The organism is Mesorhizobium sp. B2-5-4 (genome assembly GCF_006441095.1).
Classification (GTDB): domain Bacteria; phylum Pseudomonadota; class Alphaproteobacteria; order Rhizobiales; family Rhizobiaceae; genus Mesorhizobium; species Mesorhizobium salmacidum.
Window position 1 is genome coordinate 1 of sequence record NZ_VFUR01000013.1, and the last position, 53,867, is coordinate 53,867.

The following is a 53,867-nucleotide window of genomic DNA, read 5'->3' on the forward strand; positions in this document are numbered from 1 at the left end:
TCCGCTTCACCGCCATCGCAAATCCCTCCGAGCAATAATCGAAGTGAATCACAATGCCAGAATTGCGCAACAGGCCCAACAAGGGGAGAAGGAAGAGTCATCGATGACATGGCTAATTGCCAATGTTGGAGAGTGGCAGAGCCGAATGCGCCAGGCTCCACCTTCTCCCCTGTGGGAGAAGGTGGCCTCGCGAAGCGAGGTCGGATGAGGGGTGTTCCAGCTTGATACCAGAGGTCGAATTTACTTCCAGTTCTTGCGCCGTTCGAGTTCGGCGTCGGAGGGTTTGCCCGTGACAAAGGAGCCGACCTCGATTTCGCCCGCGCGCTCGTAGGTCGCCATGATGACGCCGGTGGTGGAAGCCTGCGATTTGACAAGCCTGAAGGCGGCCGGCATCGCGGCATCGCCGAACAGCCGCTTGCCCTTGCCCAGCAACACCGGGAACGTCATCAGCCGGATCTCGTCGATCAGCCCGTTGGCGAGCAAAGTCTGAATGAGATTGCCAGATCCCTGGATGAGCAGGTCAGGTCCATCTTCCTGCTTGAGCCGGCGCAAAGTCGCGATGATATCGGGCCCAAGCGACTGCGTGTTCTGCCAGGTCAGAGTGTCCGGCCGATGCGTCGCCACATATTTGGTCGCGGGGTTGAAGGCATCCGCGATCGGATCTTTCTGGTACGGCCAATACGCGGCGAAGATGTCGTAGGTTCTGCGGCCGAGCAGCAGGGCGAAGGGTTTGGAAAATAGGTCATCCATTGCCGCGCCCGCCTCCTCGTCAAAGTAGTGGAAAGTCCAGCCGCCGAATTTGAAGCCGCCGACCGGATCTTCTTCCGGTCCACCGGGTGCCTGCATGACGCCATCGAGGCTGACGAAGGTTGCGGCGGTGATCCTTCTCATTGTGCTCTCCCTTGCTTTCGTCCACGCCATCGCGGCCGGACTTCAGTCCTAGGACGGACCAGCCGCGCCCATCCCGACAGCGGCCGCGAATCTGGTTCGCCACCGATGCTTAATCACGCGCGCTCGGGGCTTCCGACGAGAACCAGACATGCTCGAAGATTGCCGTAGCGGTGCTGTCTGGCTGCCTATCCTCGATCAGCCAGATCGAGCGGCTGCGCGCGGCCTCTTCGCGTGTCGGGATCTTCGCGGCGGAGTCGGCGGTCGACGCGCCGACACAAGGGATGAACCACGAGCGCATGAACGGGTGGCAGGCGAAGCCTTTTTCGCCGCGGGTCACCATCACCGCGAACGGAACGCGCTCGGCCGGACGCCACGGGAAGATCATGCGGCCGCCGGGGCGCAACGCCTTCAGCCATCCGGCGGGAGGGGCCACGACACCGGCGTTGACATAGATGATGTCGGATGGTGGCAGGGGCGAAGTCACGGCATCGCCATGGACAACAGTCGCATTGCCGTAGGCTTCGAGATTTTGCCGGGCCAGCTCTGCCAGCTTCTTGTCGAGCTCGAAAGCGGTGACGGTGCCGCCCGGCGAAACCAGCCTGGCCAGCACCGCAGTGTAGTAGCCGGTGCCGGCGCCGATATGACAAACGGCCTCGCCGGGTCTCGGCGCAAGCTTTCCGATCCACATGGCGTGCAGGAACGGCTCGCCATTGTTGATGCCCTTGTCGTCGTCGAGCGCCACCAGCACGTTCTGGTAGATGTGGGCCGGATCGGCGCTCGGCGTCGTGATCTTGCCGTTGCCGGCGATGATCGTCCACGGTCCGGGGCCGAGAAAGGCTTCGCGCGGCACTTCGGCGAAGACCGTCTGCAGGCGCGGATCGGGCGATCCGGCATTTGCGGCCATCAGCCGCGCGTAGAATTTCCTGAAATCTTCGATCCCGGTCATGACGAGGGGAAGATAGCGCGGATCGCCGATTTGTCGCGGGACCATCTGCGGCCGGACTGTGTGAGAAGAAGCACGGGGCGGGAGCTCCCCGCCGTGTTCATCGTTTGAAATTCGAGGTTCCCGCAGCTCTACTGCATTTGCGTTTGTGCACAGCGTGCCAGGTTGGCCCTGACCACCAGGTGATGAAAAGGCCTGATCGCGTTGAGATAGGTGAAGCCCAAGGCATTGTGGGTATGCACAACGGTTGTCGCGATGATCAACGTGCCTGTTGGAGAATGGCGTCGGAGCAGAGATAGACGGAAGTCCAGGTGTCGGTCATCCGTACCGAGCACGATTTCGTCCTTGCCCTCCCAGTGCACCGGGAAGAAGTCCACCCGTTCACGGCTGTCCTGGAACGTCCTGACCGTGTCGGAGGTTTTGACGCCGAAGGGCATAACCATGGCGTCGCGCAGCGCGATCAACGCCTTTTGCCACACGGGTGGATTGACGAGTGTCCGCGTCGCCAACTCGCGCATGCTCGACTGTTCCGATGCACTCAAGTCAATGCTGTAGCTATCAAGTGAACTGGCGTTCTCGTACCAACTCGCAATGATACTTTCCGACGGCGGCGTTGTCCGGCGTACCTGCGGTTTGCGGTCTAAACCCATGCTGAAAGCTCAATCATGGCAGCTGGCCAAATAGCGGTAGGAGTACATGCCGAAGCCGACCGAGAACGATATAATATGGTGCGTGAGCGCTATACAAGCGGCGCGGTCGCAAGCCGATATCGGCGCGCACGAGGGCACAATCGAATCGGCCCTCGCCTGGATGCAAATTGCCTTCGTTGCGATACTGTTGCGCAGACCGGTTATGATGGATCTTAATTTCGAGTCAGGTTCTTAGCCAACCCCGGACATGGTCTCGTAGAGCAGCTTGAAATTGAGCACCAGGATGATGGCCGCGACCACCCAGGCCAATGCCGCCACGCCGCGCGGGATGGCGAGGTTGCCCATCTTCTTCTTGTCGGAGACGAACTGCACCAGCGGGATGACCGCGAAGGGCAGCTGCATGGACAGGATCACCTGACTGAACACCAGCAGCTGGCCGGTGCCCTTCTCGCCATAGAGCGCGGTGACGACCACCACCGGAACGATGGCTAGGCCGCGCGTCAAAAGACGCCGTGCCCAGCTGGGGATGCGCAGGCGCAGAAAACCTTCCATGATGATCTGGCCGGCCAGCGTCGCCGTCACCGTCGAGTTGAGGCCCGAGGCCAGCAGTGCCACGGCAAACAGGATCGAGGCGATGCCCAAGCCAAGCAGCGGCGACAGGAGCTGGAAGGCCTGGTCGATCTCGGCGACATGATGGTGGCCGGTGTCGTGGAAGGCGACCGCCGCGACGATCAGGATGGCGGCGTTGACGAACAGCGCCAGCATCAGGGCGATGGTGGAGTCCATCGTCGCCCATTTGATGGCATCGCGCTTGCCCGCGTCGGTGCGTTCATAGGCGCGGGTCTGCACGATCGAGGAATGCAGATAGAGATTATGCGGCATGACCGTGGCGCCGATGATGCCGATGGCGATGTAGAGCATCGCCGGGTTGGTGATGATGTCGGAGGACGGCACGAACATCGAATGCAGGATCGTGCCGGCCGGCGGGGCGGCAACGAAGATCTGGATGGCAAAGCAGCTGAAGATGATGATCAGAAGCGCGACGACGAATGCTTCCAGATAGCGGAAACCCTTGTTCATCAGGAGCAGCACCAGGAAGGCGTCGAGCGCGGTGAGCATGGCGCCGCCGATCAGCGGGATGCCGAACAAAAGCTGCAGCGCGATCGCGGTGCCGATCACCTCGGCGAGGTCGCAGGCGATGATGGCGAGCTCGCAGGCGATCCACAGCACGAAATTGACCGGGCGCGGGTAGTAAGCGCGGCAGGCCTGGGCGAGGTCGCGGCCGGTGGCGATGCCAAGCCGCGCGGCAAGCGCCTGCAGCAGGATCGCCATCAGGTTGGACAGCATGATGATGAACAAAAGCGTGTAGCCGAACTGGGCGCCGCCGGCGAGGTCGGTCGCCCAGTTGCCCGGGTCCATATAGCCGACCGAGACCATGTAGCCCGGGCCCATGAAGGCGAACAGCCGGCGGAACCAGACGCCTGACGTCGGCACCGCGATGGTGGAATTGACCTCGCGCAGGCTGGGCTGATTGTCTTCCTCCCGTCTGGCGAGCCGCCATGCGGACCGGGGGGCTGTGACGTCTGCTTCTAACATGAAAAGGCTTTCCGCGGCTTCCGGAGGATACCCATAAGCTATGCCATGGCTCAACATTATGCAATAGGCTATATTTCATTGTCGGTGCTTGTTGCGAGGGCGGGCGACCGGAGACGCCGATTGCGCCTCTCGCGGAATGCAAATAAACGGCCTGAAGAATCAGAGCCCGTGCTATAAAAGCAGCGACGGCTAAACTTCCGAGGAGGAGCGCGCATTGGCGCTGAAGAACAGACCGGCTCCGCGTGAGCCGTTGCTCGATGCCGATATCCATTCGGAAGGGTTCCGGCAGACGCGCGAAGCGCGCCGCAGCGCGCTGGTCGAGGATTATGTCGAGCTGATCGCCGACCTGATCGAGGACGGCAATGAGGCGCGTCAAGTCGACATCGCCGCTCGCCTCGGCGTCGCCCAGCCGACGGTGGCCAAGATGCTGACGCGGCTCTGCGCCGACGGGCTGGTGTCGCGAAAACCCTATCGCGGCGTGTTCCTGACCGAAGCCGGCCGCAAAGTCGCGGAGGAAAGCCGCATTCGCCACCAGACGGTGGAAGCCTTCCTGCGCTCCCTCGGCGTCAGCGCCGAGACGGCGCGCATCGACGCCGAGGGCATCGAGCACCATGTCAGCGCCGAGACGCTGGAAGCGTTCCGCAAGGCGATGACGGCCCGCTGAAAGGCGCTTCATTGCCGAGTTTTCGAACACGTTGCGGCATGTCGCGGCGAATAGGATTCGCCCGATCTGCCGTAAGCTTCTGATTTTATGCATGTCGTTATTCCGGAACCGAGGACACTTCCGGGCGACATGCTTTAGTTGCTGGAACCGTCGGCGCTTATGCGCGTTGGCTCTCATCGCGCGCTTGTTGCGCGCCAGGGAGGAAGCTATGGGCGTCGAGCAGGCACCGACCGCAAAAGGCAAGCAGGCAGCCACAGGATTGAAACAGGCGGCCGCCAGGGACGAGCGCAAGACCGAGGCCGAAACCGGACATTCGCTGAAGAAAGGCGCCGATCGTTTCGAGGAACGTTCGAAGAGCTCGGACGGCAAGAGCGCCGGTGCCAAGCAGAAAGAGTAGGCGGCGGTAATTCCGGATCGATGCAGATGACGATCGAGTGGCCCCGCCCGAACGCTTTGTCTTTCAAGGACATTCCATCGCCTGGGGCGTGATGGGGGAAGGACCGCCCGCCGTCGTTCTCCATGGCACGCCCTTCTCCTCGGTCGAGTGGCGCCGCATCGCGCCATGGCTCGCCAAGCAGCGACGCGTCCACTATTTCGACATGCTTGGCTATGGCTGGTCGGACAAACCGGACGGCGACGTGTCGCGCGGCATCCAGAACGAATTGTTCGCGGCGCTCTGTGCCCACTGGAAGCTGGAACGGCCCGACGTGGTCGCGCATGATTTCGGCGGATCGACCGCTCTGCGCGGTCATCTGCTCAACGGGTTAAATTTTCGCTCGCTGGTGCTGATCGATCCGGTGGCGATCAGCCCGCAAGGCTCGCCGCTGGTCCAGGCAGCCAAACAGAACGAGAAGGTTTTTGCCGAGCTGCCCGCGTATGTCCACGAAGCGATCTTGCGCGCCTATATCAACGGCGCGACGTACAATCTGTTACGCAAGGACGAGATGCAGGCCTATCTGCGTCCATGGCTTGGCGACGAGGGCCAGAAGGCATTCTGGAGGCAAGTCGCACAGATGGATGACAAATACACGGAGGAGGTGGAGTGGCGATATGGCGAAATCCGGTGTCCGGTCACCATCCTCTGGGGCGACAATGACGATTGGATCCCGGTAAAGGACGGCCGGGAGCTGGCGCGGCGCATTCCCGGCGCGACGTTTCAGACAGTCCCTGATGCCAAGCATCTCGTCCAGGAAGATGCGCCAGAAGCGATCGCCGCTACGGTCCTTCAGTTCTGGCGGAGCATGGAAGCCGGCTAGGACTGTTCGGCGTTTGATAGAACCTCCGGACCGGCCTAATTTCCTTTGCTGGTCTTCGGCTCGTCGGCGATCTCGCGCTTGACCGTGTCGCGCACGCTGGCCAGCGCCACCAGCAGCGACAGGAAACCCCTGATCTCCCTCGAGCCTGGCGCCCCTTCCAATGCCGGCGATGCGACAGGCCTTGCGCGCTCCCGGTCAGTGCGGTGAAGCGGCCATGTGGCGCTGCCTGGCCACAAAAATGCTGTGACTTGGAGCAACCATTGCGATACTTGTTTGTTGGGTTGAGCCGGCCCTGCCGGAGCAATGGGGAAGTTCGCAGCACGAGGAATTGCCATGCTCTGGAGAGGCCGTCGTCAGAGTGACAATATCGAGGACGACCGCAGCGATGATGGCGGCGGCGGGATCGGTGGTGGTGGCGGCCAGTTCCGCATCCCGATCGGTGGCCGCGCCGGTGGCGGCGGCAGCATATTCCTCGTCATCCTGGTGGTGCTGGCCGGCTGGTATTTCGGCTTCGATCCCTCGGCAATCCTGGGCGGCGGCGACGGCGGCCTGCTGCCGGGTGGTGGCGGCCAGATATCAGACAATAGCGGCAGCCAGGACAGCGGCGGCACCCCCGCCAATGACGAGATGAAGCAGTTCGTGGCGACCGTGCTCGCCGAGACGGAAGACACCTGGACCGGCATCTTCAAGTCGCAAGGCCTGACCTATGAGGACCCCAAGCTGGTGCTGTTTTCCGGCCAGGTCCGCTCGGCCTGCGGTTTTGCTTCCGCCGCGGCCGGACCGTTCTATTGTCCGGGCGACCACAAGGTCTATCTCGACATGACCTTCTTCCAGCAGCTCGACCAGCAGTTCGGCGCTTCAGGCGAGTTCGCCCGTGCCTACGTCATCGCGCATGAGGTCGGTCACCACGTGCAGAACCTCACCGGTATCATGGGTAAGTTCAACCAGATGCGCCAAGGCATGAGCGAAGCCGATGCCAACCAGCTGTCGGTGCGCATCGAGCTGCAGGCCGACTGCTTCGCCGGCGTGTGGGCGCATTACACCGGGCAAAAGGGCATATTGGAGCAGGGCGACTTCGAAAGCGCGCTGAACGCGGCCAAGCAGATCGGCGACGATACGCTGCAGAAGAAGATGCAGGGCTATGTCGTGCCGGAAAGCTTCAACCACGGCACCTCGCAGCAGCGGCAGACCTGGCTGACGCGCGGCTACAAGAGCGGCAAGCTGTCGGACTGCAACACGATGAGTGGTTCGCTCTAGGCAGTCGTTTTCGGATAAGGACCTGGCGGCAAGACGCCGTCAGGGAGTGTCAGGATCAAAGCTTCCTGCCTGTTCCCGCATTGTTCCTTTTCGCCGGCTCGCCTATAAGGTGCGTCCGCCCGCGCCCCAGGACGGCCAGAGGAGCTTGACCCATCATGATCGACCCCAAGACCGCCAGGCGGGGCCTTGCGCTCGTTTTCACCACGCTGCTGCTCGACATTATCGGCTTCGGCATGATCATGCCGGTGCTGCCGGCTTTTCTCAGGGAATTGACCGGCGTCGGCATCAGCGAAGCGGCGATCGAGGGCGGCTGGCTGTTCTTCGTCTATGCGGCCATGCAGTTCTTTTTCGCGCCCATCATGGGCGGCCTGAGCGACCGGTTCGGGCGGCGGCCGATCCTGCTCGCCTCGGTGCTGACCTTCTCCATCGACAATTTGATCTGCGCGATCGCCTGGTCCTATCCGATGCTGTTCATCGGGCGTGTGCTCGCCGGCATTTCGGGCGCCAGCTATTCGACGACGTCGGCCTTCATCGCCGACATTTCGAACGACGAGAACCGGGCGAAGAATTTCGGCCTGCTCGGCATTGCGTTCGGCGTCGGTTTCGTCATCGGGCCGGTGCTGGGCGGCCTGCTCGGCACATTCGGCCCGCGCGTGCCGTTCTTTTGCGCCGCCGGGCTGGCCTTCGTGAACTTCCTGATCGCGATGTTCTTCCTGCCCGAAACGCTCGATGAAAAGCATCGCCGCCGCTTCGAGTGGAAACGCGCCAATCCGGTCGGCACGCTCCTGCAGATGCGCCAGTATCAGGGTATCGGCTGGATCGGGCTGGTCTTCTTCCTGATGACGCTCGGCCATATGATGTATCCGGCGGTGTGGTCGTTCGTCTCCAATTACCGCTATGGCTGGAGCGAGCAGCAGATCGGCTTCTCGCTCGGCGCTTTCGGCCTGTGCGGCGCGATCGTCATGGGCACGGTGCTGCCGCGCGTCATACCGAGGCTCGGCGAGTGGAGAACGGCGGTCATCGGCCTGACGTTCACGGCGGCCAGCGCCTTCGGCTATGCCTTCGCCTCGCAAGGCTGGATGGTCTACGCGGTGATCGTCGTCGGCTGCCTGGAAGCTCTGGCCGATCCGCCGCTCAGAAGCCTCGCCGCCGCCAAGGTGCCGCCTTCGGCACAGGGCGAGTTGCAAGGCGCGATGACCTCGATCTTCTCGATCACCTCGATCATCACGCCGCTGCTCTATACCGCGATCTTTTCTTGGTTCACCGGGCCAAGTGCGCCTGTCACCTTCGGCGGCGCGCCCTATCTGGTCGGTGCGTGCTTCCTGGTCCTGGCGGTCATTGTCTTCGTCACCAAGGTGGCGAGACCGGCGACGGTCATGAATGTCACGAACAATGTCGTGGAAGATGGAGCCCAGCTATGAGCCGAAGGCAAGTGAGGGCCGGCCGGTGGCGTGAGGTCGAGGGATTTGCGATGCGGGGAAGAAGAGCGCCGAGGTTGCGGCAAGCTCACTTCCGATGAGGGGCGGCGCGAGGTCTCTCAGGCCCGCTCCACCAGCAATTCCTCGCCGCGCTTCTGGCGGATCAGGTTGACGAAGCGGCGGAACAGATAATGCGAATCCTGTGGGCCGGGCGAGGCCTCGGGGTGATGCTGGACCGAGAACACCGGACGGCCGGTCAGCGCGATGCCGCAGTTCGAGCCGTCGAACAGCGAGACATGGGTTTCCTCGACGCCCGCGGGCAGCGAGTCGGCATCGACGGCAAAGCCATGGTTCATCGAGACGATCTCGACCTTGCCTGTCGTGTGATCCTTCACCGGATGGTTGGCGCCATGATGGCCCTGGTGCATCTTGGCGGTCTTGCCGCCCAGCGCCAGCGCCAGCATCTGATGGCCAAGGCAGATGCCGAACACCGGAATGTCGGTCTTGAGCAGGTCCTGGATCACGGGTACGGCATAATCGCCCGTGGCTTCCGGGTCGCCGGGGCCGTTGGAGAGAAAGATGCCGTCGGGCTGCATGGCGAGAATTTCTTCCGCGTCGGTCTTGGCGGGAACGACGGTGACCTTGGCGCCGAGGCCGGCAAGCAGCCGCAAGATGTTGCGCTTGACGCCGTAGTCGATGGCGACAACATGCAGCGAAGGCTTGGCCTGTTCGCCAAAGCCCTCGTTCCACACCCATGGCGTCTCGCGCCAGACCGAGGACTGGCCCGACGTGACCTCCTTGGCGAGATCGAGCCCGATCAGGCCCGACCATGCGGCGGCGCGCCGCTTCAGATCGTCGAGGTCGAAGACGCCATCCGGCGCATGCGCGATGACGGCGTTGGGCATGCCCTTTTCGCGGATCAGCGCGGTGAGCGCGCGGGTGTCGATGCCCGAGAGCGCGACGATGCCGCGCTTCTTCAGCCACTGATCGAGGTGGCCGGCGGTGCGGTAATTGGACGGGTTGGTGACATCGGCCTTGAACACGGCGCCGACAGCGCCGGCGCGGGCGGCCGGGTTGAGGTCTTCGATGTCCTCGCCATTGGTGCCGATGTTGCCGATATGCGGGAAGGTGAAGGTGACGATCTGGCCGGCATAGGACGGGTCGGTGAGGATTTCCTGGTAGCCGGTGAGTGCGGTGTTGAAGCAGACTTCGGCGACGGCGGAGCCGGTGGCGCCGAGGCCGCGACCCTCGATGACGGTACCGTCGGCCAGCACCAGAAGGGCGGTCGGCTTTTCAGTGGCCCAGGCGGGCGTCATCTCGGCCATGGCGGCACTCCTATCAGGCCGCACGCTTCCATAGCCCGGCGGGCCTTCGCGCGGCAAACGGCGCGAAGCGGCGAATTCGCGGCCTCCACGCACCCAAGCTTCAGTTCATGCAAGGCCCAGTACATAGGGGAAGGGAGCAGGGCGGTCAATGATCATGCCAAATGCCGTCGCGATTTATTTCATTGAGGAATATCATAGGCTTGCCCTGGCATATCAGGGTTTGCGTTGGCCTGTCCCCGGCGCTATTGTCCGCGCCGACCGAAGGAGAGAGAGCAATGCGCGCGAAAATCGCCGAATCCCTGAAGACCGCGATGAAGGCGCAGGACAAGCACCGGCTGCCGACATTGCGGCTGATCCAGGCCGCCATCCACGACCGCGACATCGCCAATCGCGGCGCCGGCAAGGAACCTGCCAGCGACGAGGAAATCCTGCAGATCCTGGCCAAGATGGTGAAGCAGCGCGAGGAATCGGCCAAGGCATTCGAGGACGGCAAGCGGCCGGAACTGGCGGCGCAGGAACGCGGCGAGATGGAGATCATCCGTGGCTTCCTGCCGACGCAGCTTGACGATGCGGCAGTCACGGCGGCGGCGCGCGAGGCGATTGCCGCGACCGGTGCGGCCAGCCAGAAGGATATGGGCAAGGTGATCGCCGTGCTGAAGCAGAAATATGCCGGCCAAATGGATTTCGGCAAGGCGAGCGGCATCGTCAAGGGGTTGCTGCAGTAGGGCTTTTACCGTCGCGTCAGCGGCTTCCACTCACTCGACGCCAAGCCGCGACTTGGCTATTGGGCCGATTTCCGAGGCTCCAACGCGCGGCGCAATGCCGGCGCTTCCTGCTGGATATGGTCCCACAGGCGGATGGAGATCGGCCCGTGCGGCCGGTCGCGGCGGCGCGCCACCACCAATTCATCGGTGCGGCCCGGCAGATGACTGCCGGCAATCGATAGTAGCTGTCCACAGCTACGCTTTGCCTTATTCACCGTTCCAGGAGGATTTTTCATCATGAGTGAGCTGAATTTCGTGACTGTCGGCGACGGCACGCGCATCGCCTATCGCTTCGACGGCGATGCCGGGAAGCCTGTGCTGGTGCTGTCCAACTCGATCGCCACCACGCTGCATATGTGGGATGGGCAGGTCGGCGAATTGTCCAGGCATTTCCGCGTTCTGCGCTACGACTTTCGCGGCCATGGCGGGTCGAGCACGCCAGTCGGCGCCTATTCACTCGACCGGCTTGGCCGCGACGTGATCGAACTCATCGATGCGCTCGGCCTTGGGCGCGTGCATTTCCTCGGCCTGTCTCTGGGCGGTTTCGTCGGGCAGTGGCTCGGCATCAACGCGGCCGAACGGATCGACCGGCTGATCCTGAGCAACACCTCGTCCCATCTCGGGCCGGCAAGTTATTTCGACGAGCGGATTGCCGTCGTGCGACAGGCGCCGGACATGTCGGAAACCGCCGACGTGTTCCTCAACAACTGGTTCCCCGCGGACATGATGGCGGCCAACGAACCCGTCATCGAGGAATTCCGCGCTATGCTGCTGGCGATCGACCGGCAAGGCCTGGCCGGCCTGTTCGCGGCGGTTCGCGACGCCGACCTTCGCCGCACGGTGGCGCTGATCTCCCGGCCGACACTGGTGATCGCCGGCGAGCACGACACGGTGACGGCGGCGAGCCATAGCGAGCTGATCGCGGCCGCGGTGCCCGGCGCGAAGCTTGTCGTGCTGCCCGCGGTCCACCTGTCGAACGTGGAATGCCCCACCGAGTTCGTGCAGGCCGTGCTCGATTTCCTGCGCTGAGCCGGAGCAGGGCCGTGGGTCCGTCTCACGGCTCCTTGCAGATCGGCAGCGGCTGCGCAGGTGGTGCGGGATGATCCTTCTTGTACTGGGCGATGACAGGCTCGAGCATTTTTCGCGGCCAGAATTTCGGCTTTCCGATTTCCTTCAGGCACGATGCGTTCCAGTAGGTGCCTGAAGCGGAATGGCCGCTGGCAACGGAGGCGATATCGCGCGATTCCGGATAGATGTAGAGCGTCGTCGGATTGTCCTTCACCATCGAGATGAGTTGCCCGGCATCGGCCGGCGACCAGCTGGTGCAACCATTGCTGCGGCCGCCGGCATAGTCCACCAGTTTGCCGAACGGCACGAAGCCGTCATGGTCGGCATAGGAACTGTTCGGGGTCTTGCGCATACACATGCCGCGCAGCACCTGTGCCGCGTGGCCGCCGATCACGCGCTGCCTTGCGTTGGCGGCTTCGCCTTCGCCGTCGAACTGGATGAAGGTGCGCTGGAAAGCCACGTCCTGTTTCGCGCCAGTGCGATAAAAGCCCTTGAACGAGGTCTTCGCTTCGCTGGTCATGTAGGCGCCGCCGGCGGTCAGTTCCGAATCCATGGCATTGCCGAAGTTCTTCGCGCAGCGCCTGCCGTTCGAAAAATCGACGGTGCCTTTCAGGTTCCGGCCGCCGCCGTGACCCGACGAAATCGCGCGAAACGACTGGCTGGCTTCGCATACGACATAGTAGCGGCGCCCGAGCACGCCATTGCCCAGATCGCCGGGACGGGTGGCATCCATGGCGAAGTAGCAGGGGTTCCGGACGGCGCCCTGCGCCACCTTCTTCAGGTAAAGCGCGCGCGCCCGCTCCAGCACGACTTGTGAGATCTGGCCATCGCCGTTGCCGACATGGGCCTCCAGCCAGGCCGGAACGGCCGATGGCGCGGCAAAGGACCGGGCCGATGCCGTCAAGGCAACGATGATGGCAAGAAGGCTGAGGGTGACGACGACACCCAGCGGGACAGATCTCAACCGCACCGTACCCATTCTCCTGCCGAAGCCCCTTGTGATTCCCCGCGGAATCACCAGAGGATGATCATAAGACGCGGGGTGTCATCAGGCGAGACACATCTTGTTTAGCGCGTCGGCAAGTATGCGCGAAGAGACCAGGCCGACGCACAACCATCCATAAGCTGCCATGCTGGGCCAAGGCTTGGGGCGGAGGCCTGCAAACGTCCCAATTTTCGATCCGCCCGGATTGCTCTTCCAGCCGGCTTGAGCGCCCTGCTGTCGAAGGTTATGCCTGCCTCGTTTATCAGGAAGCATCGATCATGGTCGAGATCGTGAAACCGGCGCTTGAACATCTGCCGTCCTACAAGGCGGCGCTCGAGCGCGGCTGGTCGCCGGACAATGTGCGGCTCCTGGAGGCGACGCGCGAGCAGCTCGCGGCCATAGAAGAAAATCCCATGGCGTTCCTCGCCGACCTCGATGATCCCGAGGCCAAAGGGCCGCCCATCGCCTTGCCCGACGGCACGCAGGTGCCGCGCCTGCCGGGCTTCCGCCGCTGGATCTGGGACGGCGAGGCATCGGGCTCGATCGGCTTTCGCTGGCAGAAGGGCACGGCGGAACTGCCGCCGCACGTGCTTGGCCACATCGGCTACGCGGTGGTGCCGTGGAAGCGGCAGCGCGGCTACGCCACCGAAGCGTTGCGGCTGATGCTGGACGAGGCGAGGGCGGTGGGCCTACCCTATGTCGAGATCACCGCCAAACCGGGCAATCCGGCCTCGCACAAGGTGATCCTGGCCAATGGCGGCAAGCTCGTCGAGCGCTTCGTCGAGGACGCTGCCTATGGAGGGGCGGAGAGCCTGCGGTTCCGGATCGAGCTGTAGACCTATCGCCTTTCGGCGTGGTCGCGCAGCCAGTCGGCGAGCGATGCGCGGTGCGTGCCGGCCCTGCTGGTGAAAGCCTCGGCGGACAGCATGGAATTCAGCACCGCCTCCTGCGTCGCTTCCGCCGCCGCCCGGAAGAGAATGTCGATGCGTGCTTCGTTGAGCGCGACCAGCGGCACCAGATCGCGGGTTTCATCGTGGTCGACCGGGTTGCCGGTGCTGAAGGCAATGGCTATGTCGCCGCTGCCATTGCCCCAGAAGGAGCCAAGCCTGGCGATGCCGGCCCCAGTGCGGCGCGCCACACGCTCGAGCTGGCGGTGTTCGAGCGGCACGTCCGTCGCCAGAACGATCATGATCGAGCCGCGTTCGGCCTCGGCCTGCCGCCTGGGGTCGGGCCGGCGTCCATCAGGCAGGACGAGGTCGCCGGGCCTGCCGAAATTCGACAGGACGAGAATGCCAAGATGATGTCCCTCGCCAAGCGCAATTTTCCTGGAGGCCGAGCCTATGCCACCCTTGAAGCCGAAGCAGCTCATTCCCGTTCCGGCGCCGACATTGCCCTGCTCGACCGCGCCCTCACGGGCGTCCGCCAACGCGGCAAGGGCATGCTCCTCCGATATCGCCAGGGCCTGGATGTCGTTCAGCGCACCGTCATTGCATTCACCGACCACCGGATTGACCGTTCCGGTGGTGCGGCCGATATCGGGGTTCTGGCGGATGGCGTCACGGATCAGCGCCGTGGCGCAGGTGCCGACCGAGAGCGTGTTGGTCAAGAGAACAGGCGTCTCGATGGTGCCGAGTTCCTGCACCTGCGTCAGCCCGACCGTCTTGCCGAAGCCGTTGATGACATGGCTTGCCGCCATCACCTTGGTGCGGAACAGGTTTCCGCCATGCGGCAGGATCGCGGTCACGCCGGTGTTGATGTCGCCGTCGCGCAGCGTGCAGTGACCGACGCGCACGCCAGGCACGTCGGTGATCGCATTGTGCGTGCCCGTCGGCAAGGTGCCGCAGGTCAGGCCGAAATCGGCGACAGTCCTTGCCATGTTATTCGGCGGCGGCCGGTACCGGCGGGCTGATGTCGCTGCGCCGTTCCCAAAGATGGGAGAGGACAGCCACAATGACGGCGACCAGCATGGCAAACGCGCCAACAGCCGGCAGGCTGCGATAGCCGTAGCCGGCATTGAGCATGGCGGCGCCGAGCGACGCGGCCAGCGCGATGCCGATATTGAAGCCGGACGGAATGAGCGAGGCGGCGAGGCCGGAGGCGTCGGCCGTCCAGGACAGGATGCGGGTCTGGATCGGGGTGCCGATGGCGAAGTTGAGACCGCCCCAGACGATGATCGCGACAACCATCGGCACGGGGTAGGGGCTGACGGCATAGATGACAGCCAGCGTCACCGCCTGCAGGGCGAGCATGGTGATCAGCGACGGCATCAGTTTCCAATCCGACAGTTTGCCGCCGAGGAAGACGCCAAGCGTGGCGCCGACGCCGTTGAGCAGCAGCACCCAGGGCACCAGGTTTTCGTCGAGCCCTGTCACCTCCAGCAGCGTCGGGGTGATGTAGGTGAACAGGCAGAACTGGCCGAGCATCAGCATCAGCATCAGGATCAGCGAGGTCCAGACCTGCTGGCGCGCCAGCACGCGGACCTCGCTGGCTAGGCTCGCCGCCTTGGCCTGATACCCGGTCGTGCGCGGCAACAGGGCCGCCATGGCCAGAGTTGCCGCCACGCCCAGTGCGCCCATCACCCAGAAGGTCGCGCGCCAGCCCCAGATGTTGCCAATGGCGGTGCCGGCCGGCACGCCGATGACGTTGGAGACGGTGAGGCCCGACAGGATGACGGCGACCGCCATGCCACGCTGATCCTCGCGCACCAGGCCGACGGCGACCACCATGGCGACGCCGAAATAGGCGCCATGCGCGACTGCCACAGCAATGCGCAGCAACAGCATCGAGGTGAAGTCGGGCGCCAGCGCGCAGGCCGCCTGGCCCAGGGTGAAGGCGACGGCGAGGCCGAGCAGCAAGGTCTTGCGCGGCAAGGACTTGGTGGCGAGCGCCAGCAGCGGGCCGCCGATGGCGATGCCGCAGGCATAGCCGGAGACGAGATAGCCGGCGGAGGGAACCGAAACGCCAAGCCCTTGCGCCACCTGCGGCAGCACGCCGGCGATGACGAATTCGGTGGTGCCGAAAGCGAAGGCGGCGATGAACAGGGCGATGAGCGGCAGCGACATGAGCAGAAACCCCCGAAATACAGGGCTCAAACCATGGATAGCCCGGGCAGGCAATCCAGAAATTGTCACGGTCGCTTTAGCTTTTCTTGACCAGATCCGTTGGGCACCGGTCCCGTCAGCTCACGGACTTACGTCCGTAAGGAACCTTCAGCCATGCCCGCTCGTGAAAATAATAAAGCAGCGACTTGGTGAAGACCTCCGTTACACCGATGGCGGCCGCAATCTTGACGCTTCCGGTCACCACCAGCGAGATGATCATCGTATCGATGGTGCCGGTCACCCGCCAGGAAAGCGCCTTGGCGAAACTGCGCGAATGGGTTTCCATCGATTTCCTCCCGGTGGAAACGGATTCTTAGCCGACGGATGGGTGGTTAAGCAAAGACTAATTTGGCCGTTCACGGCTGGAATGCCTACCCCTTGTTGCCAAGGTGGATGCCGCCGCGGCGAACCGTTGTCGCCTAGCTGGCCTTCAGCCGTGACCCCGTGAGCAGGCCGCGCTCTTCCAGCACGGGATAGGCCATCGAGGCCAGCAGCGAGTTGATCTGCTTCAGGTCGCGGATGGTATCGAGGTGGATCGAACTGGTTTCGACGCTTTTGGCGGTGCCTTCGCGCAGCCGCAGGAAATGGCTGGCGCTGGTTTCTTTTTCGCGGTCGCGCAGCTGGTCCTTCTCCAGCACCAGCTGGCGTGCGGTTTCGGCATCGCGCGAGACCAGCACGTTGAAGGCAAGCCGGGCATTGGCCAGCACTGAGGCGTGGAAGGCGCACAATTCGCTCCAGCCTTCGTCGGTGAATTCCAGCCCGCGTTCGAATTTCTTCTTCACATGGACCAGCATGTTGCGCACGACGATGTCGCCGACCTGCTCGAGCTTGACGCAGGCGCCGATCAGCTCCTGGCAGCGCAGCGCCTCGTCTTCGGTCATCGGGTTCCTCGTGACCTTGGCGAGGTAGAGCTTTATGGCCGCGTGCCTGCGGTCGACACGGTCGTCGAGCGCCGCCAATGCCTTGATCTTGTCCGAGTCGGCGTCCTCATAGAGTTCGATGATACGCTTGAGCATGATCTCGACCGTCTCGCAGACCCGCACCACCTCGCGTGTGGCGTTGGCCAGAGCCTGGCTCGGCACATCGAGCGCGCTTTCGTTGAGCGCCGACAGTTCGACGACGTCGAGCGTGGCGGCCGGCGCCGGCTTGGCTCCGAGTGCCACGATCCTTTCGGAGGCTCGGTAGACCAAACCGGCCAGCGGCAGGCCGGCGAGCAGGATGATCACGTTGAACAGGATATGGGCGTTGACGATCTGATCGGCCGCCATCGGGCCGAGGAAGGCGACATGCGGCCGGAAGATCATGAACAGGATCAGCATGACCAGCGAGCCCAGCCCGCGCATCAGGAGGTTGCCGACCGGCACGACGCGGACTTCGGGGCTGGCCGAGCGTGTCAGCATCGGCGCGATGAGCGATGAACCGAGATTGACCCCAAGGATGAGGACGAGGCCGAGTTCGGGGCTGATCAGACCGCGGCCGGCCAGCGTGGCCATCAACAGCACCGCCGCGATGCTCGACTGGAACAGCCAGGTGATCATTGCCGCCAGCAGGTAGGCGGTAATGGAATCGGTGGAGAAGTAATTGAGGATGACCGGCAGCAACTGGCTGTTACGCAGCGGCTCGGACGCCTGGCCGATCATTTCGAGGGACAGGATCAAGAGGCCGATGCCGACCAGGATGCGGCCGATCTGGCGCCAGTCGCGCCGCTCGGTGGCCATGAACATCACCGTGCCTGATGTCAGGCAGAGCGGCACCAGCAGCGTGAGATCGAAGGTCAGCAGCTTGACCACCAGAGCCGAGCCGATCTCGGCGCCACGCACGGCCAACTGGCCGGCGGCGCCCGAAACGATGCCGGAACCGGCGAAGGAGCCGACCAGCAAGGTGACGGCGGTCGAGCTTTGCAGCGCGATCGCAAGGCCGGTGCCGGCCAGCACCGCCATGACCGGATTGCGCATGGTGGCGCGCAGACGATGACGCAGCACGTCGCCATAGGCGCGTTCGACGCCGGTCTTGACCATGCGGGTGGCAAACAGCATCAGCGCGACCGCGCCGGCCAGATGCAGAAGGACGACCGAGCCGCTCATCGCCGCGCCTGCGCGCGGGCATGGCGCGCGCTTCGGGCAGCATGGCGACAGGGGGCGAAGACGAGGGCACGAATCATGGTCATGGCAGCCTTGGAATATAGCCGGAATATTTTAGCCGGTTAATAAAAATTTGTCGATTTCAAGGGCCGCCGCGAGGCGACAGCCGGTGTCGGAAAATGGACGGGCCCGCAAATGGTTGCATGGGCCTAAGCAGTGGATTCGGCCGGACCTGCGACGCTTTTGGCGCCCGTCTTTGCGACGATGTTCAAATCTTTGGATTAACCGTCCGAATTCGTTACATAATTGTAATGCCGGCGTTCAGTTTCGGTTCATCCCTTGGCCGCTATTCCCCTGGCATCGACAACCAAGGAGACTTCTGATGAAACGCATTGTCCTTTCCGCTCTCGCTTTCTCGATGCTGGCCGCCACCTCGCTCACCGGCCAGGCAGCGCCGATGAACGCGCCAGTGGCGCCGCAGTCGAACTACGCCAAGGTCGACTGGCAGAAGCCCTCCAACCGGGATGTCAAGAAGCGCGTCATCCAGAAGCGGTTCGTCCAGAAGAAGGTGATCGTGAAGCGGAACCACTGGCGCAACGGCCAGAAATATTCCGGCTGGAGGCAGCACCAGCCGATCCGCGATTATGGCCGCTATGGACTGCATCGTCCCGGCCGCGGCCAGGAATGGATCCGCGTCGGCAATGACTATGTGCTGGTCGGCATCCTCTCCGGCGTCATCTTCGGCGCGCTTGCCGCGCAGTAATCATCTACGATAGCCGGCATGTCGCCGGCCTTTCGATAGCAGGCGGCCCGCAAGGGTCGCCTTCTATCGCGTGATCTTCGAAGAGACGGATCAAGAGATCATCGTGACCAAGATCGGACCGCGTGGATCGGTATATGATTGAAGGAAATGCCGGGATGAACAACGTCGCCTATGTCACGACGCCAGGTGGCGAGGAACTGGCCCTCCTGCCTCGCAGCGAACTGGAAGCCCTTCGTGAATCGCTGGAGCATGCGCAGGCGCTTGGCGGGTTTCGTGCCGGGCAGCTTCCCGGTCTTACGCCCGATGAAGCACGAGCACTTGTCGGCGCGGTCTCTCCGCTCGCTTTTTAGCGCAGATACCGCAAGCAGACCCAGGCCGTTCTCGCTGCCTCCGTGGGCGTGACCCAGAACTATCTTTCGGATATCGAGAACGGAAAGCGCGGTGGGGACGTCACGCTTTGGCTGCGGATTGCCCGTGCTCTCGAATTGCCGATCGAGAGTTTGGTCGACGACGGCGACTGACCGGCGGTACAGCGGGGTCGCCTTGCCCTGTGGAAACCGGGTATGGCCTCTATTGGGGGTCGTCTGAAATCGCGGGCATGATTATATGGTGACGAAACGAGTTCCCCGATGCGATTTCCGCCCGCCTTCCTTGACGAGATACGCGACCGCGTGCCGATTTCGCAGGTCATCGGCCAGCGCGTTGCGTGGGATCGCAAGAAGACCAATATGTCGCGCGGCGATTATTGGGCCTGCTGTCCGTTCCATGGCGAGAAGAGCCCGTCCTTCCACTGCGAGGACAAGAAGGGCCGTTACCACTGTTTCGGCTGCTCGGTCTCGGGCGACCATTTTAAATTCCTGACCGAGCTCGAAGGACTGAGTTTTCCCGAGGCGGTCGAGAAGATCGCCGACATGGCCGGCGTGCCGATGCCGGTTCGCGACGCACAGGAAGAGCGGCGCGAGCAGGAACGCGCCAGCCTGACCGAAGTCATGGAGATGGCGACCGCCTTTTTCCAGGAGCGCCTGCAAGGGCCCGAGGGCGCCAAGGCCCGCGCCTATCTGCGCGATCGTGGGCTGACGCCGGCGACACAGCAGTCGTTCCGGCTCGGCTTCGCGCCCGACAGCCGCAACGCGCTGAAGGAGCATCTGGCGGCCAAGGGTGTGCCGAAAGCCGATATCGAGGCCTGCGGGCTGGTGCGCCATGGCGACGACATTCCGGTCTCCTATGACTGGTTTCGCGACCGCATCATGTTCCCGATCCCGGATTCGCGCGGCAAGATCATCGCCTTCGGCGGCCGCGCGCTGGCCCCCGACGCGCTCGCCAAATACATGAACTCGCCCGATACCGAGCTCTTCCACAAGGGTAACGTGCTCTACAATTTCGCCCGCGCCCGGCAGGCGCTGTCAAAGGGGGCTCTGGCCAAGGGCGGTACGGTCATCGCGGTCGAAGGCTACATGGACGTGATCGCGCTGGCGCAGGCCGGCTTCGAGAATGTCGTGGCGCCGCTCGGCACGGCGCTCACCGAAAACCAGCTCGAACTGTTGTGGCGCATGGCGCCGGAGCCGATGCTGTGCTTCGACGGCGACAAGGCCGGGCTGAAGGCGGCCTGGCGGGCCGCCGATCTGGCGCTGCCATCGGTGCAGGCCGGACGCTCGGCGCGCTTCGCGCTGCTGCCGGAAGGCAAGGATCCCGACGATCTGGTCAAGGCCGAGGGGCCGGAGGCCTTCCGCGCCGTGCTGGCCGATGCGCGGCCGCTGGTCGACCTGTTGTGGATGCGCGAGACGGCGGGCGGCGTCTTCGACACGCCCGAGCGGCGGGCGGAATTGGGACAGACACTGCGGGAACTCAGCAGCCGCATCCGCGACGAAAGCACGCGCTACCACTACCAGCAGGAAATGCGCGAGCGGGTGCTGAGCTTCTTCGGCTCGCAGCGCAATGCGCGGCAAGGCCGTCAGGATGGCGGCCGGCCCGGTCAGCGCGGCCAGGGCAAGCCCGCGCCCGGCGGGCAATTCGCCAAGGCAGGCGGCGGGCGCATGGCGATCACCGAAAGCCTCGGCCAGTCGGCGCTGGTCAGGCGCGGCGAGGGGATGTCGGTGCGCGAGGCGACGATCATCGTGGCATTGGTCAACCACCCGGCGCTGATCGACGAGAATTTCGCCCATGTCGAGTTCCTCGACCTCGCCAATTCCGACCTGACGCGGCTGCACGCCGCCATCCTCGACGCGATGGCGCATAACATGGCCAATGACCGCCACGCCGTGGTGGCGACGATAGAGCGCGCCGGCTGCGCCGAGATCTGGGAGCGCGCCGTCGGCCTGATCAAGCGGGCGCGGCAATGGCCGGCGCTGGAGACGGCGGCCCTCGAGGATGCCCGCGACGCTCTGAACCAGGCGTTGCACTTGCAGCGCAGCGCGCGCACCTTACATAAGGAGTTGAAACAGGCGGAAGCGGCCCTCGAAGCGGATCCTTCGGACGAAAACTTCCGCCATCTGATCGAAATTCAGGCGCAATTTCAGGATGTACAAGCGACGGAAGCGCTGATCGAAGGATTCGGTGTTTCGTCGGGCAGGGCTGGGCGAGCCTAGGTGCATGCGAGCGCGAAATGAAGGCGCGGCCACGCTTCCCCTGGGGGCGAGGCGCGCTAAGTCGGGTAATTGATTCGCTTTTTTCATGCGAATCATGCCAGAGGCGCTTGACCTTCGGACAGAATGGCGGAATCAGGACGATTCGAAACGTTAACCCGCACCCGCGTCGACGGGAAACAAGCGATGCAAGGTACTTGGTCACTGGACAGGCGGCCCGCCTGACACAGATATCAGGGTTAATCTGGACTTAATGTATGCCGCCCAAGAGTGGAACCCGGTTTTGGGGCAACGGCATGCACCAAACAAAAGAGTGGATGCAGCTCATGGGCCGGGTGAAGCGCGTTTAGAAAAACGGGCGTATCCGATTTGACTGGTCCGACAGCTGACGCGGCCCCCATGGCCGGCCGCTAGGAGAAGATAAAGACTATGGCGACAAAAGAAAAGGAAGAGGCCGAGACCGAACGCGAAGGCGCCACCGATGGGCCCTTGCTCGACCTTTCCGATGATGCTGTCAAGAAGATGATCAAGGCCGCCAAGAAGCGCGGTTATGTCACCATGGACGAGCTGAATTCGGTGCTGCCTTCCGAGGAAGTGACTTCTGAGCAGATCGAGGACACGATGGCGATGCTGTCCGACATGGGCATCAACGTCGTCGAGGATGACGAGCAGGGCGAAGAGGCCGAGGCCGGCGACACAGCCGCCGATGCCGAGGAAGACGCCAACGAGCTTGCCGAGCAGACCGGCACCGCGGTCGCCGCCACCACCACCAAGAAAGAGCCGACCGACCGCACCGACGATCCGGTGCGCATGTATCTGCGCGAAATGGGCTCGGTCGAGCTGCTGTCGCGCGAGGGCGAAATCGCGATCGCCAAGCGCATCGAGGCCGGCCGCGAGACGATGATCGCAGGCCTCTGCGAAAGCCCGCTGACCTTCCAGGCGATCATCATCTGGCGCGACGAGCTCAACGAATCCAAGATCCTGCTGCGCGAGATCATCGACCTCGAAGCCACCTATGCCGGCCCCGAAGCCAAGCAGGCGCCGGTGGTCGAACGGGTCGAGGAAGCGCCCAAGGCCGAGGAAAAGCCGCGCCGCGGACGCGACGATGAAGACGACATCACCAATGTCGGCGTCGATACGCGCGGCATCGGCGACGACGACGAGGAAGACGAGGACGAGGCGAGCCTGTCGCTGGCGGCGATGGAAGCCGAACTGCGCCCGCAGGTGATGGAGACGCTCGACGTCATCGCCGACACCTACAAGAAGCTCAGGAAGCTGCAGGACCAGCAGGTCGAGAACCGGCTGGCCGCCGCCGGCACGCTGTCGCCCAGCCAGGACCGCCGGCTGAAGGAGCTGAAGGACCAGCTGATCAAGGCGGTGAAGTCGCTGTCGCTCAACACGGCGCGCATCGAGGCGCTGGTCGAGCAGCTCTACGACATCAACAAGCGCCTGGTGCAGAACGAGGGCAAGCTTTTGCGCCTCGCCGAAAGCTATGGCGTGCGCCGCGAGGAGTTCCTGAAGGAATATCAGGGCTCCGAACTCGATCCGAACTGGACGCGCTCGATCGCCAACCTGACCTCGCGCGGCTGGAAGGAATTCACCAAGAACGAGAAGGATGCGATCAAGGATCTGCGCGCCGAGATCCAGCACCTGGCCACCGAAACGGCGATCTCGATCCTGGAATTCCGGAAAATCGTCAACCAGGTGCAGAAGGGCGAGCGCGAAGCCGCGATCGCCAAGAAGGAAATGGTCGAGGCCAATCTGCGCCTCGTCATCTCGATCGCCAAGAAGTACACCAATCGCGGCCTGCAGTTCCTCGACCTGATCCAGGAAGGCAATATCGGCCTGATGAAGGCGGTCGACAAATTCGAATACCGCCGCGGCTACAAGTTCTCGACCTACGCGACATGGTGGATCCGGCAAGCGATCACGCGTTCGATCGCCGACCAGGCCCGCACCATCCGCATCCCGGTGCACATGATCGAGACGATCAACAAGATCGTGCGCACCTCGCGCCAGATGCTGCACGAGATCGGCCGCGAGCCGACGCCGGAGGAACTGGCCGAAAAGCTCGCCATGCCGCTCGAAAAAGTGCGCAAGGTCTTGAAGATCGCCAAGGAGCCGATCTCGCTCGAAACGCCGGTCGGCGACGAGGAGGATTCGCATCTGGGCGATTTCATCGAGGACAAGATGGCGATCCTGCCGATCGACGCGGCGATCCAGGCCAATCTGCGCGAGACCACCACGCGCGTTCTGGCCTCGCTGACGCCGCGTGAGGAGCGCGTGCTCAGAATGCGCTTCGGCATCGGCATGAACACCGACCACACGCTGGAAGAAGTCGGCCAGCAGTTCTCGGTCACCCGCGAGCGTATCCGCCAGATCGAAGCCAAGGCGCTGCGCAAGCTCAAGCACCCGAGCCGGAGCCGCAAGCTGCGCAGCTTCCTGGATAGCTGAGACCTGCCAATCGCATTGGAGATAAAGGGCGCCACGGGCGCCCTTTTTCATAGGCGTGTTCGCTCTTGCGACCCGCGACCTTAGGGAGGATAATTTCGCGTCGGATGCATTTTTCGGGCGACAACCCCGGAAGCCCGCCCCGGTCGAGGCCGTGTCGACAGACCCACGGCCTGAGTGCCGTGCTCCGTGGCCCCGGAGGGAGGTGTGCCATGACAAGCTACATCGTGCTGATGAACTGGACCGAGCAGGGCGCCAAGAACGTGCGCGAATCCCCGAAGCGGCTCGATGCCGCCAGGAAGCAACTGGGCGAGATGGGGGGATCGTTCAAGGCGTTCTACCTGACCATGGGCGAGTACGACATGGTGGCGGTGGTCGAGGCGCCCGACGACGCGGTGCTCGCGCGTTTTTCGCTGATGCTGGCGGCGGCCGGCAACATCAGGACGCGGACGATGAAGGCGTTCCCCGAATTCGCCTATCGCGAGATCATCACCTCACTTGGATGATGGGGTTTCTGCGGACAGCCGGATCAGGTGCCGCCTCAACGGCACGTGATCCGGCGCGCGTTACGACAAATTTGACAGCTGCCTCGGGACAGGACGTCTCGCCGTGGTAGACATGCGGCCAAGGAGAGATCGCATGAACAATTTTTCGATACTGGCCGCCGGTCTTGCCTTGATGTCGTCGATGCCCATCGACGCCGGCGCCGCACAAAAACCGGTCGGCATGGCCAATCCGGCATCGGCCCACTGCGGTGCGATCGGCGGCCGCTTCGTGGTTAGGAAGGACAAGGCCGGCAACGAATACGGGTTTTGCCGCCTGCCCAGCGGTCGCCTGTGCGAGGAGTGGGCGCTGTTTCGCGACAACAAATGCGTCGGGCCCAAGGTGGCGATGCATCGGAACTGACGCATCGGTTGGACAGCGACGCATGCCGTGTCGAGTGGTCTCGTCGATGACATGGCCCGCCGCCGTGATAGGGTGAGCCATGCCCGAAGCACATTCCCATTCGCATCTGTGGCCCGGCGTGCCGCTTGCGCTCGGCTCGGCCGCCTTGTTTGGCGCAACGCCGCCGCTTTCCAAACTGCTGCTCGACAACGTCAGCCCGTTCATGCTGGCGGGTCTGTTGTATCTCGGCGCCGGCATTGGCCTAGCGCTCTACCGGCTCTTGCGCGGCGGGGGAGCGGGCGACGGAGAGGCGCGCCTTGCCGCCGGGGATATTCCTTGGCTGGCGCTGACAATCGGTATGGGCGGCATCGTTGGACCGGTGCTCTTGATGTTTGGCCTCACTCTCAACACTGCGTCCAGTTCCGCCCTGTTGCTCAATCTGGAAGGCCTGGCGACAATGGCGATCGCGTGGCTCGTTTATCGCGAAAATGTCGACCGGCGTCTGCTTTTCGGTGCTTTCGCCATTCTGGCGGGCGCGGTGCTGCTGTCATGGGCGGGGCAAGGCATTGCCTTCAATGTAGGCGCGCTGCTTGTCGCGGGGGCCTGCCTGGCATGGGGCCTGGACAATAATTTCACCCGCAAGATATCGGCGGCCGATCCGGTGGCCATCGCAATGCTGAAGGGATTGGTGGCGGGCGCCGCTAATGTCGGGCTGGCGCTCGCCTCCGGCGCGGCATTTCCCGCCGCGACCACGGTGATGGCCACGGCCGCCGTCGGTTTCTTCGGCATCGGCGTCAGCCTCGTCATGTTCATCCTCGCGCTGCGTCACCTCGGTTCGGCACGCACGGGAGCCTACTATTCGCTTGCTCCCTTCATCGGCGCGTTGCTGGCGATCCTGATGCTGGGCGATGCCGTCACGCTCAAGCTCGGGATAGCCGGTCTGCTGATGGGGGTTGGCCTGTGGCTGCATCTGTCCGAGCGCCATGAGCATGAGCACGACCATGAGGCGCTGGAGCACGAGCACAGCCATGTTCATGACGAGCATCACCAGCACCATCATGACGGACCGGTCCGCGAGCCGCATTCGCACTGGCACCGGCATGCGCCGCTACGTCACAAGCATCCGCACTATCCCGACCTGCATCATCGGCACGATCACGGCTGACCGATGCCCGGCCCCGCGCTGACCGTCTGGTACAACACGCGCTGTCCGGTCTGCGATGCCGGCATCAGCAGGCAGAAGGGGCGGCTGATCGCGGCGGTCAAGGCCGGTCGGGTCGAGTTCCGCGATATCAACCTGGAGCCGGATGCGCTGTCGTCGCACGGCGTCTCGCTGGAGGACATCCGCCGCCGGCTGCATGCCACCGATGCGGATGGCAATTTGCTGATCGGCGCCGATGTGGCGATCGCGGTCTGGCTGTTGACGCCGGGTGAGGGCTGGCTGGCAAGCCTGTTCGGCAATCGGCTTATGCTGCCGCTGACCCGCCTTGCCTATGATCGCTTCGCCGATCTCCTCTACGGCTGGAATCGGCGCAAAGGCCGCTGGTAGTCCATTCGCACTCCATCCATTCCTGCCGAGCCTGACGCTTCGAAGCCACGATGTCGCTTGGCTCGTGGCCAGATACATCGTAAGATATATCTTGACTTGACGGCACTGCGCGCCTAACTAAGATATATCGTAAGATAGAACTCAAGGAGCAATCAATGCACAGACACGATCATTCCGATCATCATCATTTTGGCGAGCGCATGTTCATGCACATGGCCGGCAAGTTTGGCGGCAAATTTGGTGGCAGAGGGGGCGGCGGCTTCGGTCCGTTCGGCGGCAGGGGCGGTGGCCGCGGCCCGGGCGACATGTTCCGCGCCGGACGGATGCTCGCCGACGGTGACCTCAAGCTGATCACGCTGTCGCTGCTGGCCGAGGCGCCGCGCCACGGCTACGACATCATCAAGGCGCTGGAAGAGCGCACCAGCGGCATCTACAGCCCGAGCCCGGGCGTGGTCTACCCGACGCTGACCTTCCTGGAAGAGGCCGGCTATGCCGTGTCGACGAGCGAAGGCAACAAGAAGGTGTTCTCGATCACCGAGGCCGGGCAGGCGCATCTGGCCGACAACCGCGAAATGATCGACGGCGTGCTCGATCATCTCGAGCGCTTCGGCCGCAAGATGGCCAAGGCGCGCGACTGGTTCGGCTGGAACGATGACGGCGAGGACCGCCGCGGCGGCCGGAGCGGCCGTGGCGAGCGCTCGGAAACGCGTGACGAATTCCGTGCCATCCGCCACCGGCTGCGCGCGGCACTCGGCGACATTGTCGATGCGCCAGCTGAAAAGCAGGCCGAGGCGATCGCCATTCTAGAAGCCGCCGCCGAAGCGCTGGAAGCGCTGTCGCACCGCTGATCTCATGATGTCCGCGCGTCTCTTGAAGCGCGAAAGCCCAACAGAAAAGCCCGGGGAGACCCGGGCTTTTCTCGTCAGGCCATGCCGGCATCATTCCTTGCCGACATATTCGCTGATCAGCTTTTCGTTGCGCGCCTTTTCGATCTTGGCGGTGGTCTCGGCGGAGATGCGCTCGTCGGTGCGGTACTTGACCAGTTCACCAGGCTGCCGGTGAGCAGCAGGATACCCATGGCCCAGTAGCCCTTGGTCGACAGGTCGACCGGCGCCAGCCACAGGGGCAGGCCAAGCATGAAGTAGGCGGCGCCGACCGAGACGGTGTTGAACACGATATAGGTCTGATTGCCGTTCATTGTCGTGTTCCTTTGATTGGATCGAAGTTGGGTTTGATGTGGTCGTGGTCAGGTCCAAAAATCTTCAGTTGATGGTCTTCAGGCGCTCGAGCACGCCCTGGCGCGCACCTTCACCGCCGGGCCGTGCCCGGCGCCAAAAGAATTATGAACGCTGTTCACTATATCCGGCATATGGTAAACGAAGGGAAGTCGGGGTGCGAAAAAGCGTGCCGTCGAAGGCACGCGCATCCAAAAAGGACTGATATGGCGCTGGACAAGGAAGAGACGGGCGAGCGGGTGCTGGCCATTGCCGAGACGCTGCTCAACGAAGGCGGCATGGACAATCTGAAGGCCAGGACCATCGCCGAACAGGCGGGCATCTCGGTCGGCTCGGTCTACAATCTGTTTTCCGATCTCGACGGGGTCCACCGCGCAGTCAACATGCGGCTGCTCGACCGGTTGGGGATCGCCGGCGCTGCGGCGATGGCCGATCTTGGCAGGCGCGGCATCACCGACGTGCGCCAACGGCTGATGGCGCTGGCCGGCGCCTATGTTCGCTTCGTCGAGGCGCATCCCGGCAGCTGGCCGGCGCTGCTTGCCTTCAACAGGCGGCGTCCGGTACTGACCGCGCCCGACGTCTACGAGGCACGGCTCGACCAGTTGTTCGAGATCATCGCCAGCGTCCTTGCCGATGGCGGCTTCGATCTCGACGAGGACACACGCCGGATCGCCGCGCGAACCCTCTGGTCAAGCGTGCATGGCATCGTCACCAGCGGTTATGCGGCAAGGTCCGTGCGCCGGCAGGCGGACGAGATCGATCGGCAGATCGAGCTCCTGGTCACCGTCTTCATCAGGGGGCTGGAACGCGGCGGCACATTCGCGCATGCTGGGCCGACAGCGTCGTGAATCGCATACCGACGGCGATCGCAGGCGGCAAGGAGATTTGAGCGATGTCTTTTCTGAAACGTCTTTTCGGCGGCGGTGGCGGCGAAGCCGCCGAGCCCGCAAGTGCTGCGCCCGCCAAGCAGGTCGAGCACAAGGGTTTTACGATCAGCGCCACGCCCTACAAAACCGAAGGCCAGTACCAGACCTGCGGCGTCGTCTCCAAGGAGGTCGATGGCGTGGTGAAGGAGCACAAATTCATCCGTGCCGACCGTTTCGCCGGACTGGACGACGCCGTCGACATCTCGATCAAGAAAGGCATCCAGCTCGTCGACGAGCAGGGAGATCGGATTTTCGGGTAGGGTTCAGGCGTCTCCGAAAGGGCGTGGATCGCGCGTGAGGGGGCTTACACCCTCGAGCACTCCGTGAAGCGCTCGAGGTCCTTGGCCGGCGTGCCATCCAGGTGGGTATTAGCCGCGCTTTTGGATGACGCCGTAGAGCACGTTGCGATTCTCGCCGAAGTACACTTGCGCCTCCACGGTGTTGCGGTCGACGCTGGCATTGATGATGTTCCACATGTCGACTTCCGACCGCAGCAGCAGCACCCAGTCCATGAACGTTTCCCGGTAGCCGGCGTCAGGAGTGCCCTCGGCGTAGTTCGCAAACAGGAATGTCCCGTTCGGCTTCAGCATCTGCAGACAGGTCTTGGTGAGTTTCACGGCGACGTTGTGCTGGAGGTAGTCGTAAAGCCCGGAGGCATAGATGAGATCGAACTTGCCAAGCTTGTGGCCCCTGGTGAGCACGGTCCGTACCGAGCCGTCGATGGCCTCGACCGCGGTGCCCTGGAAATCGCGCGCGATCAGTCCGACGCTCTGGGGATCCTGGTCGAGCGCGACCCAGCGCTTGAGGCCGCCCTCGGCCAACGCGGCCGAACGGTTCGCTTCGCGCAGATGGCCGGCCGCGATAGCCAGGACTTCGGTTTCCGGTCCATTCTTGGTCGCGGTCTCATCGACATAGCGGGTCAGCAGATCGCGGCGCTCCCGTGCCGCGACGCATGACGGCACGTTCTGGGTATGGCTGTAAAGCGCCTTGCCGATCTCCGAGGCGTTCGCCACGCTCTCGGCCACGTGCGGGTCACAATAGATGTAGTCGAGCAACTGCGCGTCGCCGGAATAACCCCTAGGCTTGGTGAAGGACCAATGCGTCAGCGGATCCTCGAGAAAGTACTTCTGGATCGGGTGGTTCTGCGCCACCGGTATCAAGGCTTGCCACACGTCGGGATGAACCTTGGCACGCAACGCGTTGAGAAGCGACAGCAGGCGGCGAACGATCTCGGCGGGAAACTTTTGCTGCTCGACCTGTTGCTGCGTCGCGTGGAGGATGAGCGCCAGCTCCGCGCGAGCGGTTTCGAACGCTTCGCCATGATGCTCGGGCTTTCCTCGACGGAGACCACTGGCAATTGCCTCCGCAGTAATCAGACTCTGGCCATCAAAGACAGTTTGCACACCAAGACTCCATAGTTAACAGTCAGTTAACTTATTGCTTAGAATATTCGGTTTGCCAATGTCGGGTCCCGGGCATTTTATCGGTATGATTAATTTCCCGCTAACCATGTCAATTCTTTGGGGTTTTTAAGGAGGGGATTCCGGGTTCGAGTTAACGGAAACTTGTCCTGCATCATTGCATTTGATCGCGCGGCAAGAGATGTCGCGCCCAAGGAGTCGGTCTGCGTTGGGGGCAGAAGCTGCAAAAGAATTCGGAACGCGAGATGCCCTTCAGCCGGGATTTGTCGTGAACGAACGCGCGTCATCCAGAGTGGCCGATGCGGTCGATTCGGAACCGCACGATCCCCGCCAGGAGCTGGGGGCGGCCGAACTTCGCATCCTTTACCGTACGGAAGCCCAGGCGAAGCGAAGGAAGGAAGCCAGGCCAGGCCTTTGGATCGCCGTCGTCATCTATGTCTTGTTTTCGGTATCGGATCTGCTGCTGATACCGGATGTGGCCGCTCTCACGATCACGGCCCGCTTCGCTGTCGGACTGACCGCACTGTTGGTCCTGGAAGCACAGCTTCGCAGGGGAGCCGCCACGGACTGGCTTGACGTAACCTGCGCCGCGGCCATCATCTTCGGCTATATCGGCTGGCTTTACCCCGCCTCCATGGGGGCGAACAAGGAAACCGTCGCCTATTATATGGTCTTCGGCACCATTTTCATGATGAGTGCCAATCTCTTCTTCACGTTCCGTTTCAAAGTGTCGATCATAACGTCGACTATAATTTTGTGCATCTTGTATGTGGTGAACTACTTTCTACCCGCGTCGCTGGCATATAAGATGGTATTTGGCGCTTTCTACGTTTCGTGCTTCACGTTCACATCCTATGTGAACTGGAAGCTGAACGAAGAGCGCTACAACGTCTTCCTCAACGCGCTGGAGGCCAAGATCCAGCACAATGAGGCCACCGAGCGCGGCAAGGCCCTGCTCAGGCTGTCGCGGACGGATCCGCTCACAGGCCTGGAGAACCGGCGCGCCATCGACGAGAAACTGCGCGACTACTGGAATGACTGGCAAAAGCTTGGCCATGGTTTTGCGGCGATCCTCATCGACGTCGACTTCTTCAAGAAGTTCAACGATTGCTATGGCCATCAGGAAGGTGACCGTTGCCTGATCCAGGTCGCCGAGGCGCTCAGCGACCTGATCAAGCAATATGATGGCTCCATCGGCCGCTATGGTGGGGAGGAATTCATCGTCCTGGCTCGCATGGCCAGGAAAGACCAGGTCGCGGATCTCGCCGAAGCCATTTGCAGCACGGTGGAGAATCTGGCGATCGCGCACGAGTTGCGGCGGGATGGCATCGCGATCGTGACGGCGAGCGTAGGCGCGGCATTCACCAGGAAGCAGACCGCCGCCAAGCTGGAGAAGATCATCCACGAGGCCGATCGAGCGCTCTATCTGGCAAAAGCCGGCGGCCGAAATTGTGTCCGGCTGTTCGATCCGACCGATCCCCAGAGCAGCGACGAGAGCGAGAATCTCGCGGCTTTGCTGAAGATCGCGATCGGCCAGGATCTCGTTTCGCTTGTCTATCAGCCCATCCAGGACGTCGCGTCGGGCCGGGTCGAGGCCGTGGAGGCGCTGATGCGTCTCAAGATGCTCGACGGGACCCTGGTTCCGCCGAGCCTGTTCATTCCCGTCGCGGAGCGGACCGGCGCCATCCTCGAGCTCGGGCGCTGGGCAATAAGGACGGTGTGCGCCGAACTTCTGGCGCAGGATCACGTGCGCGTCGCCAGCGTCAACGTCTCGCCGATCCAGCTCAAGACCCCCGGCTTCGCGACGTCGGTCGCGACCATTCTGGGCGAAACCGGGGTAACCGGAAACAGGCTGGCCTTCGAGATCACCGAGGGGCTGGAGATGGAGATGCACTCCGACATCCTGCGCTGCATCAGCGATCTGAAGCTGCTCGGAATCAGAATATGGCTCGATGATTTCGGGACGGGCTTCGCCGGCCTTTCGTGGCTTCGTCTCATCGATTTCGATACGGTCAAGATCGACCGCTCGTTTCTCCACGACTGCGGCACACCCAAGGGCATGGCGATGCTGCAGGATATCATCGCGCTGGTCAGAAATCGCGGCCACAAAATCCTGGTCGAAGGGGTGGAGACCGAAGAGCAGATGCTCCTCATGCGCCAGTTTGGCATCGACAAAGTCCAGGGCTTTCATGTCGGCCGCCCGGCTCCGGCCGCGAATTTCCAGACCAAACGGGCCATTCAGAAGCGGCCGTTCACGGTTCTCAAGTCGGCGTGACGCCGAAGCAGGCGGTGGCTTGACCGGCCATGGCCCGTCAAGCCCGTTTGTCATCTGGCCACGATTGCCGTCCGGCCGTGTCTCCTGATTTTATGCGTGTCGTTATCCCGGAACCGAGGAGACTTCCGGGCGACATGCACTATGCCGTCTGCAACGCCGTGCGTGGCAGCGGCGGGAAGGCGATGGCTATGCCCGCGGCACCCAGGCCGATGAGAGCCGAGCCGATGAACAGCCAATGGTAGCTGGCATAGGCGTCGAAGATCATGCCGCCGGCAAGCGGCCCCAGCGCCATGCCGAGGCTGGAGAGCATGGTGGTGGCGCCGAATACGGTGCCGAGAATGCGCTGGCCGAAATATTCGCGCGCCAGCACGGCGTAGAGGGGCATGACGCCGCCATAGGTGGCGCCGAAGATGACGGCCAGCATATAGAACTGGTCGAGCTGGCTGATCGAGAGATAGGCGGCAATGACGATCGCCTGGATCGCCAGCCCCACGATCAGCACCGGCTTGACGCCCAGCCTGTCGGCCAGCACGCCGTAGAGCAGCCGGCCGCCGAGGCCAGCCAGACCCTCGACACTGTAGATCGAGACCGCGGCCATCGGGGCGACGCCGCACAGCATGGCGTAGCTGACCATGTGGAAGATCGGGCCGGAATGGGCCGCGCAACAGGCGAAGAAGGTTAGCCCCAGCACGATGAATTGGGGCGAGCGCAGCGCCTGCCCGACCGTCAGGCCGGCGCCTTCGGCGACTGGTGCCGCGGCCGCACCGGAGGCGGCGGGTTTCGGCGGCTGGCGCACCAGAAGGACGGCGGGCAGCAGGAGCACCCAGGCCAGGAGGCCGATGTCGAACATGGCGGCGCGCCATTCATAGGCCGAGATCAGCCAGCGCGCGAAAGGCGAGATCGTCATCGGCGCCACGCCCATGCCGGCCGAGACCAGCGATACCGCTAGCCCGCGATTGGTGTCGAACCAGCCTGATGTCAGCGCGATCATCGGTGCGAAAAAGGCGCTTGCCGCGAGCCCGACGAGCACGCCATAGGTGATCTGGAAGGTGAGAAGCGACCCGGCGCGGCTTGCCAGCACCAGCGCCAGCCCGAGCAGCACGGCGCCGATCGTGACGACGATGCGGGCGCCGAACCGGTCGGACAGAGCGCCCCAGGCGAAGCCGCCGAGGCCCATCACCAGGAAGTTGAGCGTCATGGCGCTCGAAATGCCCGCGCGCGACCAGTTGGTATCGATCGCCATTGGCTCGAGGAAAATCGCCAGCGAAAACATCGTGCCGATGGCGACACAGGACATCAGCGCGCCAGCCGCGACGATGACCCAACGGTAGGAACGATTCATGTTTCTTCTCCCAGCCGGGAACAGGATCGATCTTTCGACGCCGCCCGGCAATTCCGGTTGCGTCCCAAGGACGTTCGAGGCGTGCTCGGATCGACATTCCAGATGGAAATTCTTATAGGGCCAGGCGATGGCCTGCGCCCTCGTCAAATGCGCTGAGAGACATTTCAAAGGCTCAGATCGGCAGTTCCGATGTGTACTTGATCGTCCAGCTGGGAACGTCGGTCTTGACGTTCTGCACGCCCTTGATGCGGCTCAGATGCTCCGACTGGAAACGGCGATAGTCGTTGATATCAGCCGCCACCACGCGCACCAGGGCGTCGCAGTCGCCTAGCATGAGATAGCATTCCATCACTTGCGGCAGCTTGGCCACCTCGGTGGCGAAGTGCTCGATCGTGTCCTCGTCCTGCGTCTTCAGCCAGATCCGGGTGAAGAAAGTGAGGCCCTTGTCGATGCTGGCTGGATTGAGCACGGCGACATAGCGGTCGATGACGCCGGCTTCCTCCAGGAGCTTGACGCGCCGCAGGCAAGGCGAGGGCGACAGGCCGACCTCATTGGCCAGATCATTGTTGGCCATGCGACCGTCGCGCTGCAGTGCCCGCAGGATGCGCTTGTCGATGTCGTCGAGCTTCATGGCGTCGAATTCCATTTTCCTGCGGATATGTGACATTCAATGCCAAAATTTGGCGAAAGACAACAATCTTCGCAACCAAATTGCCGGGAGGTGTAGGTATGTTTCGCCCCTGACATCACGAAATTTCCAAACGCAGGGCAGGGCGGCTGCGAGGCCGGCCTATGGCAGACCATGAGCGTTTCACAGGCAGTCGAGGCAGCCGGCAATGGTTCGGAATCCGAGTTCCGCCGTGGTGTGATGTCCTGCGCGCCGGTGCTGTTCGGCACCATTCCCTACGCGCTCGTGCTTGGCGCCCAGGCCACGCAGAAGGGGCTGAGCACGGTCGAGTTATCCCTGATGACCGGCCTGAACTTCGCCGGCGGTTCGGAATTCGCGGCGATCCAGTTGTGGACGTCGCCGCCGCACATCCTGCTCATTGTCGCCATCACCTTCCTGGTCAACAGCCGTCATCTGCTGATGGGGGCGGCGCTCGCGCCGTTCCTGCGCGAGCTACCGCGGCGCAAGGTTTTCCCGGCGCTGTTCTTCATGTGCGACGAAAGCTGGGCACTTGGACTGGCCGATGCCAAACAGCGTGCCGCCGCGGGCATCGGCCCGGCCTTCAGCCCGCGCTATTATATGGGCGCGGCGCTGGCGATGTATCTCACCTGGGTAGCCTTCACGACGCTCGGCGCCTTGCTCGGCCCGATGCTGGGCGATGTCGAGACCTATGGTTTCGGTATGGCGTTTCCGGCCGTCTTCCTGGTGCTGATGCGCGGCATGTGGAAAGGCTTTGCCGCCGCGCGACCGTGGCTCGTCAGCCTGGCAGTCGCTGCGCTTGTCTATCTCTTCGTTCCCGGCGCCTGGTATGTCGCGGCGGGTGCTGTGTCGGGGCTGGTCGCGGCCTGGTTGCTGGCAGGTGATGCATGATCGACATGACAACCCTTCTCACCATCGTGCTGATGGCCGGCGTCACCTATCTGACGCGGATCGGCGGCTATGTCGTGCTGCGCAACCGCGTGCTCGGCACCCGCGCCACGGCGGTGATGGAGGCAGCGCCCGGCTGCGTGCTGATCTCTGTCATCGCGCCGGCCTTCGTGTCGCCGAATCCGGCTGATCTTGCGGCATTGGCCGTCACGCTGGCGGCGGCAACGCGGCTTTCCATGCTGCCGACCGTGCTGATCGGGGTCGCTTCGGCCGGCCTCTTGCGGCATCTGATCGGCTGAAACGAAAAGGCAGGCGCGAACGCCTGCCTTTCGAGTTCAGATGATCGAGAGCCTTACGCGGCAGCAGCAGCCTGCTGGCTGGCCACGACGGCGTCGACCTTGGCGGTCGCCTTGGCGAGCGCCGCAGTGACCGCGTCCGGGCCCATGCCGACGCCTTCGATGCGGATGACATCGACATCGGTCATGCCGAGGAAGCCGAGCACGCCGCGCAGATAGGGAATGGCGTGATCGAACTGCACGGCCGCGCCCTCGGAATAGATGCCGCCCGAAGCCAGCACGATATAGACCTTCTTGCCGGTGACGAGGCCCTTGGGACCATTCTCGCCATAGGCAAAGCTCCGGCCGGAGCGGGCGATGTGGTCGACCCAGGACTTCAGGGTCGAGGAGATGTTGAAATTAATGAAGCCGGTGGCGAGGATCACCGTGTCGGCAGCAAACAGTTCGTCCAGCACCGCGTCTGAAACGCCCACCACCTCGGCCTGGCGCGGGGTGCGGGCATCGGCCGGCGTGTAGATGCCGGTCGCATAGTCGGCATCGATGTGCGGCAGCGGGTTGGCGACGAGATCGCGCACGACCAGCGTATTCGATGGGTCGGCGGCGAGAAGCTTCTGAGCGAACTCGGTGGCGATGCGGGTCGAGTGCGAGGCAGCGCCGCGGGGGCTCGAGGTAACAAGAAGAATGGACATGGCGGGTCTCTCCAGTTGAATGAATTGTCCCGACATATATGGGCTATCGATCCATCCGATAAACTGGTATATTTTCTATACGATCCATCTATAAAGTAGATACACAACGATGCAGCCGAACCCGACCCTCGACCAGCTCCAGATCCTTGTCGCGGTTGCCGACACCGGCAGTTTCTCGGCCGCCGGTCGCAAGCTCAACCGGGCACAATCCGTCATCAGTTATGGCATCGCCAATCTCGAGGCGCAGCTCGGGCTGAAGCTGTTCGAGCGCGAGGGCACGCGCGAGCCGCAACTGACCGAGATCGGCCGGGCGATGCTGGAAGACGCGCGGCGCATGATTGGCGTGCTGCAGCGGATGCGCTCGCGCGTCGACGGGCACCATCACGGGCTGGAGGCCGAGGTGGCGCTGGCGGTGGACGTGGCATTGCCTTCCCCCGTACTGGTGCGGGTGCTCCAGGCATTCGAGGCGCGGTTTCCGACCGTGATGCTGCGCCTGCATATCGGCACGCTCGGTCTCATCCCCGATCTTGTCGTCAACGGACAGGCCGATCTGGGCATTGGAGGCTTGCTGGGCGATGTCGACGTGCATCTCGTGCGCATCGGCTTCATGTCGCTGGTGCCGGCGGCCGCACCCAGCCATCCGCTGGCACAGCTGCCGAAGCCGGTGGCGCTCGAGGATGTGCGCGAGCACACGCAGCTTGTCGTCACCGATCAGTCGGAGCGCACCAAGGGACGTGATTACGGCGTCTTCGCCTACCGCACCTGGCGCCTGACCGACGTGCGCACCAAGCACATACTGATGCGCGAGGGGCTGGGCTGGGGTGGGCTGCCGCGCTGGTTGATCGCCGACGATCTGGCCAGCGGCCGCCTGGTGGAGCTTGATCTCGAACCCTACAAGGAGGTGAGTTCGCCATTGTTCGCCATGCACCGCAACGATCGCAGCCCGAAGCCGGCGGCCGCCTGGTTGATCGACCGGTTCAAGCGCGGGCTAGGCTGCTTCAACGAGTTCGAGCCGGGCGAGGTGCCCGAAGAGGAGCCGGAGACCCATGGCGTGTCCGGCTCCGGCACCTGACCCGGGCATCCGAGAAATCACTGGATTATCGTCACCCCGGAAACCACGATCTGCGCGGTGCGGGCGGTCAATTTCCCGTGCTTGCGTAGCGTCGGTTTTTCATAGGTCTTTTTCATGTGTCGGTCCCGAATGTGAGCCTTGAGGATGCCCTGCCATAACGAGATTGGAGGGTTCCGGTTGCGTCGCCATCTCATTCCCCACCGCGGAGTGGGACAGATTCAGGTTAGATTGCAATAGAACTCTATCCCTGTTATAGATGTTGGACAAAATCTAATTGAGGTCGACATGCGAGTCAATCGCACGCAGGCGGAAGCAAATCGCGAAGCGGTGATCAACGCGGCAAGCCGTCTATTTCGAGAGCACGGCTTTGACGGCATCGGGCTGAAGGATCTGATGAAGGGTGCCGGGCTGACCCAAGGCGCCTTCTACAAGCAGTTCGAATCCAAGGAGGACTTGGCGGCGCAGGCATCGCGGCGAGCGATGGAGCACGCAACCCGCAGATGGTCGGCTGTTGCTGCCGGGAGCCCTGATCCCCTTGAAGCCGTTATCGGGCTCTACCTTTCGCCTGGACATCGCGAAGAGAAGAGCGACGGTTGTCCGATCGTGGCGCTTGGTTCGGACGCGGCGCGTCAAAGCGAGGAAGTGAGGGGCCCCTTCCAGGATGGGATCGCAGCTCACCTTGAGGTTATCGACGAATTGATGCCGGCGGCAGAAGGTCCAAAAATCCATCGCAAGGCCATGGCGATGCTGTCGCTGATGGTGGGGGCCGTGACGATCTCCCGTATCCTTAGCGATGAAGAGATGTCGCAACGTTTTCTCGATGCCGCCGCCGACGAAGTCAGGCGAATTGCGGCCGCGCGGGAATAGAAGCGATCGCGATCGAGCGTCGGCACGGCGCCGCCGCGCGAACGGATCAAACAGAAGCTGGAGCAGACATGCGTCGTATCGTCATTACAGGCATGGGAGCAGTTAGCCCCCTCGGAGCCAACGCGGCGACTTCCTGGTCGCGGCTCCTGGCTGGCCGCTCGGGCATTCGGAGCCTGCCGGCTGAAATGGTGGGAGACCTGCCGGCGAAAGTCGGCGGAATTGTTCCCTCCTTGCAGGAGGACCCCGAGGCCGGCTTCGATCCAGACACCGTCCTGGTTCCGAAGGAACAGCGCAGGGCGGACCGCTTCATTCTCTTCGCATTGGCAGCGGCGGAAGAGGCGCTGGCCCAGGCGAGGTGGAAGCCGGTCTCGGACGACGACAGGGCCCGCACCGCGACGATCATCGCTTCGGGTGTCGGAGGATTTCCCGCGATAACCGAAGCCGTGCGAACCGTCGATCAGCGCGGTGTTCGGCGTCTCTCGCCGTTCACGGTGCCATCGTTCCTGGTGAACATGGCGGCGGGACAGATTTCGATCCGATATGGGTTTAAAGGCCCGCTCGGCGCTCCGGTGACGGCGTGCGCGGCCGGCATCCAGGCGATCGGCGATGCGGCGCGTCTCATCCGCTCCAATGAAGCCGACATCGCGGTGTGCGGTGGAACGGAAGCCTGCATGAATGCGGTCAGCCTCGGCGGCTTTGCCGCCGCACGCTCCCTTTCGACCTCCTTCAATCACCGTCCCGATCAGGCCTCCCGTCCCTTCGACATGCTGCGTGACGGCTTCGTCATGGGCGAAGGAGCCGGAATCCTGGTCATCGAGGCATTGAGCCACGCGCTTGCGCGCGGCGCCAAGCCGCTCGCCGAGCTCGTCGGCTACGGCACGACGGCGGACGCTTATCACATCACCTCCGGCCCCGAGGATGGCGACGGTGCGCGGCGGGCCATGGAGATCGCGATCACCCAAGCCGGTATTTCGCCGCGTGAGGTCCGCCACCTCAATGCGCATGCGACCTCCACGCCGGTCGGCGATGCGGGGGAAATAGAGGCGATCAAAAGGATCTTTGGCGCGGATTTCAGCATCGCCGTCAGCGGAACGAAGTCGGCGACCGGGCACCTGCTCGGAGCCGCCGGTGGGCTTGCGGCGATCTTCACGATCCTGGCGCTCAGGGACCAGGTCGCACCGCCGACCCTGAATTTGAGCGCCCCCGATCCGGCCGGCGACGGGATCGACTTCATCGCAAACCACGCCCGGCCAATGGAGACGGACTACGCGATCTCCAATGGCTTCGGCTTTGGAGGCGTAAACGCCAGTGCGTTGTTCCGGCGCTGGACGGACAGTTGAGTAGCGTGGGCCACCTTTGGGCGACCTGCATCAGGCGCGGGACAATCCGTCTATCAGCGCCGTCAGGACGGCGCGGTAGTCCTCGGCTGATGCGCCCGCCTCGATGGCGAGCGCAGCGCGGTCGAAAGCAGAACCGAGCAGCGCCGTCAGCGCCTCCGCCGGCAGCTTTGTCATCGATCGTGCCCGCATGGCGGCGACAAGGCCTTCACGAAGCGAGCGGTTGCCATGGCGACTATCGATCGCGTCCATGGCGGTGCGGCCGAGCACGGCCGGGCCGTCGAGCAGCAAGAGCCGCGTGCGGCCGGGCGCGCGCATGGCCATGAGATAGGCATCGGAACCGGCAATCAGCGCATCGCGGGCGCTGAGCGAAGGCGGGGAGGCGCGGTCAATTTCCCGCGCCACAGCCGCCGCTTCCTGTTCAACCACGGCGGCGAAAAGTGCCTGCTTGTCGGCAAAGTGGTGATAGAGCGCGCCGCGCGTCACGCCTGCGGCGGCAACGATCTCCGGCGTGCCGGTCTCGGCATAGGACTTTTCCGTAAACAGTTTACGCGCCGCCGCGATCAGGTCGGCGCGTGTCGCCTCGGTGCGGTCGCGGTTCGAGCGGCGCCCGGATTCCTGTTGCATACATGCAGCCTGTATGTTAATTCGATTTACATGCAGACTGTATGTCAATTGACGGGAGAAGGAAAGATGAAGACGACGAGCTACTACCCGGTGCTGATGACCGGCGATGTCGCCGGCACGGCCGCCTTTTATGTCGAGCATTTCGGCTTCCAGCCGCTGTTTACGAGCGACTGGTACGTGCACCTCCAATCGGTGGACAAACGCAGGGTCAACCTAGGCATCGTCCAGGGCGACCACGAGACGATCCCTGAGGAGGGGCGGGGGCGCACCTCGGGCCTGCTGATCAATTTCGAGGTCCGCGATCCTGACGCAGTCTACGAACGGATCACCGCCGCCGGCCTGCCGATCCTGCGCACGCTGCGCGACGAGCCCTTCGGCCAGCGCCACTTCATCACCAAGGATCCCAACGGCGTGCTGATCGACGTCATCAAGCCGATCCCGCCCAGCGAGGAGTTCCTGGCGCAGTATGCCGAAGGCGCGGCGGGGGTGTGAGCGGCAGCCTCAACCAGCCCTTGCCACCGGCGTCACCGCCACCTGGCTGACGCCGGTGCGGCGTACCACGGTGCACAGCGTCTCGCGGCCGATGCGCTCGGCGTCGAGCATGCGCACGAGATCGTCGACGCCCGTCACCGGGCGCCCGTCGATGGCGGCGATGATGTCGCCTTCCTTGAGACCTGCCTTGGCCGCCGGGCCGTCCTTCTCGACGCTGCGCAGCCGCACGGCCGTGCTGGTCGAAACCTGCGACAGCAACGCCGCGCGGCGCGGCAGGTTTACGGTGTCGGCGGAGACGCCGATGAAGGCGCGGCGCACGCGGCCGAAGCGGATGATCTCGGAAATGACGAACCTGGCGGTGTTGGAGGCGACGGCGAAGGCAATGCCTTGCGCGCCGTGGATCATGGCGGTGTTGACGCCGATCACTTCGCCCGCCGACGACACCAGCGGCCCACCGGAATTGCCGGGGTTGAGCGCGGCGTCGGTCTGGATGACGTCGTCGATCAGCCTGCCGGTCGAGGCGCGCATCGAGCGGCCGAGCGCGGAGACCACGCCCGAGGTGACCGTCCATTCGAAGCCCAGCGGATTGCCGATGGCAATCGCGATCTGGCCGCGCCGCAGCCGCTTGGAATCGCCGAGCGGCGCCACATCGGCGAAGCTGCCATCGGCGCGCACCAAGGCGATGTCGGTGTCGGGATCGCGGCCGAGCACGCGGCCCTCGCTGGAGGCGCCGTCCGGCATCGAGACGCGCACTGTTCTGGCGTCACCCACGACATGGAAATTGGTGACGACCAGCCCATCCGGCGCGATGACGAAGCCCGACCCATGGCCGCCCGGGCCGCCGATGCGCTCGATGCGGCAGACGGCCGGGCCGATGCGATCGACAGCGTCCGCTACTGTTTCGGAATAGGCGTCGAGCAAGGTGTCATCGGATTGGATTTTGGGGGCGGCGAGGGCCATGAGTGGGCTCCGTGTTTTCAGGCACAACGATGCGTTTGTTACATGCGTGTCGTTGTCCCAAAACCGGTGAGCACTTTTGCGCGACACGCACTATATGTGCGGAGCGGCCCGAACCGCCGCGACCTGACCAGATGGCCAGTCAAACCCGCAACTAGCCGTCAGGCGAGTACCCGCAAGCGCGCCGTCGAGCGATATCTGGGACATGCAAGAAACCCAGGAGACCCTTATGAGCGACTTCAATTTGAGCGCGTTTTCAGACGCCATCGCCGATCTGGCAGCGAAAGCCGCGCCGGTGACGGCGAGCTTCGCCACCCATCATCACCGCACGGCCAGCGCCTTCCATTGGCGCGACGGCTATTTCGTCACCGCCGAGGAGGCCGTCGAGGCCGGCGAGGAGATCGAACTGACGCTGGCCTCCGGCGCGACGGTTGAGGCCGAACTGGTCGGCCGCGATCCTTCGACGGGCGTCGCCCTGCTGAAGCCCGCCGATGCGGCGACCGCGCCTGTCCTTGCCAGGGCCGATGCCGTTCGGCCAGGCAACATCGCCATTGCCATCGGCAGCAGCCAGGGTTCAGCACTGGCCGTGTCCGGCTCGGTCGGCGAAGTCGGGCCGGCCTGGCGCTCGATGCGCGGCGGCACCATCGACCGGCGCGTCAACCTGGCCGTCGGCGCCGGCGGCCGCTTCGAGGGCGGCCCGGTGCTCGACGCCAAGGGCGCGCTGATCGGCATGCTGTTGTTCGGGCCGCGCGGCCGTGCGCTGGTCATGCCCTACGAGACGATCGAACGCGCGGTGGCGACGCTGCGCGAAAAGGGCCATGTCGCACGCGGCTATCTCGGCGCTGGCCTGCATTCGGTGCGTGATCGGGACGCACATGGCGCAATGGTGATGAGCCTCGACGACAATGGCCCGGCCAAGGCCGCCGGCCTCTCACTCGGCGACATCATCGTGGCGTGGAACGGCGAGGCCGTGCATGGCCCGCGCGACCTGATCCGCCGGCTCGGGCCTGAGAGTGCCGGTGCTTCGGTGACGTTGGGTGTCGTGCGGGGCGGCGAACAGCGCGACGTCGTGCTGATCATCGGCGAAAAGCCGCTGAGCTGAGAGGAATGATGGAAGCACTCGCCAGCGACCGGATCGGGACCGACAGTGCGGCTTCGCGGCGGCTGGTGGTGCTGATCGCGCTTGGCGATGCCGGGCGCGCCGAGCGCCTGGCCGCCTCGCTTGCCGCCAGCGATGACCTGTTGCCGGTGGTCGTTGGCGGCGGCAGGGCCGATGTCGCGATCGTCGACGACAGGAGCGGTGATGCCGTGCCGGCCTCGGTGCCACGGGTGCTGCTATCGGCGCGCGCCGGCGGCGAGCGGCCTGCCGGCGAAGTGTCTGCCGTCATGCCCGCCGGCGCGGACGACCTGCTGATCGCCGCGGCGGCGCGGTTGGCCGCCGCTGGCTACAGCATATCGGGCAATGGCCGCGCGCCCGGACGCCGTGAGGATTTCCACGCCGGCGATGGCGAGCCGTTCGAGGATGAAGTTCTGGACGAGCACGCCGCCCGGCCGGCGCTGTCGCCACGCGAGGCGGAAGTGCTGGCGCTGCTCGCCGAAGGCGCGCCCAACAAGGTGATCGCGCGGCGGCTCAACATTTCCGTGCATACGGCGAAGTTCCACGTCGCCGCGATCCTGATCAAGCTCGGCGCCGCCAATCGTACGGACGCCATCGCCATTGCCATGCGACAGGGGCTGGTGCTGGTCTGACATCGATCAGACCGCCGCTTCGATATCGGTCAGGCGGAAATCATCACCTTTGAAGAGCAGCGGCATGGCTTCGAGCCGGGCCGTGGCGTAGGCGATGCAGTCGCCGAAGTTCAGCGCCGCCGGGTGCCGGCCCTTGCCGTAACGCAGAAAGGCTTGCCGGGCGACAGCTGCATGGTCGGCGGTGAAGTCGGTTGTCTCGATCGAGGCGGTGCGCAGGAAGCGGTCGAGGCGATCCAGGATTTCATCCTGCCGGCCGCCCGCGAGCACCATGGTGGTTTCAAGAAAGGTTGGCGCTGCCAGCAACCGTCTCTTGGCTTGCGTGATCGCGAGCACGAAACGTTCGAAGCCCGGCTCGACACGCAAAATGGCGACCAAGGCCGAGGAATCGATGATCATTTCGTCGGGATTCCGAATTCGTCGTAACCGAGGATTTCGTCGTCAGCCATCGCATTTTCGCGCTTGGGGATTTTTCCGGCGCTATCGGAAATTGCCATCAACCGTTGAAATAGGTCGCTTGCTTCATCACGAGGCACCAACCGTTCGCGCGCAACCTCGCGCTCAAGGCTTTGACGGATCGCCTCTGTCACGGACACGCGGCGGCGGCGGGCGAGTTCACGCGCCAATTGCTCGACTTCCATGTTCTTGATCGAGAGTGCCATTCTATATTCTACCTATCTGTATAGAATATACACCAGACTCCGGGGCAATCCAACATGTTTCAGGCACTCGGCCAGCCAGCCTCCGCAGCGTCACCATGGCTTGCCGTCACAAGCTCTTGTATCCCCCTGCTGCGCGGGCAAGGATCGTACAAAGAAGTATGAGGACGCGGAGGAAAAATGTCGCTCAAGGGAAAGACGCTGTTCATCTCCGGCGGGTCGCGCGGCATCGGGCTGGCGATCGCGCTGCGCGCCGCGCGTGACGGCGCCAATGTGACGATCGCGGCCAAGACCGCAGAGCCGCATCCCAAGCTGCCGGGCACGATCTACAGCGCGGCGCAAGAGATCGAGCAGGCGGGCGGCAAGGCGCTGCCGATGCTGTGCGACATCCGCGAGGAAGGGCAGGTCGCCGAGGCGGTCGCCAGGACCGTCGAGAAATTCGGCGGCATCGATATCTGCGTCAACAATGCCAGCGCCATCCAGCTTACCGGCACGCTGGAAACCGACATGAAGCGCTACGACCTGATGCATCAGATCAACACGCGCGGCACCTTCCTCGTCTCCAAAATGTGCATCCCGCACCTGAAGTTGGCTAAAAACCCTCACATCCTGAATCTGGCGCCGCCGCTCGACATGAAGGCCAAATGGTTCAAGAACCACGTCGCCTACACCATGGCCAAGTTCGGCATGTCGATGTGCACGCTGGGCATGAGCGCGGAATTCGCCAAGGACGGCATCGCCGTCAATTCGCTGTGGCCGATCTCGACCATCGACACGGCGGCGGTGCGCAATCTGCTGGGTGGGGCGACGGTGGCGGCGATGAGCCGGTCGCCAGACATCATGGCCGATGCCGCGCATGCGATCTTCATGCGGCCGTCGCGCGAGGCGACGGGCAATTTCTACATCGACGAGGAGGTGCTGCGCGCCGAGGGCGTCAGCGATTTCTCGGTCCATGCGCCAGGCGCGACCGGGCCGTTGGCGGGAGATTTTTTTGTTCCCGACGAGGTGTTTGCCAATTCCGATACGAACGTCAAAAGCATCTATTAGGGAGCGTTACCCGCCACTGGCGCTGCCCTTATCCGCCTGCCGGCTCCGCTTCATGGACAGTTCCGGTTGTTCTCTGGTCGGCATTGAGAGCGTATTCCGGCCACCAGGCCAGCATTTGCAAGATGGATATGAAACAAAAAACCCCGCCGGTGAGGGCCGGCGGGGCTCATTGCGTCCCGCTGGAGTCGGGACGGGGCAGGGAACGCCCAGAGAAGAATCTGGGGTGGGAAGCCCAGTTATTCAATGAGTTGGCTCTAATGGCTGTACAATTCTTGTTGACCCGGTCCTGCTGCCCATGGTTCCAGCCCATCCCGGTTGACCGGGATGGGACCTTGTTGCCGGCCTGATTCCAGAAATTACTGCAAGCCGCTGGAAAGGCCGGTCAATTGTTGCTCGCCACCGGCGCCACCAGAGGGGTGATGCGGCGGATGGCGACACGCCGGTTCTCGCGGTTGGGCGCCGAGGTGTCGACCTTCAGATACTCCTCGCCATAGCCCTGTGTCGTCAGGTTCTCGGCCGGGATGCCGAAGGCATTGGTCAGCGCTTCCGCAACCGCTTCGGCACGGCGATCAGACAAGGCAAGGTTCGCCTCCGGCGTTCCGACGGCGTCGGTATGGCCTTCGATCAGGAAGGTCTCCGCCGGGTTCTTCTTCAACAGCTTCTCCATGGCGTCGGCGACACCCTGGAGCTTCTGCACCTCGGTGTCGGAGATCGAAGAGGAGCCGAATTCGAAGTTCAGCGTATCGAGGTCGATGCGCCGGGCAATGTCACGCACGCGGGCCGAACGTTTGACCTCGTTGATCGAATAGAGGCGCTGCACCTTCTCCACCGGCGGCTGTTCGAGGAAGGTATAGTAGTCGTCGTCGCTTTCGACATCCTCGGAATCGAGAATATAATCCCGGCGCGGGATGGTCAGCCGCATAGGCGGCAGGTCATCGCCGGGATCGCGCCAGTCCTCTTCGTCCTGGTAGCTGCGCTCGTCGACATAGCTCAGCACATATTCGCGACCGTCGGGGGCGATGCGCGACCGCTGCAGGATGTCGCCGTAGCGGTTGCGGATGGTAACGATCCGGAAGCCATTGTCGCGCTCGACCGTCTCGCGTGTGCGGCCCTGCGGCAGGTCCTCGTAGTAGACATCCTTGGCGCCGCGGGTCAGGCGCGGGCGGTCATTGCTCTGGACGAACGTCTGGTTGTTGAACTGGACGATGACCCGGTCACCGATCTCCTTGAGCACGTCAACGCCCTTGGGCCGGCGGCGCTCACGAATGTCCTCGTCAGGCGCGCGCTCGAGGCGCTTGCCCTGCTCCTGAGTGACCGGCACGATCTTTTCGGGCCTGATCGCCTCCTGGGCGGCCCTATCGTCGGTTGGAGGCGGGCCCTGATCCACCGGGGCCACTACCGGCTTGCGGCCCTGCTCACCGCCCTGCTGGGCATTTTGGCCACCATTCTGCTGCCCACCATTCTGCTCTTCCCCATTCTGGTTGGCGGGCTGGTTGGCGGGCGTCCGGCCACCCTGGCCATTCTCGACGCGACCCTTGCGCCTGGCATCCTTCTGGCTGTCGAGGATAGGGGCGGCGTTCTTGTCGGCGGGTGCTTCGCCCTGAACCGGGTTTTCGCCCTGGACAGGCGCGGCTTGTCGACCGGTAGCGGGCTGCTCTCCGGTCGCCGGCTGTTCGCCGGTGGCGGGCTGTTTGCCCGTCTGCGGCTGCTCGCCGTTCGCAGGCTGCTCGCCGGTCGTAGGCTGTTCGCCAGCCGGTTTCCTGCCGTGCTTCTTCGTCTTGTCCTGGGACTGTTCGCCTTGGGCGGGAGGCTGCTCGCCGGCGGGGGCCGGTTCAACCTTCGGCGCCGCTTCGCCGGCAGGAGCCTGCTTCGGCGTCGGGGCGGTCTCCGGCACGGCGGCCGGTGCCTCTTTCTGCTGATCCTGCTTGGGTTTCCTGCCGGGCTTGGTCGGCTGGTTGTCTTTGGCAGGGGCCGCCTCGCCGGCGGGAGCCTGCTCGGTCTGCTGCTGCTGGTCGCGCTTCTTCCTGCGCGGCTGCTGCTCGTCAGTGGCGGGCGCTGCCTGGCCGGCGGGAGCCTGCTCGGTCTGCTGCTGCTGGTCGCGCTTCTTCCTGCGCGGCTGCTGCTCGTCTGTGGCGGGCGCTGCCTCGCCGGCGGGAGCCTGCTCGGCCTGCTGCTGCTGGTCGCGCTTCTTCCTGCGCGGCTGCTGCTCGTCTGTGGCGGGGGCCGCCTCGCCGGCGGGAGCCTGCTCGGCCTGCTGCTGCTGGTCGCGCTTCTTCTTGCGTGGCTGCTGTTCCTCGGCCGCGGGGGTGGGCTGCTGGGCGGCCGGGGCGGATTCCGTCTGCTGTTTCTGCTCGCGCTTCTTCTTGCGGAGTTGTTCCTCGTCGCTCTGCCCCTGGTCAGTGGGCGTGTCCTGCGCCAGGATGATCAGCGGTGCCCCCCCGCTTTGCATGGGGCCGAACGCGGCTGTCCCCTGAAGCGGGGACGCGCCTAACGGCGCGGATGCCATCAACAGGCCAAGGGCTGTGCCTGCCAGAATCCGTGGTTGGCGTTTCATCGAAATTCTCCTTGTGGGGTCCCATCCTTGCCGAAACCGCTTTTGAGGAAATTGGTTCCAGTTGCCCATGGTTAGGGAGCGTACAGGGCTATTGGCCGGCCTTTTGAAGGCAACTTCATGTCATTCGGCCGGGTTCCGCCCTATTCCGGCTGTTGTCGCGCTTGACCTTGGCAGCGGCTGGGGCCACATGCCGGAAATGGAAACGCCGTTCTGGAAAACCAAGACGTTGGAAGCGATGAGCCCCACCGAGTGGGAATCGCTCTGCGACGGCTGCGGCAAGTGCTGCCTGTCGAAGCTCGAGGACGAGGACACCGGCGAAATCTACTGGACCAGCGTCGGCTGCCGGCTGTTCGACGCCGAAAGCTGCCGCTGTGCCGACTATGCCAACCGGCTGGCGCGTGTTCCCGATTGCGTCGGCCTGACGCCGCGGAATGTGCGCACCATCAGTTGGCTACCCAGCACCTGCGCCTACCGGCTGGTGGCCGAGGGCCACGACCTTTACTGGTGGCACCGGTTGGTCTCGGGCAGTGCCGAAACCGTGCATGAGGCCGGCATCTCGATGCGCGGCCGGGTCAAGGCGAGCGAGACCGACCTTGCCGAACCGGAAGACTATTTTGACTACATGCTCGACGACGAACCCTGACGCGCGCAGAGGGGCCGGCGCTTTGCCCGCCGCCTCACATGAACCGCGGATGAACAGCGAGTTCGTAAATAGTTCAGACAGGCCAGTGCATTCTCCCGCCATCGGTTTCACGAGGACGGGCGCGAGCCCGCGACAAGGAGAGAGAACCATGTATACCACCATCAAGACGGCAGCGCTTTCGGCTCTGGTCGGCCTCGGCACCCTGGCGGCCATCCCCGCCCACGCCGACAGCCTTTATCTCGGTTTCGGCAACAACAACGACCCGCGCTTCGGCGTCTATACCGGCGATGATGACGGCTATCGCCACCGCCGGGACGAGCGCCGCGACGATTGGCGCCGCGACGATTGGCGCCGCGGCTGCTCGCCGGACCGCGCCCTCGACAAGGCCGAGCGCATGGGGCTGCACCGTGCCCGCATCGTCGATGTCAACCGCCGTGTGGTCAAGGTGATGGGCCGTCAGTACGGCGACCGCATCGTCGTCGTGTTCGCCAACGAACGCGGTTGCCCGGTCATCTATCGCTGAAGACATGATCTTCCGCAGATTGGTAGCGGCATGATCCTCTGCGAGGATTAGCAGCGGCATAATCCTCTGCGAGGATTGGCCGGGAGATCCTCTAGATGGTCGGTCTGGACACGCCATCTGCGATGGTCGGTCTGGACACGCCATCTGCGATGATCGGTCTGGACACGCCATCTGCGATGATCGGTCTGGACACGCCATCTGCGATGATCGGTCTGGACACGCCATCTGCGATGGTCGGTCTGGGGGCATGATGGTCTGCGAAGATCAGCCTGGAGTAGCAGGGTCCCTGTCTATCGGACGGGTGCGGCTCGAAAAACCCCGCGGGAGCGATCCCGCGGGGTTTTTCATGCGTGCCAAGGGGTGACCGATGGCCGGCAGGACCGGCCATCGACTCAGCCGGTTACTTCAGTTCGAAGGTAACGGTGACCTGGACATTGTAGGAATTCTCGCCGGCCTGCACCGGAGCCGCGCCGGCCGCCGCGTCGAACGCCTTGGCGTTGATCGGCATCGGCGCCGGCCTGATGTTCTGATCCGTGATCTCAAGCACCCGGCCGAGACTGACACCCGCCGCCTGGGCCAGCGTCTTGGCCTTGGCCTCGGCGTCGGCGACCGCCTTCTTGCGCGCCTCGGTGACGGTGGCCTCCGGATTGTCGTTGGTGAAGGCAATGCCGCCGCCCTGGTTGACGCCGAGCGACACCGCCTTGTCGAGGATCTCGCCTGTCTTGTCGACGTCTCGCACCCGCACCGAGAGCGTGTTGGTCACCTGGTAGGCGATGAGTTCGGCGTCCTGGCCGCCGTCCGGCTTGTTGGTGTAGTTGTAGCGGGGGTTAATCTGGATGCCCGCTGTCTGCAGGTCGCGATCCTTGATGCCGGCGGCCTTCATCGCGGCGATCACGGCGGCCATAGCGTCATTGTTGGCGTCGAGTGCGGCGCGCGCCGTCTTGGCTTCGCGCATGACGCTGAGCGTCAGGATCGCCAGATCGGGCGCCACGGTTGCTTCGCCTTCGCCGGACACGATGATGCGGGGCGGCGTCGGCAGATCGGTGGCTCCAGCCATCGCCGGAAAAGCGATTGCAGCGGCGAGCGCGAGGGGCAAAAGATGTCTGGTCATAAAAATCTCCTTGGTCTGCGATCAGGTCGCAGGGGTCGCGTAGAGCGCGATTATGGGTTGATTTGGGCGATCTGCGAAAGCCCGCCGGTAAAGCCTTGTGCCGCGATGCAAAAAACATTAATCCAGCCCGCGTGGGGCCTGTAGCTCAATGGTTAGAGCCGGCGGCTCATAACCGCTTGGTTGGGGGTTCGAGTCCCTCCGGGCCCACCAAAGTTTCCACGTAACCCATTGATTTCGCTATGTTTTTTGAGAGTTGCCCACAACATGGACTCGAACCCCCTCGAGTTTGAAGAACCTCGAAGCGTTTTTTACGCATTTCAAGGACATCGAATCGAGCCAGTCATCGCGAGCGCTGAACTTGAGCGACGACCGTTGTTGCGTTTCGCCGAAATCGGCACTTTTGCATTCAGTCAAGATTAGTAGCCGCGGATGGCCGGCGTTCGTTCCAGAGTATCGGCTGTCTAATGATGTTGATCCTATAGCGCACAACCGTCGGGAGCCTCCCTCTTGCCCGCCGTACACGACTCAAAAAACGTGACCTACATTGATCTGCACGGTCGCGCTGCCAGGGTCTGCCAGTTGAACACGCAAGCGGTCAATCAACCGAGAGATCGTTCCCTGGTCTTCGGCCAGTGCTATCCAATGCTTCTGTATGTGTCCAACCATTCGGTCGTCTGATCGTCTGATTGTGGCCTGTTCCGTATCATTCTGGCGCAGTGTCCAACGTTGGAGAAGAAGAATGAAGCTCATCGCACTTGCTGCCGCCTCTCTTGTCGTTTCTGTCGGAACCGCTCTTGCCGGCAGCGACCACTACGGGTCAGAAAAGGCGACTCCTGCCGACAAGTTGCATACCTCCTCGATCGAGATGGTCGACGGACATGCCAAACATGACGCCGGTCAAACGATAAGAAAGCCCGTCACGCCTAACGACAGATACGGACAGGGTATTTGGGGGCGCTAGCCCAAAAATGACTATGGGCCGCTCGGTCATTCTCTAGACCGTGCGGCCTTCATGCCGATGCTAGGCTTGATCGAGACGCAGCGGCGCTTGCCGCACTCGATAGCCGGGGGATCGTTGAGAAGAATGATGCGATCACCGATTCTGCTCGAGAAAGCTCGGATCGCACGGGGTCCTAGTACTGCACCTGTCATGTGATCGAGCACGCGGCCCAAGGCGGCCTCGTTGCGTTCAGGATTGGAAGCATTGGTTGAGGCTTTGGTCATGAACTGGTGGATCGCTCCTCCTCTCTACATGGCTCTGGTGGGCGTCGCCGGAATTGTTGTCTGGTACGTCATTCCGCAGAGTCTCTCCAACGCAAGGCTGATCGTTCAGATTGCGTTCTTCCTTACAATGTCGGTTCTACTTCTGGACGGGGCCGTCGTCCCGTACGAGCTAACTCGGAGCGGTGAGACAACCACCCGAGCGATACTCTTCGGGGTGGCGAAAGCGCTGTGGTGGGTTCATCTCGCATGGGCGCTGATCGGTTTCGTCCGCATCTTTCTGGTCTTCGAGGGGAGCCACGCGAGGCACGGCTCTTGCAGGATCTCGTCGTCGGCGTCGTCTATGCTGGAATGCTGCTGTCGGTCCTCGCTTTCGTCTTCGGCGTGCCGGTCGGAACCCTCATCGCCACCTTGGGTGTCTTTGCCATCATGCTGGGACTGGCCCTGCAGAATACGCTAAGCGACGTGTTTTCAGGCGTCGCACTAAACCTCGGCCGCCCCTATGTGCTTGGGGACTGGATCGTCTTGAGTGACGGCACCGAAGGCCGCGTCGTGGAAACCAGCTGGAGATCGACCCAGGTGCTCACCTGGGCCCACAACGTCGTTGCGCCTCCGAACAGCTTTCTGGCCAAGCTTAGGTTGACCAATGTGAGCAAACCAGACGAGAGCCACGGAATCGCTTTCACCATAAGAATCGCGCCCACCAAAATGCCGGCCATCGTGGTGGACGTGATGCGTACAGCCTTGCTGAGCTGCAACTCCATTTTGAAGGAACCGGCGCCCTTGGTGGTTGTTCGGGATTTGAACGCCGTGGCGATCGAGATCGATCTGCTTATTCATGTCGAGAATGTAGGCCGACGAATAGCAGCGAGAAATGAAGTCTTCGATCTCGTCTACCGCCACGCCAAGTCCACCGGCCTGCTGCTTGCGGCACCTCCGTCGTCGATCGCCGTCAGCAAACTGGCGACTGAAGAGACGGCGAGGCCGCCGAGCGTCACCCCGATTGACCTTATAAGGGCCATACCGATTTTTTCGACGCTGACGGACGACGAGCAGGAGGCCCTTGCCGCGACGACCTCGGTTCGCACCTACCGAAAGGGCGACATCATTGCACGAGAGGGAGAGATGCTGCCGTCGCTCATGATCGTTCGAGCAGGCATCATCGCCCGGCAACTGGGCGACGACGATACCCGCATGCAGGATATCAGTCGTCTCGCGCCCGGCGACTTCTTCGGCGAGACAGGTCTGCTGGCCGGCATTGGCGAGACGTCGACATTGCGAGCGTTGACCCATGTCGTGGTGTACGAAATAGACCAGACAAGCTTCGCTCCTTTGCTGGTCGCCCGGCCCGAAATGGCCGAAGACCTCGCGGCGGTACTGGCGACCGGCATGTCTGCTTCAGGCGAAAGCGGCGCTCCGGAGCAGCAGCACGCGCGCTCGAGATCCGCGCTGATCAAGGCCATTCAGACGGTCCTTCGCGACATTCCGCTCGGACGCCTTTTGGAACACCGGGACGCGGGCCTCGCAAGAAGGGAGGAGGCGATGACCATCCCACGGAGCGACACACCTAGTTCGGGATAAGAAGAATTGCTTTCCCCACGGACGTGGCTACGGAACTTTATGCTGGCGCGCGCGATTCGGCGAAGATCAAATCATAGCGACATCGAGAGGATCTGCCTCATGGTGCCCTCGTGGCCGCCTGCCACCAGGCTGAGGACGGGCAGGTTGTTCTCGTTTCATATGCAGGATGCTGTTGCGTATTTCCGTGGCCTTCGCGTCCATTTGCAAGCGCTCAGCCTTCACAAGGCAGGTCGATCGGTTTGTCCGGCGTCGAGTTGCAACGGTGCTGCCGGCACTCGCAGGATCACGGTCGTGCCAGCCCCCAGGATGCTCTCGATCTCGACGCTTCCGCCGTGCTCCGCGGCGAAATGCTTCACCATCGGCAAGCCGACACCGCCCAGGCCCTTGCCCTTCGTGGTGAAAAATGGCTCGAAGGCGCGGGCAACGGTCTGCTGCGTCATTCCGATACCTCTATCGACGATACGAAGCTCGATAAGAGCGGCATGGCCTTGAACGGCGGCGGCGTCGATCGAGATCAAACCGCCGTCCGGCATTGCGTCACGCGCGTTGAATACGAGATTCAAGACCGCATTCTGCAGGCCCAAGCGATCGCATTTCGCGCGAGGCAGGCCGGACCCGACACTGACATCAAGCTGGATGTGCGGCTCGCAAGCATGCCGGATGAGGGCCTCGACCTCGGTCAGGCAAGCGCTAACGTCGGTTTCGTCAATCTCGGGATGGCTCTCTTGAGCCCTGCTTATCGTCTCCCGGACAAGCGCGCCGGCCCGCAGCAAGGCCGTCCTGGCGCTGCCGATCACGGGCTCGAGCGCGGGAGCCACCGAGACGTTAGGGTCCCGTGCGATGCGGTTGAGCGCGGATAACGCGATCTGGATAAGATTGCCCAGATCGTGAACGGCGCCGGCTGTCGGCGGCTTCGTGTGCAGGTCGTACCGAGCGGCTTCGGCGGATGAGTCACGCGCATGCCCGCCCGCTGGGTCGGCTTTTATCTCTGCGCTTAGCATCTCAGCCTCGTCTGTTCGGCAACGGCCTCTGTCTCCAGGGACGCTATTTCGACGGGCCTTTGCCATCGATTGGATCGAGGGAGAGGGCCGACCATACCGTGGTATATGCCGTACTGCAGATCTCGTTGGGCTAAGCCGGTTCGATCGGTGGCCAGGACTTTATGGAGGTCGGTCGTCTGCTTGTCCGACTCCCGGCCTACAACGCCCAGCAGTATTGGCCTATGCCTCTCATGTGGCGTTTCGCTCTTCAGCCGTCCCCTTCGGCCGCCGCCCACTTTACCCTGATCGTCTGACCGATCGATGCCTCGTGCTGCCCTTTGCCTTTCGTCGGCCAGGATTTCCAGTCTCCGAATGCATCCGCCCTAGACCTTCGCATCGGAAGACCGATCCCCCCGTAGAATAGTTCGGCACACAGGCTCGGAGCATTCTTCCCTGCAGCTGGTCACGTCCCGGTCGCAAAGGAGAAGGAAAGTGCAAAAGAT

General features: G+C 63.3%; 59 protein-coding genes, 1 tRNA gene and 2 pseudogenes. 36 read left to right on the plus strand and 26 right to left on the minus strand.

What is annotated here, in order from left to right; all coding sequences use genetic code 11:
• On the plus strand, positions 1-208 hold a 208-nt coding region (locus tag FJ492_RS28975), incomplete at its 5' end, for a hypothetical protein (RefSeq protein WP_210241541.1).
• Between the two features lie 32 nt (positions 209-240).
• Here the strand turns inward: FJ492_RS28975 and FJ492_RS17345 are convergent.
• From FJ492_RS17345 to FJ492_RS17360, 4 genes are all read right to left on the minus strand, one after another.
• Positions 241-891, minus strand: coding sequence for a dihydrofolate reductase family protein (locus FJ492_RS17345; protein WP_140771149.1), 651 nt, complete (start codon positions 889-891; stop codon positions 241-243).
• A 109-nt stretch (positions 892-1,000) separates the two neighbouring features.
• Entirely contained in the window at positions 1,001-1,837 is an 837-nt protein-coding gene (locus FJ492_RS17350) for a protein-L-isoaspartate O-methyltransferase (protein WP_181166672.1), read from the minus strand.
• Positions 1,838-1,965: 128 nt separating this feature from the next.
• Positions 1,966-2,484 (minus strand): DUF2867 domain-containing protein, encoded by a 519-nt coding sequence (locus FJ492_RS17355; protein WP_140771154.1) that lies wholly within the window; start codon positions 2,482-2,484, stop codon positions 1,966-1,968.
• A gap of 231 nt (positions 2,485-2,715) precedes the next feature.
• Entirely contained in the window at positions 2,716-4,080 is a 1,365-nt protein-coding gene (locus tag FJ492_RS17360) for an Nramp family divalent metal transporter (RefSeq protein WP_140771156.1), read from the minus strand.
• Positions 4,081-4,294: 214 nt separating this feature from the next.
• Here FJ492_RS17360 and mntR point away from each other — a divergent pair, with 214 nt between their 5' ends.
• The 3 genes from mntR to FJ492_RS17375 all read left to right on the plus strand — a co-directional run bounded on the left by mntR (position 4,295) and on the right by FJ492_RS17375 (position 6,000).
• A complete protein-coding gene (mntR, locus tag FJ492_RS17365; protein ID WP_140717219.1) occupies positions 4,295-4,744 on the plus strand; it encodes a manganese-binding transcriptional regulator MntR in 450 nt (149 codons plus the stop codon).
• 208 nt (positions 4,745-4,952) lie between these two features.
• Positions 4,953-5,141, plus strand: a complete 189-nt coding sequence (locus FJ492_RS17370) for a hypothetical protein (protein ID WP_140505111.1) — start codon at positions 4,953-4,955, stop codon at positions 5,139-5,141.
• Positions 5,142-5,178: 37 nt separating this feature from the next.
• The gene (locus tag FJ492_RS17375; protein ID WP_246676048.1) at positions 5,179-6,000 is read left to right on the plus strand and encodes an alpha/beta hydrolase; all 822 of its coding nucleotides are present in this window, start codon (positions 5,179-5,181) and stop codon (positions 5,998-6,000) included.
• A 35-nt stretch (positions 6,001-6,035) separates the two neighbouring features.
• Here FJ492_RS17375 and FJ492_RS29485 read toward each other — a convergent pair whose 3' ends face one another.
• A complete protein-coding gene (locus FJ492_RS29485) occupies positions 6,036-6,161 on the minus strand; it encodes a hypothetical protein (RefSeq protein WP_281408171.1) in 126 nt (41 codons plus the stop codon).
• A 172-nt stretch (positions 6,162-6,333) separates the two neighbouring features.
• Here FJ492_RS29485 and FJ492_RS17380 point away from each other — a divergent pair, with 172 nt between their 5' ends.
• Positions 6,334-7,257, plus strand: a complete 924-nt coding sequence (locus FJ492_RS17380; RefSeq protein WP_140771160.1) for a neutral zinc metallopeptidase — start codon at positions 6,334-6,336, stop codon at positions 7,255-7,257.
• 155 nt (positions 7,258-7,412) lie between these two features.
• A complete protein-coding gene (locus FJ492_RS17385) occupies positions 7,413-8,678 on the plus strand; it encodes a TCR/Tet family MFS transporter (protein WP_140752075.1) in 1,266 nt (421 codons plus the stop codon).
• Positions 8,679-8,794: 116 nt separating this feature from the next.
• Here FJ492_RS17385 and carA read toward each other — a convergent pair whose 3' ends face one another.
• The gene (gene carA / locus FJ492_RS17390) at positions 8,795-10,000 is read right to left on the minus strand and encodes a glutamine-hydrolyzing carbamoyl-phosphate synthase small subunit (RefSeq protein ID WP_140771162.1); all 1,206 of its coding nucleotides are present in this window, start codon (positions 9,998-10,000) and stop codon (positions 8,795-8,797) included.
• Positions 10,001-10,275: 275 nt separating this feature from the next.
• Here carA and FJ492_RS17395 point away from each other — a divergent pair, with 275 nt between their 5' ends.
• Positions 10,276-10,725 (plus strand): GatB/YqeY domain-containing protein, encoded by a 450-nt coding sequence (locus FJ492_RS17395; protein WP_140713766.1) that lies wholly within the window; start codon positions 10,276-10,278, stop codon positions 10,723-10,725.
• A 56-nt stretch (positions 10,726-10,781) separates the two neighbouring features.
• Here the strand turns inward: FJ492_RS17395 and FJ492_RS29235 are convergent.
• Positions 10,782-10,955 (minus strand): annotated as a pseudogene (locus tag FJ492_RS29235) (LysR family transcriptional regulator); the annotation flags it as partial.
• A 46-nt stretch (positions 10,956-11,001) separates the two neighbouring features.
• On the opposite strand from FJ492_RS29235, the gene FJ492_RS17405 reads away from it, so the two are divergent.
• Entirely contained in the window at positions 11,002-11,793 is a 792-nt protein-coding gene (locus FJ492_RS17405; protein ID WP_140771164.1) for an alpha/beta fold hydrolase, read from the plus strand.
• A gap of 25 nt (positions 11,794-11,818) precedes the next feature.
• Here FJ492_RS17405 and FJ492_RS17410 read toward each other — a convergent pair whose 3' ends face one another.
• The gene (locus FJ492_RS17410; RefSeq protein ID WP_140771166.1) at positions 11,819-12,802 is read right to left on the minus strand and encodes a hypothetical protein; all 984 of its coding nucleotides are present in this window, start codon (positions 12,800-12,802) and stop codon (positions 11,819-11,821) included.
• 293 nt (positions 12,803-13,095) lie between these two features.
• Here FJ492_RS17410 and FJ492_RS17415 point away from each other — a divergent pair, with 293 nt between their 5' ends.
• On the plus strand, positions 13,096-13,653 hold the full coding sequence (locus FJ492_RS17415) for a GNAT family N-acetyltransferase (RefSeq protein ID WP_140771168.1): 558 nt from the start codon (positions 13,096-13,098) through the stop codon (positions 13,651-13,653).
• A 2-nt stretch (positions 13,654-13,655) separates the two neighbouring features.
• Here FJ492_RS17415 and FJ492_RS17420 read toward each other — a convergent pair whose 3' ends face one another.
• From FJ492_RS17420 to FJ492_RS17435, 4 genes are all read right to left on the minus strand, one after another.
• Positions 13,656-14,693 (minus strand): P1 family peptidase, encoded by a 1,038-nt coding sequence (locus FJ492_RS17420; protein WP_140771170.1) that lies wholly within the window; start codon positions 14,691-14,693, stop codon positions 13,656-13,658.
• 1 nt (position 14,694) lies between these two features.
• On the minus strand, positions 14,695-15,879 hold the full coding sequence (locus tag FJ492_RS17425; RefSeq protein ID WP_140717241.1) for an MFS transporter: 1,185 nt from the start codon (positions 15,877-15,879) through the stop codon (positions 14,695-14,697).
• A gap of 115 nt (positions 15,880-15,994) precedes the next feature.
• Positions 15,995-16,204: a DUF2061 domain-containing protein gene (locus FJ492_RS17430; protein WP_140752089.1), complete on the minus strand. Its 210-nt coding sequence runs from the start codon at positions 16,202-16,204 to the stop codon at positions 15,995-15,997.
• A gap of 133 nt (positions 16,205-16,337) precedes the next feature.
• On the minus strand, positions 16,338-18,002 hold the full coding sequence (locus tag FJ492_RS17435) for a Na/Pi cotransporter family protein (protein WP_140771172.1): 1,665 nt from the start codon (positions 18,000-18,002) through the stop codon (positions 16,338-16,340).
• 379 nt (positions 18,003-18,381) lie between these two features.
• Here FJ492_RS17435 and FJ492_RS17440 point away from each other — a divergent pair, with 379 nt between their 5' ends.
• The 9 genes from FJ492_RS17440 to FJ492_RS17485 all read left to right on the plus strand — a co-directional run bounded on the left by FJ492_RS17440 (position 18,382) and on the right by FJ492_RS17485 (position 27,077).
• Positions 18,382-18,762: an RcnB family protein gene (locus FJ492_RS17440; protein WP_140505133.1), complete on the plus strand. Its 381-nt coding sequence runs from the start codon at positions 18,382-18,384 to the stop codon at positions 18,760-18,762.
• A gap of 155 nt (positions 18,763-18,917) precedes the next feature.
• A complete protein-coding gene (locus tag FJ492_RS17445; RefSeq protein ID WP_140505135.1) occupies positions 18,918-19,112 on the plus strand; it encodes a hypothetical protein in 195 nt (64 codons plus the stop codon).
• 279 nt (positions 19,113-19,391) lie between these two features.
• The gene (gene dnaG, locus FJ492_RS17455; protein WP_140771174.1) at positions 19,392-21,347 is read left to right on the plus strand and encodes a DNA primase; all 1,956 of its coding nucleotides are present in this window, start codon (positions 19,392-19,394) and stop codon (positions 21,345-21,347) included.
• Between the two features lie 426 nt (positions 21,348-21,773).
• On the plus strand, positions 21,774-23,798 hold the full coding sequence (gene rpoD, locus FJ492_RS17460) for an RNA polymerase sigma factor RpoD (RefSeq protein WP_140505140.1): 2,025 nt from the start codon (positions 21,774-21,776) through the stop codon (positions 23,796-23,798).
• Positions 23,799-24,007: 209 nt separating this feature from the next.
• The gene (locus FJ492_RS17465) at positions 24,008-24,301 is read left to right on the plus strand and encodes a GYD domain-containing protein (RefSeq protein ID WP_140505142.1); all 294 of its coding nucleotides are present in this window, start codon (positions 24,008-24,010) and stop codon (positions 24,299-24,301) included.
• Positions 24,302-24,434: 133 nt separating this feature from the next.
• Entirely contained in the window at positions 24,435-24,701 is a 267-nt protein-coding gene (locus tag FJ492_RS17470; RefSeq protein ID WP_140771176.1) for a DUF333 domain-containing protein, read from the plus strand.
• Between the two features lie 79 nt (positions 24,702-24,780).
• Complete coding sequence (locus FJ492_RS17475) at positions 24,781-25,845, plus strand: DMT family transporter (RefSeq protein WP_140771178.1); 1,065 nt, start codon at positions 24,781-24,783, stop codon at positions 25,843-25,845.
• A gap of 3 nt (positions 25,846-25,848) precedes the next feature.
• Positions 25,849-26,229: a DCC1-like thiol-disulfide oxidoreductase family protein gene (locus FJ492_RS17480; protein ID WP_140505147.1), complete on the plus strand. Its 381-nt coding sequence runs from the start codon at positions 25,849-25,851 to the stop codon at positions 26,227-26,229.
• Between the two features lie 155 nt (positions 26,230-26,384).
• Positions 26,385-27,077 (plus strand): PadR family transcriptional regulator, encoded by a 693-nt coding sequence (locus FJ492_RS17485; RefSeq protein ID WP_140505148.1) that lies wholly within the window; start codon positions 26,385-26,387, stop codon positions 27,075-27,077.
• A 116-nt stretch (positions 27,078-27,193) separates the two neighbouring features.
• Here the strand turns inward: FJ492_RS17485 and FJ492_RS17490 are convergent, their stop codons facing one another.
• Positions 27,194-27,427, minus strand: a complete 234-nt coding sequence (locus FJ492_RS17490; RefSeq protein WP_246676049.1) for a YiaA/YiaB family inner membrane protein — start codon at positions 27,425-27,427, stop codon at positions 27,194-27,196.
• Between the two features lie 243 nt (positions 27,428-27,670).
• Between FJ492_RS17490 and FJ492_RS17495 the strand changes: the two genes are divergently transcribed.
• A complete protein-coding gene (locus FJ492_RS17495; protein WP_140505150.1) occupies positions 27,671-28,312 on the plus strand; it encodes a TetR/AcrR family transcriptional regulator in 642 nt (213 codons plus the stop codon).
• Between the two features lie 44 nt (positions 28,313-28,356).
• Positions 28,357-28,650: an HlyU family transcriptional regulator gene (locus FJ492_RS17500; protein WP_027145774.1), complete on the plus strand. Its 294-nt coding sequence runs from the start codon at positions 28,357-28,359 to the stop codon at positions 28,648-28,650.
• A gap of 108 nt (positions 28,651-28,758) precedes the next feature.
• Here FJ492_RS17500 and FJ492_RS17505 read toward each other — a convergent pair whose 3' ends face one another.
• The gene (locus tag FJ492_RS17505; RefSeq protein ID WP_140771180.1) at positions 28,759-29,793 is read right to left on the minus strand and encodes a class I SAM-dependent methyltransferase; all 1,035 of its coding nucleotides are present in this window, start codon (positions 29,791-29,793) and stop codon (positions 28,759-28,761) included.
• 199 nt (positions 29,794-29,992) lie between these two features.
• On the opposite strand from FJ492_RS17505, the gene FJ492_RS17510 reads away from it, so the two are divergent.
• Entirely contained in the window at positions 29,993-32,086 is a 2,094-nt protein-coding gene (locus FJ492_RS17510) for an EAL domain-containing protein (protein WP_246676050.1), read from the plus strand.
• 139 nt (positions 32,087-32,225) lie between these two features.
• Here the strand turns inward: FJ492_RS17510 and FJ492_RS17515 are convergent, their stop codons facing one another.
• Both FJ492_RS17515 and FJ492_RS17520 read right to left on the minus strand, forming a co-directional pair.
• Positions 32,226-33,428: an MFS transporter gene (locus FJ492_RS17515; protein WP_140771184.1), complete on the minus strand. Its 1,203-nt coding sequence runs from the start codon at positions 33,426-33,428 to the stop codon at positions 32,226-32,228.
• Positions 33,429-33,600: 172 nt separating this feature from the next.
• Entirely contained in the window at positions 33,601-34,059 is a 459-nt protein-coding gene (locus tag FJ492_RS17520; RefSeq protein WP_140505199.1) for an Lrp/AsnC family transcriptional regulator, read from the minus strand.
• 171 nt (positions 34,060-34,230) lie between these two features.
• On the opposite strand from FJ492_RS17520, the gene FJ492_RS17525 reads away from it, so the two are divergent.
• On the plus strand, positions 34,231-34,965 hold the full coding sequence (locus tag FJ492_RS17525; protein ID WP_140771186.1) for an AzlC family ABC transporter permease: 735 nt from the start codon (positions 34,231-34,233) through the stop codon (positions 34,963-34,965).
• On the plus strand, positions 34,962-35,261 hold the full coding sequence (locus FJ492_RS17530; RefSeq protein WP_140771189.1) for an AzlD family protein: 300 nt from the start codon (positions 34,962-34,964) through the stop codon (positions 35,259-35,261). Before FJ492_RS17525 ends, FJ492_RS17530 begins: the two co-directional genes overlap by 4 nt.
• 53 nt (positions 35,262-35,314) lie before the next feature.
• Here the strand turns inward: FJ492_RS17530 and FJ492_RS17535 are convergent, their stop codons facing one another.
• Positions 35,315-35,947, minus strand: a complete 633-nt coding sequence (locus FJ492_RS17535) for an FMN-dependent NADH-azoreductase (protein ID WP_140505161.1) — start codon at positions 35,945-35,947, stop codon at positions 35,315-35,317.
• Positions 35,948-36,056: 109 nt separating this feature from the next.
• Here FJ492_RS17535 and FJ492_RS17540 point away from each other — a divergent pair, with 109 nt between their 5' ends.
• Entirely contained in the window at positions 36,057-37,019 is a 963-nt protein-coding gene (locus tag FJ492_RS17540; protein WP_140505163.1) for a LysR family transcriptional regulator, read from the plus strand.
• Between the two features lie 17 nt (positions 37,020-37,036).
• Here FJ492_RS17540 and FJ492_RS28980 read toward each other — a convergent pair whose 3' ends face one another.
• Positions 37,037-37,135, minus strand: a complete 99-nt coding sequence (locus FJ492_RS28980; RefSeq protein ID WP_198028830.1) for a putative RiPP precursor — start codon at positions 37,133-37,135, stop codon at positions 37,037-37,039.
• Positions 37,136-37,304: 169 nt separating this feature from the next.
• Here FJ492_RS28980 and FJ492_RS17545 point away from each other — a divergent pair, with 169 nt between their 5' ends.
• Together FJ492_RS17545 and fabF are read left to right on the plus strand one after the other, a co-directional pair.
• The gene (locus tag FJ492_RS17545) at positions 37,305-37,886 is read left to right on the plus strand and encodes a TetR/AcrR family transcriptional regulator (protein ID WP_140771191.1); all 582 of its coding nucleotides are present in this window, start codon (positions 37,305-37,307) and stop codon (positions 37,884-37,886) included.
• 68 nt (positions 37,887-37,954) lie between these two features.
• The gene (fabF, locus tag FJ492_RS17550) at positions 37,955-39,226 is read left to right on the plus strand and encodes a beta-ketoacyl-ACP synthase II (RefSeq protein WP_140771193.1); all 1,272 of its coding nucleotides are present in this window, start codon (positions 37,955-37,957) and stop codon (positions 39,224-39,226) included.
• A gap of 30 nt (positions 39,227-39,256) precedes the next feature.
• Here fabF and FJ492_RS17555 read toward each other — a convergent pair whose 3' ends face one another.
• A complete protein-coding gene (locus FJ492_RS17555; protein WP_140717268.1) occupies positions 39,257-39,850 on the minus strand; it encodes a TetR/AcrR family transcriptional regulator in 594 nt (197 codons plus the stop codon).
• 66 nt (positions 39,851-39,916) lie between these two features.
• Between FJ492_RS17555 and FJ492_RS17560 the strand changes: the two genes are divergently transcribed.
• Positions 39,917-40,342 (plus strand): VOC family protein, encoded by a 426-nt coding sequence (locus FJ492_RS17560; protein ID WP_140505170.1) that lies wholly within the window; start codon positions 39,917-39,919, stop codon positions 40,340-40,342.
• Positions 40,343-40,351: 9 nt separating this feature from the next.
• On the opposite strand, the gene FJ492_RS17565 is transcribed toward FJ492_RS17560, so the two are convergent.
• Positions 40,352-41,302, minus strand: a complete 951-nt coding sequence (locus FJ492_RS17565; RefSeq protein WP_027145790.1) for a trypsin-like peptidase domain-containing protein — start codon at positions 41,300-41,302, stop codon at positions 40,352-40,354.
• A 226-nt stretch (positions 41,303-41,528) separates the two neighbouring features.
• Here FJ492_RS17565 and FJ492_RS17570 point away from each other — a divergent pair, with 226 nt between their 5' ends.
• The gene (locus tag FJ492_RS17570) at positions 41,529-42,401 is read left to right on the plus strand and encodes a S1C family serine protease (RefSeq protein ID WP_140771195.1); all 873 of its coding nucleotides are present in this window, start codon (positions 41,529-41,531) and stop codon (positions 42,399-42,401) included.
• 8 nt (positions 42,402-42,409) lie between these two features.
• On the plus strand, positions 42,410-43,048 hold the full coding sequence (locus tag FJ492_RS17575) for a helix-turn-helix transcriptional regulator (protein WP_140752138.1): 639 nt from the start codon (positions 42,410-42,412) through the stop codon (positions 43,046-43,048).
• Positions 43,049-43,054: 6 nt separating this feature from the next.
• On the opposite strand, the gene FJ492_RS17580 is transcribed toward FJ492_RS17575, so the two are convergent.
• Entirely contained in the window at positions 43,055-43,423 is a 369-nt protein-coding gene (locus tag FJ492_RS17580; RefSeq protein WP_246676051.1) for a type II toxin-antitoxin system VapC family toxin, read from the minus strand.
• Positions 43,424-43,440: 17 nt separating this feature from the next.
• Positions 43,441-43,707 (minus strand): type II toxin-antitoxin system VapB family antitoxin, encoded by a 267-nt coding sequence (locus tag FJ492_RS17585; protein WP_140771197.1) that lies wholly within the window; start codon positions 43,705-43,707, stop codon positions 43,441-43,443.
• Positions 43,708-43,884: 177 nt separating this feature from the next.
• On the opposite strand from FJ492_RS17585, the gene FJ492_RS17590 reads away from it, so the two are divergent.
• Complete coding sequence (locus FJ492_RS17590) at positions 43,885-44,751, plus strand: NAD(P)-dependent oxidoreductase (RefSeq protein WP_140771199.1); 867 nt, start codon at positions 43,885-43,887, stop codon at positions 44,749-44,751.
• Between the two features lie 382 nt (positions 44,752-45,133).
• On the opposite strand, the gene FJ492_RS17595 is transcribed toward FJ492_RS17590, so the two are convergent.
• The gene (locus FJ492_RS17595) at positions 45,134-47,305 is read right to left on the minus strand and encodes an OmpA family protein (protein WP_140771203.1); all 2,172 of its coding nucleotides are present in this window, start codon (positions 47,303-47,305) and stop codon (positions 45,134-45,136) included.
• Between the two features lie 196 nt (positions 47,306-47,501).
• Here FJ492_RS17595 and FJ492_RS17600 point away from each other — a divergent pair, with 196 nt between their 5' ends.
• The 3 genes from FJ492_RS17600 to FJ492_RS28780 all read left to right on the plus strand — a co-directional run bounded on the left by FJ492_RS17600 (position 47,502) and on the right by FJ492_RS28780 (position 48,722).
• Positions 47,502-47,948, plus strand: a complete 447-nt coding sequence (locus tag FJ492_RS17600) for a YcgN family cysteine cluster protein (RefSeq protein WP_140771325.1) — start codon at positions 47,502-47,504, stop codon at positions 47,946-47,948.
• Between the two features lie 148 nt (positions 47,949-48,096).
• Positions 48,097-48,471 (plus strand): hypothetical protein, encoded by a 375-nt coding sequence (locus FJ492_RS17605; RefSeq protein ID WP_140505183.1) that lies wholly within the window; start codon positions 48,097-48,099, stop codon positions 48,469-48,471.
• Positions 48,472-48,566: 95 nt separating this feature from the next.
• The gene (locus FJ492_RS28780; protein ID WP_181166673.1) at positions 48,567-48,722 is read left to right on the plus strand and encodes a hypothetical protein; all 156 of its coding nucleotides are present in this window, start codon (positions 48,567-48,569) and stop codon (positions 48,720-48,722) included.
• Between the two features lie 149 nt (positions 48,723-48,871).
• On the opposite strand, the gene FJ492_RS17610 is transcribed toward FJ492_RS28780, so the two are convergent.
• Entirely contained in the window at positions 48,872-49,582 is a 711-nt protein-coding gene (locus FJ492_RS17610) for an SIMPL domain-containing protein (RefSeq protein ID WP_140752120.1), read from the minus strand.
• Positions 49,583-49,716: 134 nt separating this feature from the next.
• Here FJ492_RS17610 and FJ492_RS17615 point away from each other — a divergent pair.
• Both FJ492_RS17615 and FJ492_RS17620 read left to right on the plus strand, forming a co-directional pair.
• Positions 49,717-49,792: transfer RNA gene (locus FJ492_RS17615), tRNA-Ile, on the plus strand.
• 529 nt (positions 49,793-50,321) lie between these two features.
• Entirely contained in the window at positions 50,322-50,543 is a 222-nt protein-coding gene (locus FJ492_RS17620; RefSeq protein ID WP_140510862.1) for a DUF680 domain-containing protein, read from the plus strand.
• A 26-nt stretch (positions 50,544-50,569) separates the two neighbouring features.
• Here FJ492_RS17620 and FJ492_RS17625 read toward each other — a convergent pair whose 3' ends face one another.
• Positions 50,570-50,806 (minus strand): hypothetical protein, encoded by a 237-nt coding sequence (locus tag FJ492_RS17625; protein WP_140510864.1) that lies wholly within the window; start codon positions 50,804-50,806, stop codon positions 50,570-50,572.
• Here FJ492_RS17625 and FJ492_RS17630 point away from each other — a divergent pair.
• Positions 50,805-52,384, plus strand: a pseudogene (locus FJ492_RS17630) (mechanosensitive ion channel family protein). The gene FJ492_RS17625 and the pseudogene FJ492_RS17630 overlap by 2 nt on opposite strands.
• 218 nt (positions 52,385-52,602) lie before the next feature.
• Here the strand turns inward: FJ492_RS17630 and FJ492_RS17635 are convergent.
• On the minus strand, positions 52,603-53,385 hold the full coding sequence (locus FJ492_RS17635; RefSeq protein WP_140771205.1) for an ATP-binding protein: 783 nt from the start codon (positions 53,383-53,385) through the stop codon (positions 52,603-52,605).
• Between the last annotated feature and the right edge of the window lie 482 nt (positions 53,386-53,867).

Bases quoted from the DNA above. Each gene is read 5' to 3' on its own strand.
- FJ492_RS17345 (WP_140771149.1), bottom strand. From the start codon at position 891: ATGAGAAGGATCACCGCCGCAACCTTCGTCAGCCTCGATGGCGTCATG.
- FJ492_RS17350 (WP_181166672.1), bottom strand. From the start codon at position 1,837: ATGACCGGGATCGAAGATTTCAGGAAATTCTACGCGCGGCTGATGGCC.
- FJ492_RS17355 (WP_140771154.1), bottom strand. From the start codon at position 2,484: ATGGGTTTAGACCGCAAACCGCAGGTACGCCGGACAACGCCGCCGTCG.
- FJ492_RS17360 (WP_140771156.1), bottom strand. From the start codon at position 4,080: ATGTTAGAAGCAGACGTCACAGCCCCCCGGTCCGCATGGCGGCTCGCC.
- FJ492_RS17370 (WP_140505111.1), top strand. From the start codon at position 4,953: ATGGGCGTCGAGCAGGCACCGACCGCAAAAGGCAAGCAGGCAGCCACA.
- FJ492_RS17380 (WP_140771160.1), top strand. From the start codon at position 6,334: ATGCTCTGGAGAGGCCGTCGTCAGAGTGACAATATCGAGGACGACCGC.
- FJ492_RS17385 (WP_140752075.1), top strand. From the start codon at position 7,413: ATGATCGACCCCAAGACCGCCAGGCGGGGCCTTGCGCTCGTTTTCACC.
- carA (WP_140771162.1), bottom strand. From the start codon at position 10,000: ATGGCCGAGATGACGCCCGCCTGGGCCACTGAAAAGCCGACCGCCCTT.
- FJ492_RS17395 (WP_140713766.1), top strand. From the start codon at position 10,276: ATGCGCGCGAAAATCGCCGAATCCCTGAAGACCGCGATGAAGGCGCAG.
- FJ492_RS17405 (WP_140771164.1), top strand. From the start codon at position 11,002: ATGAGTGAGCTGAATTTCGTGACTGTCGGCGACGGCACGCGCATCGCC.
- FJ492_RS17415 (WP_140771168.1), top strand. From the start codon at position 13,096: ATGGTCGAGATCGTGAAACCGGCGCTTGAACATCTGCCGTCCTACAAG.
- FJ492_RS17420 (WP_140771170.1), bottom strand. From the start codon at position 14,693: ATGGCAAGGACTGTCGCCGATTTCGGCCTGACCTGCGGCACCTTGCCG.
- FJ492_RS17425 (WP_140717241.1), bottom strand. From the start codon at position 15,879: ATGTCGCTGCCGCTCATCGCCCTGTTCATCGCCGCCTTCGCTTTCGGC.
- FJ492_RS17430 (WP_140752089.1), bottom strand. From the start codon at position 16,204: ATGGAAACCCATTCGCGCAGTTTCGCCAAGGCGCTTTCCTGGCGGGTG.
- FJ492_RS17435 (WP_140771172.1), bottom strand. From the start codon at position 18,002: ATGAGCGGCTCGGTCGTCCTTCTGCATCTGGCCGGCGCGGTCGCGCTG.
- FJ492_RS17440 (WP_140505133.1), top strand. From the start codon at position 18,382: ATGAAACGCATTGTCCTTTCCGCTCTCGCTTTCTCGATGCTGGCCGCC.
- FJ492_RS17445 (WP_140505135.1), top strand. From the start codon at position 18,918: ATGAACAACGTCGCCTATGTCACGACGCCAGGTGGCGAGGAACTGGCC.
- dnaG (WP_140771174.1), top strand. From the start codon at position 19,392: ATGCGATTTCCGCCCGCCTTCCTTGACGAGATACGCGACCGCGTGCCG.
- rpoD (WP_140505140.1), top strand. From the start codon at position 21,774: ATGGCGACAAAAGAAAAGGAAGAGGCCGAGACCGAACGCGAAGGCGCC.
- FJ492_RS17465 (WP_140505142.1), top strand. From the start codon at position 24,008: ATGACAAGCTACATCGTGCTGATGAACTGGACCGAGCAGGGCGCCAAG.
- FJ492_RS17470 (WP_140771176.1), top strand. From the start codon at position 24,435: ATGAACAATTTTTCGATACTGGCCGCCGGTCTTGCCTTGATGTCGTCG.
- FJ492_RS17475 (WP_140771178.1), top strand. From the start codon at position 24,781: ATGCCCGAAGCACATTCCCATTCGCATCTGTGGCCCGGCGTGCCGCTT.
- FJ492_RS17480 (WP_140505147.1), top strand. From the start codon at position 25,849: ATGCCCGGCCCCGCGCTGACCGTCTGGTACAACACGCGCTGTCCGGTC.
- FJ492_RS17485 (WP_140505148.1), top strand. From the start codon at position 26,385: ATGCACAGACACGATCATTCCGATCATCATCATTTTGGCGAGCGCATG.
- FJ492_RS17490 (WP_246676049.1), bottom strand. From the start codon at position 27,427: ATGAACGGCAATCAGACCTATATCGTGTTCAACACCGTCTCGGTCGGC.
- FJ492_RS17495 (WP_140505150.1), top strand. From the start codon at position 27,671: ATGGCGCTGGACAAGGAAGAGACGGGCGAGCGGGTGCTGGCCATTGCC.
- FJ492_RS17500 (WP_027145774.1), top strand. From the start codon at position 28,357: ATGTCTTTTCTGAAACGTCTTTTCGGCGGCGGTGGCGGCGAAGCCGCC.
- FJ492_RS17510 (WP_246676050.1), top strand. From the start codon at position 29,993: ATGTCGCGCCCAAGGAGTCGGTCTGCGTTGGGGGCAGAAGCTGCAAAA.
- FJ492_RS17515 (WP_140771184.1), bottom strand. From the start codon at position 33,428: ATGAATCGTTCCTACCGTTGGGTCATCGTCGCGGCTGGCGCGCTGATG.
- FJ492_RS17520 (WP_140505199.1), bottom strand. From the start codon at position 34,059: ATGAAGCTCGACGACATCGACAAGCGCATCCTGCGGGCACTGCAGCGC.
- FJ492_RS17525 (WP_140771186.1), top strand. From the start codon at position 34,231: ATGAGCGTTTCACAGGCAGTCGAGGCAGCCGGCAATGGTTCGGAATCC.
- FJ492_RS17530 (WP_140771189.1), top strand. From the start codon at position 34,962: ATGATCGACATGACAACCCTTCTCACCATCGTGCTGATGGCCGGCGTC.
- FJ492_RS17535 (WP_140505161.1), bottom strand. From the start codon at position 35,947: ATGTCCATTCTTCTTGTTACCTCGAGCCCCCGCGGCGCTGCCTCGCAC.
- FJ492_RS17540 (WP_140505163.1), top strand. From the start codon at position 36,057: ATGCAGCCGAACCCGACCCTCGACCAGCTCCAGATCCTTGTCGCGGTT.
- FJ492_RS28980 (WP_198028830.1), bottom strand. From the start codon at position 37,135: ATGAAAAAGACCTATGAAAAACCGACGCTACGCAAGCACGGGAAATTG.
- FJ492_RS17545 (WP_140771191.1), top strand. From the start codon at position 37,305: ATGCGAGTCAATCGCACGCAGGCGGAAGCAAATCGCGAAGCGGTGATC.
- fabF (WP_140771193.1), top strand. From the start codon at position 37,955: ATGCGTCGTATCGTCATTACAGGCATGGGAGCAGTTAGCCCCCTCGGA.
- FJ492_RS17555 (WP_140717268.1), bottom strand. From the start codon at position 39,850: ATGCAACAGGAATCCGGGCGCCGCTCGAACCGCGACCGCACCGAGGCG.
- FJ492_RS17560 (WP_140505170.1), top strand. From the start codon at position 39,917: ATGAAGACGACGAGCTACTACCCGGTGCTGATGACCGGCGATGTCGCC.
- FJ492_RS17565 (WP_027145790.1), bottom strand. From the start codon at position 41,302: ATGGCCCTCGCCGCCCCCAAAATCCAATCCGATGACACCTTGCTCGAC.
- FJ492_RS17570 (WP_140771195.1), top strand. From the start codon at position 41,529: ATGAGCGACTTCAATTTGAGCGCGTTTTCAGACGCCATCGCCGATCTG.
- FJ492_RS17575 (WP_140752138.1), top strand. From the start codon at position 42,410: ATGGAAGCACTCGCCAGCGACCGGATCGGGACCGACAGTGCGGCTTCG.
- FJ492_RS17585 (WP_140771197.1), bottom strand. From the start codon at position 43,707: ATGGCACTCTCGATCAAGAACATGGAAGTCGAGCAATTGGCGCGTGAA.
- FJ492_RS17590 (WP_140771199.1), top strand. From the start codon at position 43,885: ATGTCGCTCAAGGGAAAGACGCTGTTCATCTCCGGCGGGTCGCGCGGC.
- FJ492_RS17595 (WP_140771203.1), bottom strand. From the start codon at position 47,305: ATGAAACGCCAACCACGGATTCTGGCAGGCACAGCCCTTGGCCTGTTG.
- FJ492_RS17600 (WP_140771325.1), top strand. From the start codon at position 47,502: ATGGAAACGCCGTTCTGGAAAACCAAGACGTTGGAAGCGATGAGCCCC.
- FJ492_RS17605 (WP_140505183.1), top strand. From the start codon at position 48,097: ATGTATACCACCATCAAGACGGCAGCGCTTTCGGCTCTGGTCGGCCTC.
- FJ492_RS28780 (WP_181166673.1), top strand. From the start codon at position 48,567: ATGGTCGGTCTGGACACGCCATCTGCGATGGTCGGTCTGGACACGCCA.
- FJ492_RS17610 (WP_140752120.1), bottom strand. From the start codon at position 49,582: ATGACCAGACATCTTTTGCCCCTCGCGCTCGCCGCTGCAATCGCTTTT.
- FJ492_RS17620 (WP_140510862.1), top strand. From the start codon at position 50,322: ATGAAGCTCATCGCACTTGCTGCCGCCTCTCTTGTCGTTTCTGTCGGA.
- FJ492_RS17625 (WP_140510864.1), bottom strand. From the start codon at position 50,806: ATGACCAAAGCCTCAACCAATGCTTCCAATCCTGAACGCAACGAGGCC.
- FJ492_RS17635 (WP_140771205.1), bottom strand. From the start codon at position 53,385: ATGCTAAGCGCAGAGATAAAAGCCGACCCAGCGGGCGGGCATGCGCGT.